The organism is Bacillus sp. T17B1, assembly GCF_026796395.1.
Lineage (GTDB): Bacteria > Bacillota > Bacilli > Bacillales > Bacillaceae > Bacillus > Bacillus spizizenii_A.
The window spans coordinates 1-57,020 of the sequence record NZ_JALAYA010000004.1 but is presented as its reverse complement, the minus strand read 5'-3'; the positions used below and the strand labels follow the sequence as shown (position 1 = coordinate 57,020).

Annotated in this window: 57 protein-coding genes, 2 pseudogenes and 1 riboswitch (1 of these 60 running past the window's edge); of the genes and pseudogenes, 20 read left to right on the top strand and 39 right to left on the bottom strand. The window is 45.4% G+C overall.

Annotation, left to right across the window (positions count from 1 at the left end):
- Together MOF34_RS03015 and MOF34_RS03010 are read right to left on the bottom strand one after the other, a co-directional pair.
- On the bottom strand, positions 1 to 936 hold the 5' portion of the coding sequence (locus MOF34_RS03015) for an acetyl-CoA C-acetyltransferase (RefSeq protein ID WP_268398471.1). 240 nt of this gene lie to the left of the window's left edge; 936 of the gene's 1,176 nt are visible here — the first part of the coding sequence; the start codon lies at positions 934 to 936; its stop codon lies off the left edge, out of view.
- Positions 937 to 946: 10 nt separating this feature from the next.
- Positions 947 to 3,316 (bottom strand): 3-hydroxyacyl-CoA dehydrogenase/enoyl-CoA hydratase family protein, encoded by a 2,370-nt coding sequence (locus tag MOF34_RS03010; protein WP_268398470.1) that lies wholly within the window; start codon positions 3,314 to 3,316, stop codon positions 947 to 949.
- A 174-nt stretch (positions 3,317 to 3,490) separates the two neighbouring features.
- On the opposite strand from MOF34_RS03010, the gene MOF34_RS03005 reads away from it, so the two are divergent.
- A complete protein-coding gene (locus MOF34_RS03005; protein WP_003222772.1) occupies positions 3,491 to 3,637 on the top strand; it encodes a YuzL family protein in 147 nt (48 codons plus the stop codon).
- 24 nt (positions 3,638 to 3,661) lie between these two features.
- On the opposite strand, the gene MOF34_RS03000 is transcribed toward MOF34_RS03005, so the two are convergent.
- Complete coding sequence (locus MOF34_RS03000) at positions 3,662 to 4,570, bottom strand: proline dehydrogenase (protein ID WP_268398469.1); 909 nt, start codon at positions 4,568 to 4,570, stop codon at positions 3,662 to 3,664.
- 94 nt (positions 4,571 to 4,664) lie between these two features.
- Here MOF34_RS03000 and MOF34_RS02995 point away from each other — a divergent pair, with 94 nt between their 5' ends.
- The 4 genes from MOF34_RS02995 to mdtP all read left to right on the top strand — a co-directional run bounded on the left by MOF34_RS02995 (position 4,665) and on the right by mdtP (position 7,501).
- Complete coding sequence (locus MOF34_RS02995) at positions 4,665 to 4,910, top strand: hypothetical protein (protein WP_019715660.1); 246 nt, start codon at positions 4,665 to 4,667, stop codon at positions 4,908 to 4,910.
- A gap of 13 nt (positions 4,911 to 4,923) precedes the next feature.
- A complete protein-coding gene (locus MOF34_RS02990) occupies positions 4,924 to 5,256 on the top strand; it encodes a spore coat protein (protein ID WP_019715661.1) in 333 nt (110 codons plus the stop codon).
- 156 nt (positions 5,257 to 5,412) lie between these two features.
- Positions 5,413 to 5,883, top strand: coding sequence for a MarR family transcriptional regulator (locus MOF34_RS02985; RefSeq protein ID WP_268398468.1), 471 nt, complete (start codon positions 5,413 to 5,415; stop codon positions 5,881 to 5,883).
- Between the two features lies 1 nt (position 5,884).
- Complete coding sequence (gene mdtP, locus MOF34_RS02980; RefSeq protein ID WP_268398466.1) at positions 5,885 to 7,501, top strand: multidrug efflux MFS transporter MdtP; 1,617 nt, start codon at positions 5,885 to 5,887, stop codon at positions 7,499 to 7,501.
- Between the two features lie 36 nt (positions 7,502 to 7,537).
- Here mdtP and MOF34_RS02975 read toward each other — a convergent pair whose 3' ends face one another.
- Positions 7,538 to 7,921, bottom strand: a complete 384-nt coding sequence (locus tag MOF34_RS02975; RefSeq protein WP_268398464.1) for a tautomerase family protein — start codon at positions 7,919 to 7,921, stop codon at positions 7,538 to 7,540.
- An 18-nt stretch (positions 7,922 to 7,939) separates the two neighbouring features.
- Positions 7,940 to 8,680: an SDR family NAD(P)-dependent oxidoreductase gene (locus tag MOF34_RS02970; RefSeq protein ID WP_268398461.1), complete on the bottom strand. Its 741-nt coding sequence runs from the start codon at positions 8,678 to 8,680 to the stop codon at positions 7,940 to 7,942.
- A 132-nt stretch (positions 8,681 to 8,812) separates the two neighbouring features.
- Between MOF34_RS02970 and MOF34_RS02965 the strand changes: the two genes are divergently transcribed.
- Positions 8,813 to 9,700 (top strand): LysR family transcriptional regulator, encoded by an 888-nt coding sequence (locus MOF34_RS02965; protein WP_268398458.1) that lies wholly within the window; start codon positions 8,813 to 8,815, stop codon positions 9,698 to 9,700.
- A 20-nt stretch (positions 9,701 to 9,720) separates the two neighbouring features.
- Here the strand turns inward: MOF34_RS02965 and MOF34_RS02960 are convergent, their stop codons facing one another.
- From MOF34_RS02960 to MOF34_RS02945, 4 genes are all read right to left on the bottom strand, one after another.
- Complete coding sequence (locus MOF34_RS02960) at positions 9,721 to 10,008, bottom strand: YusU family protein (RefSeq protein ID WP_268398457.1); 288 nt, start codon at positions 10,006 to 10,008, stop codon at positions 9,721 to 9,723.
- 26 nt (positions 10,009 to 10,034) lie between these two features.
- Positions 10,035 to 10,862 (bottom strand): ABC transporter ATP-binding protein, encoded by an 828-nt coding sequence (locus tag MOF34_RS02955; RefSeq protein WP_268398455.1) that lies wholly within the window; start codon positions 10,860 to 10,862, stop codon positions 10,035 to 10,037.
- A gap of 216 nt (positions 10,863 to 11,078) precedes the next feature.
- Complete coding sequence (locus MOF34_RS02950) at positions 11,079 to 11,516, bottom strand: YusW family protein (protein ID WP_268398454.1); 438 nt, start codon at positions 11,514 to 11,516, stop codon at positions 11,079 to 11,081.
- A gap of 153 nt (positions 11,517 to 11,669) precedes the next feature.
- Complete coding sequence (locus tag MOF34_RS02945; protein ID WP_268398453.1) at positions 11,670 to 13,463, bottom strand: M3 family oligoendopeptidase; 1,794 nt, start codon at positions 13,461 to 13,463, stop codon at positions 11,670 to 11,672.
- Positions 13,464 to 13,595: 132 nt separating this feature from the next.
- On the opposite strand from MOF34_RS02945, the gene MOF34_RS02940 reads away from it, so the two are divergent.
- Entirely contained in the window at positions 13,596 to 14,450 is an 855-nt protein-coding gene (locus MOF34_RS02940) for an oxidoreductase (protein WP_268398451.1), read from the top strand.
- A 76-nt stretch (positions 14,451 to 14,526) separates the two neighbouring features.
- Positions 14,527 to 14,988 carry a metalloregulation DNA-binding stress protein MgrA gene (gene mrgA, locus MOF34_RS02935; protein WP_003221689.1) on the top strand — a complete coding sequence of 154 codons (462 nt, stop codon included), beginning with the start codon at positions 14,527 to 14,529 and terminating at the stop codon, positions 14,986 to 14,988.
- A 43-nt stretch (positions 14,989 to 15,031) separates the two neighbouring features.
- Here the strand turns inward: mrgA and MOF34_RS02930 are convergent, their stop codons facing one another.
- Complete coding sequence (locus tag MOF34_RS02930; protein ID WP_019715672.1) at positions 15,032 to 16,405, bottom strand: S1C family serine protease; 1,374 nt, start codon at positions 16,403 to 16,405, stop codon at positions 15,032 to 15,034.
- Positions 16,406 to 16,681: 276 nt separating this feature from the next.
- Here MOF34_RS02930 and cssR point away from each other — a divergent pair, with 276 nt between their 5' ends.
- Together cssR and cssS are read left to right on the top strand one after the other, a co-directional pair.
- Complete coding sequence (gene cssR / locus MOF34_RS02925) at positions 16,682 to 17,359, top strand: secretion stress-responsive two-component system response regulator CssR (protein ID WP_019715673.1); 678 nt, start codon at positions 16,682 to 16,684, stop codon at positions 17,357 to 17,359.
- Positions 17,356 to 18,711, top strand: coding sequence for a secretion stress-responsive two-component system sensor histidine kinase CssS (gene cssS, locus MOF34_RS02920; protein WP_268398449.1), 1,356 nt, complete (start codon positions 17,356 to 17,358; stop codon positions 18,709 to 18,711). Before cssR ends, cssS begins: the two co-directional genes overlap by 4 nt.
- Positions 18,712 to 18,738: 27 nt before the next feature.
- On the opposite strand, the gene spxO is transcribed toward cssS, so the two are convergent.
- Complete coding sequence (gene spxO / locus MOF34_RS02915; protein WP_019715675.1) at positions 18,739 to 18,903, bottom strand: anti-adapter protein SpxO; 165 nt, start codon at positions 18,901 to 18,903, stop codon at positions 18,739 to 18,741.
- A gap of 168 nt (positions 18,904 to 19,071) precedes the next feature.
- Here spxO and MOF34_RS02910 point away from each other — a divergent pair, with 168 nt between their 5' ends.
- Positions 19,072 to 19,947 (top strand): TetR/AcrR family transcriptional regulator, encoded by an 876-nt coding sequence (locus MOF34_RS02910; protein ID WP_019715676.1) that lies wholly within the window; start codon positions 19,072 to 19,074, stop codon positions 19,945 to 19,947.
- A gap of 38 nt (positions 19,948 to 19,985) precedes the next feature.
- Here the strand turns inward: MOF34_RS02910 and fumC are convergent, their stop codons facing one another.
- Positions 19,986 to 21,374: a class II fumarate hydratase gene (gene fumC, locus MOF34_RS02905; RefSeq protein ID WP_268398447.1), complete on the bottom strand. Its 1,389-nt coding sequence runs from the start codon at positions 21,372 to 21,374 to the stop codon at positions 19,986 to 19,988.
- 66 nt (positions 21,375 to 21,440) lie between these two features.
- A complete protein-coding gene (locus tag MOF34_RS02900) occupies positions 21,441 to 21,626 on the bottom strand; it encodes a YvzF family protein (protein ID WP_268398445.1) in 186 nt (61 codons plus the stop codon).
- 117 nt (positions 21,627 to 21,743) lie between these two features.
- Between MOF34_RS02900 and MOF34_RS02895 the strand changes: the two genes are divergently transcribed.
- From MOF34_RS02895 to MOF34_RS02885, 3 genes are read left to right on the top strand one after another with little or no spacing between them, the layout of a single operon-like run.
- Positions 21,744 to 23,192 carry a spore germination protein gene (locus tag MOF34_RS02895; RefSeq protein ID WP_268398444.1) on the top strand — a complete coding sequence of 483 codons (1,449 nt, stop codon included), beginning with the start codon at positions 21,744 to 21,746 and terminating at the stop codon, positions 23,190 to 23,192.
- Complete coding sequence (locus MOF34_RS02890) at positions 23,161 to 24,258, top strand: spore germination protein (protein ID WP_268398442.1); 1,098 nt, start codon at positions 23,161 to 23,163, stop codon at positions 24,256 to 24,258. Before MOF34_RS02895 ends, MOF34_RS02890 begins: the two co-directional genes overlap by 32 nt.
- Positions 24,255 to 25,376 carry a Ger(x)C family spore germination protein gene (locus MOF34_RS02885; RefSeq protein WP_268398441.1) on the top strand — a complete coding sequence of 374 codons (1,122 nt, stop codon included), beginning with the start codon at positions 24,255 to 24,257 and terminating at the stop codon, positions 25,374 to 25,376. The genes MOF34_RS02890 and MOF34_RS02885 overlap by 4 nt, the downstream gene beginning before the upstream one ends.
- Before the next feature lie 6 nt (positions 25,377 to 25,382).
- On the opposite strand, the pseudogene MOF34_RS02880 reads toward MOF34_RS02885, so the two are convergent.
- The 4 genes and pseudogenes from MOF34_RS02880 to MOF34_RS02865 form a co-directional block, all read right to left on the bottom strand.
- A pseudogene (locus MOF34_RS02880) lies at positions 25,383 to 25,547 on the bottom strand (response regulator transcription factor); the annotation flags it as partial.
- Complete coding sequence (locus MOF34_RS02875) at positions 25,483 to 25,845, bottom strand: protein liaI (protein ID WP_311766026.1); 363 nt, start codon at positions 25,843 to 25,845, stop codon at positions 25,483 to 25,485. The gene MOF34_RS02875 and the pseudogene MOF34_RS02880, both read right to left, overlap by 65 nt.
- Before the next feature lie 161 nt (positions 25,846 to 26,006).
- Complete coding sequence (locus MOF34_RS02870; protein WP_268398439.1) at positions 26,007 to 27,275, bottom strand: MFS transporter; 1,269 nt, start codon at positions 27,273 to 27,275, stop codon at positions 26,007 to 26,009.
- 186 nt (positions 27,276 to 27,461) lie between these two features.
- The gene (locus MOF34_RS02865; protein WP_019715685.1) at positions 27,462 to 28,025 is read right to left on the bottom strand and encodes a cob(I)yrinic acid a,c-diamide adenosyltransferase; all 564 of its coding nucleotides are present in this window, start codon (positions 28,023 to 28,025) and stop codon (positions 27,462 to 27,464) included.
- Positions 28,026 to 28,217: 192 nt separating this feature from the next.
- On the opposite strand from MOF34_RS02865, the gene MOF34_RS02860 reads away from it, so the two are divergent.
- Entirely contained in the window at positions 28,218 to 28,964 is a 747-nt protein-coding gene (locus MOF34_RS02860; RefSeq protein ID WP_268398437.1) for an SDR family oxidoreductase, read from the top strand.
- Between the two features lie 243 nt (positions 28,965 to 29,207).
- Here MOF34_RS02860 and pdxA read toward each other — a convergent pair whose 3' ends face one another.
- The 10 genes from pdxA to MOF34_RS02810 all read right to left on the bottom strand — a co-directional run bounded on the left by pdxA (position 29,208) and on the right by MOF34_RS02810 (position 41,669).
- Complete coding sequence (pdxA, locus tag MOF34_RS02855) at positions 29,208 to 30,215, bottom strand: 4-hydroxythreonine-4-phosphate dehydrogenase PdxA (protein ID WP_268398435.1); 1,008 nt, start codon at positions 30,213 to 30,215, stop codon at positions 29,208 to 29,210.
- Entirely contained in the window at positions 30,191 to 31,531 is a 1,341-nt protein-coding gene (locus MOF34_RS02850) for a four-carbon acid sugar kinase family protein (RefSeq protein WP_268398434.1), read from the bottom strand. Before MOF34_RS02850 ends, pdxA begins: the two co-directional genes overlap by 25 nt.
- A 20-nt stretch (positions 31,532 to 31,551) precedes the next feature.
- The gene (locus MOF34_RS02845; protein ID WP_268398432.1) at positions 31,552 to 33,336 is read right to left on the bottom strand and encodes a sigma-54-dependent transcriptional regulator; all 1,785 of its coding nucleotides are present in this window, start codon (positions 33,334 to 33,336) and stop codon (positions 31,552 to 31,554) included.
- A 155-nt stretch (positions 33,337 to 33,491) separates the two neighbouring features.
- On the bottom strand, positions 33,492 to 34,670 hold the full coding sequence (locus MOF34_RS02840) for an exo-alpha-sialidase (RefSeq protein ID WP_268398430.1): 1,179 nt from the start codon (positions 34,668 to 34,670) through the stop codon (positions 33,492 to 33,494).
- Positions 34,670 to 36,073, bottom strand: a complete 1,404-nt coding sequence (locus tag MOF34_RS02835) for a sodium:solute symporter family protein (RefSeq protein ID WP_019715691.1) — start codon at positions 36,071 to 36,073, stop codon at positions 34,670 to 34,672. The genes MOF34_RS02840 and MOF34_RS02835 overlap by 1 nt, the downstream gene beginning before the upstream one ends.
- Before the next feature lie 68 nt (positions 36,074 to 36,141).
- Positions 36,142 to 37,314 (bottom strand): iron-containing alcohol dehydrogenase, encoded by a 1,173-nt coding sequence (locus tag MOF34_RS02830; RefSeq protein ID WP_268398427.1) that lies wholly within the window; start codon positions 37,312 to 37,314, stop codon positions 36,142 to 36,144.
- Between the two features lie 4 nt (positions 37,315 to 37,318).
- Complete coding sequence (gene dapA, locus MOF34_RS02825; RefSeq protein ID WP_268398426.1) at positions 37,319 to 38,221, bottom strand: 4-hydroxy-tetrahydrodipicolinate synthase; 903 nt, start codon at positions 38,219 to 38,221, stop codon at positions 37,319 to 37,321.
- Positions 38,222 to 38,409: 188 nt separating this feature from the next.
- Positions 38,410 to 39,693 carry an ABC transporter ATP-binding protein gene (locus MOF34_RS02820; RefSeq protein ID WP_268398425.1) on the bottom strand — a complete coding sequence of 428 codons (1,284 nt, stop codon included), beginning with the start codon at positions 39,691 to 39,693 and terminating at the stop codon, positions 38,410 to 38,412.
- A complete protein-coding gene (locus MOF34_RS02815) occupies positions 39,686 to 40,750 on the bottom strand; it encodes a FecCD family ABC transporter permease (RefSeq protein WP_019715695.1) in 1,065 nt (354 codons plus the stop codon). Before MOF34_RS02815 ends, MOF34_RS02820 begins: the two co-directional genes overlap by 8 nt.
- Positions 40,713 to 41,669, bottom strand: a complete 957-nt coding sequence (locus MOF34_RS02810; RefSeq protein WP_268398423.1) for an ABC transporter substrate-binding protein — start codon at positions 41,667 to 41,669, stop codon at positions 40,713 to 40,715. Before MOF34_RS02810 ends, MOF34_RS02815 begins: the two co-directional genes overlap by 38 nt.
- 104 nt (positions 41,670 to 41,773) lie before the next feature.
- A riboswitch (cobalamin riboswitch) is annotated at positions 41,774 to 41,914 on the bottom strand.
- A gap of 154 nt (positions 41,915 to 42,068) precedes the next feature.
- On the opposite strand from MOF34_RS02810, the gene MOF34_RS02805 reads away from it, so the two are divergent.
- On the top strand, positions 42,069 to 42,860 hold the full coding sequence (locus MOF34_RS02805) for an SDR family NAD(P)-dependent oxidoreductase (RefSeq protein WP_268398422.1): 792 nt from the start codon (positions 42,069 to 42,071) through the stop codon (positions 42,858 to 42,860).
- A gap of 36 nt (positions 42,861 to 42,896) precedes the next feature.
- Here the strand turns inward: MOF34_RS02805 and MOF34_RS02800 are convergent, their stop codons facing one another.
- The 5 genes from MOF34_RS02800 to sigO form a co-directional block, all read right to left on the bottom strand.
- The gene (locus MOF34_RS02800; protein WP_268398420.1) at positions 42,897 to 43,775 is read right to left on the bottom strand and encodes an SMP-30/gluconolactonase/LRE family protein; all 879 of its coding nucleotides are present in this window, start codon (positions 43,773 to 43,775) and stop codon (positions 42,897 to 42,899) included.
- A 34-nt stretch (positions 43,776 to 43,809) separates the two neighbouring features.
- A complete protein-coding gene (gene yvrG / locus MOF34_RS02795) occupies positions 43,810 to 45,585 on the bottom strand; it encodes a two-component system sensor histidine kinase YvrG (protein ID WP_268398419.1) in 1,776 nt (591 codons plus the stop codon).
- Positions 45,582 to 46,295, bottom strand: coding sequence for a two-component system response regulator YvrH (gene yvrH, locus MOF34_RS02790; protein WP_041521068.1), 714 nt, complete (start codon positions 46,293 to 46,295; stop codon positions 45,582 to 45,584). Before yvrH ends, yvrG begins: the two co-directional genes overlap by 4 nt.
- A 148-nt stretch (positions 46,296 to 46,443) precedes the next feature.
- Entirely contained in the window at positions 46,444 to 46,680 is a 237-nt protein-coding gene (rsoA, locus tag MOF34_RS02785) for a sigma-O factor regulator RsoA (protein WP_268398417.1), read from the bottom strand.
- On the bottom strand, positions 46,677 to 47,213 hold the full coding sequence (gene sigO, locus MOF34_RS02780; protein ID WP_268398495.1) for an RNA polymerase sigma factor SigO: 537 nt from the start codon (positions 47,211 to 47,213) through the stop codon (positions 46,677 to 46,679). The genes rsoA and sigO overlap by 4 nt, the downstream gene beginning before the upstream one ends.
- A gap of 201 nt (positions 47,214 to 47,414) precedes the next feature.
- Between sigO and MOF34_RS02775 the strand changes: the two genes are divergently transcribed.
- From MOF34_RS02775 to MOF34_RS02765, 3 genes are all read left to right on the top strand, one after another.
- On the top strand, positions 47,415 to 47,570 hold the full coding sequence (locus tag MOF34_RS02775; protein ID WP_003221632.1) for a YvrJ family protein: 156 nt from the start codon (positions 47,415 to 47,417) through the stop codon (positions 47,568 to 47,570).
- Between the two features lie 119 nt (positions 47,571 to 47,689).
- Positions 47,690 to 48,847: an oxalate decarboxylase gene (gene oxdC / locus MOF34_RS02770; RefSeq protein ID WP_019715702.1), complete on the top strand. Its 1,158-nt coding sequence runs from the start codon at positions 47,690 to 47,692 to the stop codon at positions 48,845 to 48,847.
- A 60-nt stretch (positions 48,848 to 48,907) separates the two neighbouring features.
- Positions 48,908 to 49,318, top strand: coding sequence for a regulatory YrvL family protein (locus MOF34_RS02765; RefSeq protein WP_019715703.1), 411 nt, complete (start codon positions 48,908 to 48,910; stop codon positions 49,316 to 49,318).
- 32 nt (positions 49,319 to 49,350) lie between these two features.
- Here MOF34_RS02765 and MOF34_RS02760 read toward each other — a convergent pair whose 3' ends face one another.
- The 6 genes and pseudogenes from MOF34_RS02760 to MOF34_RS02735 all read right to left on the bottom strand — a co-directional run bounded on the left by MOF34_RS02760 (position 49,351) and on the right by MOF34_RS02735 (position 55,635).
- A complete protein-coding gene (locus tag MOF34_RS02760) occupies positions 49,351 to 50,580 on the bottom strand; it encodes an ABC transporter permease (protein ID WP_268398412.1) in 1,230 nt (409 codons plus the stop codon).
- Complete coding sequence (locus tag MOF34_RS02755) at positions 50,573 to 51,262, bottom strand: ABC transporter ATP-binding protein (RefSeq protein WP_268398409.1); 690 nt, start codon at positions 51,260 to 51,262, stop codon at positions 50,573 to 50,575. The genes MOF34_RS02760 and MOF34_RS02755 overlap by 8 nt, the downstream gene beginning before the upstream one ends.
- On the bottom strand, positions 51,246 to 52,439 hold the full coding sequence (locus tag MOF34_RS02750; RefSeq protein ID WP_268398406.1) for an efflux RND transporter periplasmic adaptor subunit: 1,194 nt from the start codon (positions 52,437 to 52,439) through the stop codon (positions 51,246 to 51,248). The genes MOF34_RS02755 and MOF34_RS02750 overlap by 17 nt, the downstream gene beginning before the upstream one ends.
- A gap of 170 nt (positions 52,440 to 52,609) precedes the next feature.
- Entirely contained in the window at positions 52,610 to 53,419 is an 810-nt protein-coding gene (locus tag MOF34_RS02745; RefSeq protein WP_268398404.1) for an ABC transporter ATP-binding protein, read from the bottom strand.
- Positions 53,420 to 53,434: 15 nt separating this feature from the next.
- The gene (locus tag MOF34_RS02740) at positions 53,435 to 54,445 is read right to left on the bottom strand and encodes an iron ABC transporter permease (protein WP_268398402.1); all 1,011 of its coding nucleotides are present in this window, start codon (positions 54,443 to 54,445) and stop codon (positions 53,435 to 53,437) included.
- Positions 54,445 to 55,635, bottom strand: a pseudogene (locus MOF34_RS02735) (FecCD family ABC transporter permease). Before MOF34_RS02735 ends, MOF34_RS02740 begins: the two are co-directional and overlap by 1 nt.
- A gap of 51 nt (positions 55,636 to 55,686) precedes the next feature.
- On the opposite strand from MOF34_RS02735, the gene MOF34_RS02730 reads away from it, so the two are divergent.
- Positions 55,687 to 56,634, top strand: a complete 948-nt coding sequence (locus MOF34_RS02730) for an iron-hydroxamate ABC transporter substrate-binding protein (protein WP_268398399.1) — start codon at positions 55,687 to 55,689, stop codon at positions 56,632 to 56,634.
- On the opposite strand, the gene MOF34_RS02725 is transcribed toward MOF34_RS02730, so the two are convergent.
- Positions 56,612 to 56,809 (bottom strand): hypothetical protein, encoded by a 198-nt coding sequence (locus tag MOF34_RS02725; protein WP_268398397.1) that lies wholly within the window; start codon positions 56,807 to 56,809, stop codon positions 56,612 to 56,614. The two genes, MOF34_RS02730 and MOF34_RS02725, sit on opposite strands and share 23 nt — an antisense overlap.
- Positions 56,810 to 57,020 lie beyond the last annotated feature (211 nt).

Genomic DNA, 57,020 nt, shown 5'->3' with positions numbered 1-57,020 from the left:
AAACAAGCCGATGTCCTGCAATTGTAGCCCGGCAAGCTTCAAGGCACGCGGAATGGCTTCCACCGGTCCGATGCCCATCACTTCCGGCGGCACACCGCCTACTGCAAAGGAGCGGAATTTCACAAGCGGCGCCAAGCCCAGTGCATCAGCTTTTTCCCGGTCCATCATCATAACTGCCGCCGCTCCGTCACTCGTCTGCGAGGAATTGCCCGCAGTAACCGTTCCGTCAATGGAAAAAGCCGGGCGCAATGTCGCTAAGATGTCTGTCGTCGTTTGCGGACGCACACCTTCATCCTGAGAAAACACAAACGTTTTTTCCTGAGGCCTATGGTTTTCTCCGATTTCTGTCACGGTCACTTCAACTGGAACAATCTCATCTTTAAATTTTCCCTCTGCAAGGGCTTTGGCCGCGTTCTGGTGGCTGCGAACAGCAAACGCATCCTGATCCTCGCGGGAGACACCGAATTTTTTCGCGACCTGCTCAGCCGTGTGGCCCATGCTCATATAATATTCCGGCGCCATCTCCGCCAATGCGAGGTTCGGACGGGTCACATGCCCCATCATCGGAACCTGCGACATGGATTCTGCTCCGCCGGCGACCGCTGTATCGTAGGCGCCAAGCATAATTTTTTCTGCCGCATATGCGATGGACTGAAGGCCTGAAGAGCAGTAGCGATTGACTGTAATTGCCGGAACCGTATACGGAAGTCCCGCAAGCGCGCCAATATTTCTCGCCATATTTAGTCCCTGTTCCGCTTCAGGTGTTGCACAGCCGATAATCAAATCGTCAATATTGCCTTCGTAGCCGCCTGCCCGTTTCAGTGTTTCTTTTACACAAATCGCTCCCAAATCATCCGGACGAACGGTGGCCAGTGATCCTTTTTTTGCTTTCCCAACCGGAGTTCTTGCACCTGATACAATGACTGCCTCTTTCATAAGCTCCCTCCTAATTCCGTAAAGGTTTACCTTTCACAAGCATGTGCTGCATTCTCGCTTGAGATTTCGCCTCTCCTGCCAAACTCAAAAACGCTTCTCTCTCGATCTCTAATAAATACGCTTCATCGACCTCTGTACCGAACGGCACTTTTCCGCCGGCAATAACATAAGCAAGTTTTTTCGCGATTTTGAAATCATGCTCTGATATATAGCCGGACAGTTTCATTTGCTCAGCGCCAAGCAAGAGTGCCGCATAACCGGTTTCTCCCGCCACCTTGACCTTTTCTTTTACAGGCGGCCGCCAGCCGGTATCGTATAAAGATGCAGCCAGCTGCTTTGCATCGTACAGCAGGTGGTCCTGATTCACGCTAATGTGATCGGTTTCTTTTAAGATGTTCATCTCACGAGCCTCTTGGGCGGAAGTGGACACTTTCGCCATTGCAATCGTTTCAAATGTTTTTATTGCGGCATTCATTGGATCAAGACCGCGGCGAAGATGGTTGATGTACAGCTCTTTGTTTCCTCCTCCGCCAGGGATGAGGCCGACGCCGGACTCCACAAGCCCCATATAGGCTTCGCTTGCTGCTTGAATACGCGCCGCCGGCAGGCACACTTCCGTTCCGCCGCCGAGCGTCATTCCAAACGGTGCGGCGACAACCGGTTTCGCGCTGTATTTGATGTTCATCATCGTCTCTTGAAAGCGACGTATCACGAAATCCACTTCCAGAAAATTATCATCTTGGACTTCCATTAAGATCATGGCGAGATTTGCGCCGACGCAGAAATTTTTTCCATGGTTGCCGATGACAAGGCCTTTGTAGTTCCGCTCTGTTTCTTCTAACGCTTTGTTGATCATTTGAATGATATCGAGGCCGATCGCATTGCTTTTCGAATGGAATTCCAGAAGGGCCACATCATCTCCAATGTCAATCAAGCTAGCTCCGCTGTTTTTCGCAATCACGCCGTTTGTTTCCTTGGTCGCTTGTAAATGAATCCGTTTTTTGTTTTCTTTCACGGCTCTGTATTCGCCGCGGTCATAATAAAATACTGTTCCGTTCTCTTTGATGTAGAAGGTATCATTTCCTTTGTCCAGCATGTCTTTGATCCAGCCAGGAATATCTGCTCCAAGCTGCTTAAACTTTTCTGCCGACTGCCTGAGGCCGATCGCATCCCACATTTCAAACGGGCCCAGCTCCCACCCGAATCCCCACTTCATGGCTTGGTCAATCGCATGAATATCATCGGCAATCTCACCAAGCAGTTCGGCTGAGTAAAGCAGGGTTTGCGATGTGATATTCCACAGCAATCTGCCGGCTCTGTCCTCCGAATAAATAAGCGCTTTCATTTTCGCTTTTGTCCCTTTTGCCTGTTTTGCCGCTTCAAGTGCCGGTGATTTCATTTTTGTCCGCTCGCCGTAAGTAAGCGTCACTGGATCAAGCTCATAAATCGTTTTTCCTTCTTTTTTATAAAAGCCTTGGCCTGCCTTGCTTCCAATCCATCCTTTTTCCAGCATATCGTTCATGAAAACTGGCAGGCGGAACACTTCTTTCTCGTCTCCATCCGCTTTGTCATACACATTTCGGGCGACGTGGGCAAATGTATCGAGTCCGACAACATCAAGCGTTCTGAAGGTCGCGCTTTTCGGTCTGCCAATGAGCGGGCCCGTGATCGAATCGACTTCCCCGACCTGATAACCGTCTTTCAGCATTTCTTGGACTGTGACGAGAAGCCCATATGTTCCGATGCGATTTGCGATAAAGTTCGGTGTGTCCTTTGCTGTAACAACGCCTTTGCCGAGGACATTTTCACCGAAGGCTGTCATAAACTTTAATATATCAGGGGCCGTTTCCTTAATCGGAATGATCTCCAGCAGCTTTAAATAGCGGGCGGGATTAAAAAAGTGCGTTCCAAGAAAATGGGCTTTAAAATCATCCGACCGGCCTTCTGCCATTTCCTGCACTGATATGCCGGAGGTGTTGCTTGAGACAATGCTTCCAGGCTTCCGGTGTTCATCCACAAGTGCGAAAATTTGCTTTTTAACTTCAAGGTTTTCGACAACGACTTCAATAATCCAATCTGCTTCTTTGAGCTTTGTGGCATCATCCTCCAGATTGCCTGATGTGATATAGGAGGTATTTTTTGCTGATGTGAGGGGAGCGGGCTTTTGCTTCAGCAGTTTTTTCACCGCCTGCCGGCTCAGCCTGCTGCGCACCTCCGGACTGTCCTTCGTCAGCCCTCTTTTTTCCTCTTCCTTTGTCAAATCGTTCGGCACAATATCAAGCAGCAGAACAGGAATTCCGATGTTAGCCAGATGCGCCGCAATCCCGGAACCCATGACCCCCGATCCTATAACGGCTGCCTTCCGAATGTGTTTGTGCATGAGATATCCCCCTTGAACATTGAATGAATAGTCATTCATTTTTTGACCAAAAAAAATGAAACTCGTTTCTTCTTTCATCTTAAAAGATTTCCGGTCCGACTTCAATAGCGAATTTGTTATTTTTTTGTATGAAGCTTATAAAAGACGGGCAACTTAAGCCCGGAGGTGAAGGGAATGGTGCGAGAGAAAAAAAATCCGTCTTCTGCGCAAGTCAGCGCGGCGAGCGTAAAGGGAGATGCCGGTCCGACTCAGCATTACGGCGGCGGAAAACGGACAAGTCAAAATCAGCAGTATAAAAAACATAACATGGAACAATCATAATGCAGCTGCTTCCCGCGGCTGCTTTCACTTTTTCAAGATCCCTTTTAACACAAACGCTGCATTGGCGGGCCGTTCGGCAATTCTTCTCATAAAGTAGCTGAACCAGTCCGTTCCATATGGGACATACACACGCATTCTGTATCCTTCCTTGACGAGTTCCTTCTGCAGCTCCGGCCTGATGCCGTAAAGCATTTGAAACTCAAATTGTGACGCTGGAATATGATGCTCAGCTACGAGCTGTTTCGTAAACGCAATGATGTCATCGTCATGTGTGGCGATTGCTGTGTAATTCCCGCTTAACAGCTGGAGCTTTATGAGGCTTTGAAAATGAAGGTCTGTTCCTTTTTTGTCTGGAAACGCCACAGCTGCAGATTCTTTATAAGCGCCTTTCACAAGTCTGAGATTCGGCTTTAAATCGCGCATATTTCTGATATCTTCTGCCGCCCGGTATAGATATGCCTGAATCACCGTGCCGAGCATTTCAAATTCCTGTTTGCATTGCCTGTAGATAGCGAGTGTCTGTTCATAATGAGAATAGTCTTCCATATCAATAGTTACAGCAACACCATATTGCTTCGCAGCGGATAGAATGGCACGCAAATGAGATAGGGCAAGTTCTTCTGAAAGATCGAGCCCGATCGAGGTCAGCTTTAACGAAAGCTCTGAGTCCAATTGATGTTCTGCAATGGCTTGAATGGCTTTCTTGCATTCCTTTGCGACCTGATTTGCTTCTTTTTCTGAAGCGGCATACTCGCCTAAATAATCAATTGTCGCGCACAAACCGGATCTGTTTAGCTTTTTGACGGCCTTAACCACCGACTCAATTGTATCTCCTGCGACAAACCTTCGTGCTCCAAGCCGCGTCCCGTATGCTTTGGCGAACTTGGTAAGTGTTTTATTTTGAGATAAGAATAAAAACACATGTCTCAACATCCGACTCCCTCCTGCCTTCATCTTCAAAACACCTGTATATAACTCCCAGCCTGAAGGAAACTATAAAATGAACAGAAATCAAAGGAGGATCACAATGGACAATCAGCAGCAATCTCAAATGCCGCCTTCCGTTATTTCGACAAAGGATCATTTGTATCTAAATGACATGCTGAACTGGAATTTGCTCGCGATGAAAAAAGCGCATTTCATGGCGCAGCAGTGCCAGGATCATTCGTTAAAACAAGAACTCGACCGCGTCGGACACATGCATCATGATCACTATCAAAGAATATTAAAGCATCTGCAGCCAGGCCAGCAGCAGTCCGGCTACATCCAATAAGGAGGCGCCCAGAATGAATCAGCAAAATCAGAAAATCAGCAACCCGCAGACACCTGTACCGACAACTTCGGAGATGAATGACAGAGATTTCGTCAATGAATTGCTGACAACAGAAAAATACATGACAGCAGCTTATTGTACAGCCTTGAATGAATTCAGTCATGAGTCTCTCTATCAGGATATTCAATCCATTTTTGATGAGTCACAAAAAGCGCAAAGAAAACTGTATGATCTCATGTTCCAATATGGATGGTATTCTGTTGAAGCGGAGGATACCCAAAAGCTGCAGCAATCCTACCAAAAATTCCAGCAGACCATTCAGCAGCAGTCTCCTTATCAGCAATAAATAGTAAGAAAAAGGATACGATGTTCCTCGGGACATCTGTCCTTTTTTTGTATAAAATTGGTTGACTTTTTATTAATACTTATTTATATTTAATATGCATTAACTATTTTGTCATTAAAATATAAATACAGTATATGTAACAGAGGAGAAATGACTATGAAGAGTGCGGATCGGTTAATGACCGATATTCAATTATCGCTTCAGGCGCTCTTTCAAGAGATACAGCCTGAAATGCTGGAAAGCATGGAAAAACAAGGTGTCACCCCAGCGCAGCTGTTTGTGCTGGCCAGCTTAAAAAAACACGGCAGCCTCAAAATTTCTGAAATTGCCGAACGTATGGAGGTTAAGCCAAGCGCGGTGACATTAATGGCAGATCGCCTTGAACAAAAAAATCTCATCGCCAGAACACACAACACAAAAGACAGGCGAGTAATTGATCTCAGTCTTACTGATGAAGGAGACAGAAAGTTCGAGGAGGTTTTGGCAGGCAGAAAGGCCATTATGGCGCGGTACCTTTCCTTCTTGACGGAGGAGGAAATGCTTCAGGCGGCGCATATTACAGAAAAGCTCGCAAAGGCTGCAGCGGAAACTGACAAAAAGCAAAACATGAAAGAAGGAAACGGATGAAATGAGTAATGAGGGCAAACAATCAAAACGAACGTTATTAATAACAGGCTTAATTATTGCCATGTTTTTTTCAGCTCTTGACGGTACCATTGTCGGAACGGCCATGCCGAAAATTGTCGGTGATCTGGGCGGTTTGAGCATGATGACCTGGCTGACAACTGCATACCTGTTGACATCAACAACTGTCGTGCCGATTGCCGGTAAACTGGCCGATTTATTAGGACGGCGTATTGTCTATGTATCAGGCTTGATTATTTTTATGGCAGCTTCTGCTTTGTGCGGAATGGCCAACAATATGACAGAATTGATTATTTTCCGTGGACTGCAGGGCATCGGCGGAGGCATTATGATGCCGATGGCAATGATTGTCATTGGTGACTTGTTCACAGGAAAACAGCGTGCTAAATTCCAAGGGGTCTTTGGCGCGATTTACGGGCTTGCTTCAGTGATTGGGCCGCAAATCGGCGGCTGGATTGTAGACTCACTAAACTGGAAATGGGTTTTCTATATTAACCTTCCAGTCGGAATTATTGCGGTTATTTTTATTGCCAGAGGATTACAGGGTCGCCAGCAGACTGGTCCGATCAACTTCGATATTGCTGGTATTTTCACGATGATTGTCGGGGTTGTCAGCCTCCTTCTCGCCCTAAGCTTTGGCGGAAAAGATTATGCGTGGGGTTCATGGCAGATTCTTGGCTTGTTCGCACTCGCGCTGATCGGCATTGTCAGCTTTATTATCGTAGAATCAAAAGCGAAAGAGCCTATCCTGCCCATGTATCTATTTAAAAACAGAACGTTTACATTTTTAAATCTGATCGGCTTCTTTATGAGTATCGGAATGTTTGGTGCCATTACGTTTGTTCCTTTCTTTATGCAGGGAATTGTCGGTGTAAGCGCGTCTGAATCAGGCACGATTATGACACCGATGATGATCTCTATGATTATTACAAGTATTGCCGGCGGCCAGCTGGTTTATAAAATCGGCATTAAACCGCAAATCATTACAGGCATGCTGGTCATGGCCGGAGGATTCCTGCTGTTAACGACTTTGGATCTTGATACGAGCAAGCTTGTTGCTACATCGTATATGGCGATTATTGGGCTGGGAATGGGTCTGGTTATGCCGATTCTGACGTTGGCTTTACAGGAAAGCTTTTCGAAGGAGGAGCTTGGGGTTGTCACCTCTTCCAGCCAATTCTTCCGTTCGATCGGAGGAACATTCGGCATTACCATGCTTGGAGCCGTAATGAATGCGAGATCAGGGAGTCTATTAACAGATAAACTGGTGCCGTACTTAGACTCACTTCCAGCACAGGCAAGCTCATTTGCCGCCCAGCTAAAGGGTATGATTGATACAAATCCGCAAGTGCTGCTGCAATCACTGTTCAGCCCGGACGCAATCAAACAAATTCCTGCGGCTTTCTCATCCCATATTATGCCGATATTAAAAACATCGTTGATGGATTCACTTCACAGCGTGTTTTATACAGGCCTGATCTTTATTGCAGTAGGAGCCGTATTTACATTGTTCTTAAAACCTATCAAACTATCAAACAAGAAAACGGGAGAACAAGTAAAAGAGAAGGCGGCACAAGCAGTTGAATCACCTTCCCATTAACAGAGCACCCCGCGGGTATCAATCCGCGGGGTTTTATTATTCAATCATCTGAGCCCTTCCATTTCCGAAAGACCAATCCTCATCCTGATTTCCAGCCAGCATGATAAACACATCTTCTTGTCTTACGCCAAGCTCGGAATGAATCCGGATCGCGATTGAGCGGTAAAGTGCTCTTTTCTGTTCAGTTGTTCTTGACTGTTTCAACGTAAAATGAATGTATATCAATTCATCGGTGCGCTCGATCTGCAGATAAGACGGATCGTAAAAAAATTCATTATTTTCATATTGCCTGATGACTTGAAAGTAGTCATCTACCGGCACATTAATTTCTTCGGTCATCGATTTGTGAATGGTTCTGCTTAGTTTTTGAAGCCACGCTTCACTTCTTCCCGCCCGTAAATGAATCTGTACAAATGGCATCCCCCGCATCTCCTCTCTTTACAGCGTCTGTCCGCTGTCAATTGTGATGATTTGGCCTGTGAGTGATTCCTGTTCAACAAGCGAACAGATCAATTTGGCGACATCTTCCGGTTCAGCGATACGCTGTAACAGCAAAGTGCCGATCATGCTTTTCATTTTTTCTTCCCGGCCAGCCCACCATCTCGTTGCGACAGCTCCCGGTGCTACACCGCTCACTCTGATTTCGGGCGCTAAGGCGTGGGCCAATGATTTCGTTAAACCGTGCACCGCCGATTTTGACACTGCATAAGGCATAGATGAACCTGCCCCGGTTAACCCTGCGATGCTGCCGACATTTACGATCGCTCCAGCCTTGCTTTTTTTCATGAACGGAACCACTGCCCGCGCGCAGAAAAACATCCCTTTCACATTGACAGCGTATAACTCATCCCAGATGTCTTCTGTCGCAGCTTCAAGATCATCCATTGGAATATGCCGTGTAATGCTGGCATTGTTGACTAAAATATCAATCGTGCCATATGTTTTCACGATTGATTGAACCATATCCTGCACTTCGTTCTTTTTTGATACATCCGCTTGGATAGCGAAGGCTCGCCCGCCATGTCTTTGTATCATTTCCACTGTTTCCTCCGCTTCCGATTGTGAACGCGAATAATTCACCGCAACAATTGCTCCGCGTTTTGCCAATTCCATACTGGCTGCCCGTCCGATCCCTGTGCCGCCCCCCGTTATGAGAGCTATTTTGTCCATCACATTCATAGCCGCCACTCCCTACTGTTGATTAACATATCTTGCTGATTCCATTGTAATCCAGGCTAGATGTTACGTATAATGATTGTTAAAGATACTTGTTATCACTCAGATTGATAGCAAACGAAAGAGGCGTTCAAAATGGAAAGCGGAGATTTACGTGTGTTTCAAATGGTAGCCCGTGAAGGCTCCATTACGAAAGCAGCCCTGCAGCTTGGCTATGTGCAATCGAATGTCACGGCTAGAATTCAGCAATTGGAAGCTGAGCTGGGCACCATTCTGTTTTTGCGCCATAATCGGGGCATGACACTTTCTGCAAGCGGAAAACTGCTGCTCGACTACGCAAATAAAATTATCGGCCTGCTGGATGAAGCGTCTAAAGCGCTCTCATCTACCATAGAGCCAAGCGGGCCGCTTATGATCGGCTCCACTCAGACAACCGCCGCGGTGAGGCTTCCGAAGCTTCTGGCTTCTTACTATGAAGAACATCCTAACGTCCAGCTGTCTTTAACAACAGGACATACACAATTCCTCCTTGATAAAGTTCTCCGGTATGAATTGGATGGCGCGTTTATCGGATGCGAATGTAATCATCCTGAACTCGAATCCTATCCTGCATTTGAGGAAGAACCAGTGGTTGTTTCGGCTGCTTCTGTGACCGATGTTGAGGAAGCCATCACAAAGCCGATTCTCGTGTACAGCACAGGCTGTTCGTATCGAGAAACACTTGAAAAATGGCTGCGCTCTGTCGGTGTCACACAACCGGTCATGATGGAGTTTGGTACGCTTGAAGCGATTATCGGCGGGGTTACAGCAGGTCTTGGCATCTCGTTGTTGCCGAGAACGGTTGTACAGAAACACGAGGCTGAAGGATCGATTCGGCTGTACCCGCTGCCTGAAACTCTTAGGCAGATGAAAACAGAATTTATTGTCCGAAAAGATTCGTTTATCAGCAGCGCGCTGCGGACCTTTATGAATTCCTTCGCGCCAGATAAAACCGCAGAATCACAAAAAAGCAGTCTGCGATAATTGGCAGACTGCTTTTTTAGCTATTGTTTGTCTCGATGCGCTTCATTTAATTCCTTAATATGCTGAATGATAGCTTTAATGCCCTGCTTCGCGTCAGGATATGTCGCATTCCAATGCTTAGCGAGCGGCGGCATGCTTTTGGCGATATGCGTGTACAAAATCCATTGCTTCACTTCTTCTTTTAGCTCATTATTTGTCTCACCAAGCAGAAGCTCAGTATACTTCTCCAGCAATCCATCCAGCTGCTCCTGAAGTTTTTGTTCCATTCTCCATCTTCCTTTCGAAAAAACAGCAAGGAGCTTTCTCATGTGAAAGCTCCTTTCGCTGATGTTATTTATCCATGTGATGTGAAAGCCGCTTCCTGGACAATGCATCTGCCCCTGCCATGAGGAATACAAAGAGGCGTTCCGAACAGCGGGTCCTGTGTGACCTGACAGTTCATAGAAAAAACATGTCGCACAAGATCACAAGTGATGACTTCTTCCGGACGGCCTTCAGCATAAATACGTTTCTCTTTTATGGCCACAAGATGATGCGCGTAGCGGCATGCTAAGTTTAAGTCATGGAGAACCATGACGATCGTCCGCTCTTCCTTTTCATTTAACTCAAACAACAAATCAAGTATTTCAATTTGGTGCGTCATGTCTAAATACGTCGTCGGCTCGTCTAGAAGGATGATATCAGTCTCCTGCGCAAGCGTCATCGCGATCCAAGCCCGCTGGCGCTGTCCGCCTGACAAAGAATCGACGGCGCGGTCAGCCATGTCCTCAAGCTTTGTTGCTTTAAGCGCTCTCTCAACTGCTTCCTCATCCTCTTTTGACCATTGTTTCAGCCAGTTTTGATAAGGATATCTTCCTTGCTTCACCAGCTGATGTACTGTCAGCCCCTCTGGAGCCGAAGGACCCTGCGGCAGGATTGCGAGCTCTTTTGCGACTTCCTTCGTTGGAAGCTTGGCAATCGCTCTTCCTTCCAGCAGCACTGAACCGCCTCTCGGCTTCATCAAACGCGCTAATGAACGTAAAAGTGTCGATTTTCCGCAGCCGTTGCTGCCAATAAATACGGTAATTTCACCTTTGGGAATTGTTAAATCCAACTCATCAATAATAACGGCATCTCCGTATCCTAAGCTCAGCGTTTCTGTAGAAATTGCACTCATACCCATAACCGCTCCTTTTTGCTGGCTTTTTAGCAGCACTATGTATTACACGTTCTCTATATATTGCGATTTAAGTCAATTGTCATCAATGCAAGTGATTCGATGTTCAGCCATTTGATATGGTCATTTATCTCTCATTGTAGCAGAAAACAATGACTTTGAAAATCATTTTCAATTAGTTACTTGGACATAATTGACGTTTATAGGATTTTTTACATAATGTTATTTCTTAATTTCTCTGATTGATCCATTCTTCATCTTCAGCTTCAAGTTGATATGATCATAATGGGAGTCCAGATTAAATGCTGCCAGCACACTATGGATCACTTCTGTTTCTGCCATTTGGTCTGTCACGGAAAGCTCGCTCAAGATCATTTTCATCTCATCTAATGCTTCTTCTCCCTCTTGTTTGACGCCGGAGAGCTTATCCTGTATTTCCGCAGTTTCCTGAGTTCCGTTTTTTGTATATATGCTTTCATAACGATTATGCTCACCGTCTCCGTAGCTCACGCGAAGCGAGAAATTGCTGTAAGGAACAGACTTCTGCTGGGTGACGGCTGTATTTTCTCCTTCTGCCTGTTGCTGATCTTGATTGAGACGGCAGCCCGCAATCAGAACCACTGCGAGACAAACAGCCCCGGCTGCTCTGATCAAACGCATTATGTTTCCCCCCTGTAGGATTCCATTTATTTTAGGTATATCCAGAGAATGAAACCCTCATTCAGAGGAGAATTGAAAAAGCCGGGGCGTATAACGCCCCGGCTTCAGCATGTCGACAAATGCTCGCCCTTTCTAGACTTCAAGGGTTTTCATTTACTCAGTCAGTTGCAAAAAGGCTTCCGCGTCACGCACGGCAAGCTTGATGGCATTTTCCCAGAAATCGCGCTTCGTGATGTCAGCACCCAAATGCTTCATCGCCAAATCTTCCACGGTCATAGAAGCCGTATCGCGCAATAGCGCAATATACTTCTCTTCGAACGCGTTTTTTTCTTCAAGCGCCAGTGCGTAAATCCCCAGAGAAAACAGATAGCCGAACGTATAAGGGAAATTGTAAAACGGCACTCTCGTGATATGGAAGTGCAGCTTTGATGCCCAAAAGAGCGGATGGTACTCTCCTAACGAATTGCAGTATGCCTCTTTTTGTGCCTCCTCCATCAGCTCGTTCAAACGGCCGGCCGGGACGACTCCCCGCTTTCGTTCTTCGTAAAACCTCGTTTCGAATAGGAACCTTGCGTGGATATTCATGAAAAATGCAACGCTTCTTTGCACTTTATCCTCGAGAAGGAGAAGCTTTTCTTCCTTCGTCTTTGCCTGCTGGACAGCCGCATCCGCCACGATCATCTCAGCAAACGTTGAGGCCGTTTCCGCAACGTTCATGGCGTAGGACCGGTTTAACGGCCTGACGTTGAGCATCGCTTCCTGATGGAACGCATGTCCGAGCTCATGTGCAAGCGTTGAGACATTTGAGGCACTTCCCGAAAACGTCATGAAAATCCGCGATTCTCCGCTGTCCGGAAAGCTCGTGCAAAAACCGCCGACCCTTTTTCCGCTCCTGTCTTCCGCTTCAATCCAGCGGTCCCGAAACGCTTTTTCAGTGAAGGAGGACAGCTTCTTGCCAAACGTTGAAAACTGGCTGACAATGACATTTGCGGCTTCATCATATGAATAGGCCTTTCCATCAGACCCAATTGGGGCCTCAACATCGTACCAGCTAAGCTTTTCAAGGCCGAGCATGGATGCTTTCCGGTTCAAAAACTGAACGAACGGCTGCTTGTTTTCAGTGATGACCTGCCACATCGTATCCAGTGTTTCTTTTTTCATCCTATTGATCTGCAGCGGCTCCTTCAGGACATTCTCCCAGCCGCGCGCTTTATAGGTTTCAAGCCGGAACCCTGCTAAATGATTGAGCGTGTTGCTGAAAATATCCTGCTTGCTTTCCCAAGCTTGATGCAAACGTTCATATATTGTTTTTCTGACAGCGCGGTCTTGATGGCCCATCATATTTTCAGCCTGACCGACAGACAATTGCTTGTTCACACCGTTTTCCTCATACGGTATCGTCATTTTTCCGACGACCATATTGTATAAGTCACTCCAAGCATGATATCCGTCCACCGCAAGGTTTCCAATCAGTTTTTCTTTACCCGGGCTAAGCTTTTCGGCAACCCTCTGTCTTCTTTCATTTAATATGTACGATACATCGCGTAATCCCGGTTTTGTTAACAATTCATTCCACACGTTTTGTTCAATGGCCACCAGTTTATGATCTAATGTGACGAGGGATGATTGAAAACCTGCGGAAAGCCGATTCATAAGTGACTGATGCTCAGTAGCCTTTTGATCACTGATATTCTGGGCCTGAAGGCATGCAACAAAAGCACCTGCCTGCTGAAGCTTGACAGATGTCCGCTCGAATAAATCAAGCAAAGCAATCAGTCCTTCACCATCTTCAGGCGATTCAGGCACCTGAAACGCATCAGTCATGTCTTGAAATGCACTTAGACTTTGTGACAGCTTCTCGATATATCCTTTGAATTCTTCTGATTGGCTCCCTCCCTTAAAAAATGATTCAAGATCCCATCTTTGCTCTACCCCTTGCAGCGCCATCATACAAAACCCCTTTCCTTCTTTCGTTTTATTATAGAACAATTCTGAATTATTGTATAAAAATTTCTTTTATAGGCGTCATTTTCTGTTCATGATTGTACAATAGATGTAGCAGTAAATAGGAGGTATATAATGAATAAAAAAATCGCGATCGTAACAGGAGCGTCCAGAGGCTTTGGTCAGCTGGCAGCCGTAAAGCTCGCCAAGTCATTTTTCGTGATTGCCACTACAAGACAGCCTGAGAAAGCTGAACAGCTTCGGGAATTGGCCGCAGCACACAATGTGGCTGATTCTATTCACATTACCGCTCTCGATGTCACAGATGAGCAGTCCATAGCCTCATTCGGAAAAGCCATTAGTGCTTACGCTCCTATTGATCTTCTTGTCAACAACGCCGGCACGGCTTACGGAGGATTTGTCGAGGATGTGCCGATGGAACATTTCAGGCAACAATTTGAAACGAATGTCTTCGGAGTGATTCATGTGACAAAAACCGTTCTGCCTTACATAAGAAAGCATAGCGGAGCAAAGATTATAAACGTGAGCAGCATCAGCGGCCTAACCGGATTCCCTGCGTTGTCGCCTTATGCATCTTCCAAGCATGCATTGGAGGGTTTTTCTGAGAGCCTGCGTGTGGAGCTGCTTCCGTTCGGTATCCAAACCGCTTTGATTGAGCCAGGCTCATACAGGACATCGATCTGGTCCACATCATTATCAAATTATATGTCGATGCCTGCTGACGATTCAGCCTATCATCAATACTATAAGAAGATTCTTTCCTACGTTGAAAAAAACGCAGATGAAAGCGGAGATCCCCAAGAGGTTGCCGACCTCATTTATCAATTGGCAACAAAACAGCACGTAAAGAAATTGCGATACCCGATCGGAAAAGGCATCAAGCTTACCTTGTTATTCCGATCGCTTTTTCCTTGGTCTGCGTGGGAATCTATACTGATGAAAAACCTATTCAGATCATCTAAATTATAATTATTATAATTTAGTATTGATTTTTAATTAGTATGTGTTATAATTAAATCAACAGATCACAAGGAGGACGTAACTTATGAAAACTGAAAATGCAAAAACAAATCAAACCTTAGTTGAGAATTCAATGAACACACAATTATCAAACTGGTTTCTTTTATACTCTAAGCTCCACCGTTTCCATTGGTATGTAAAAGGGCCGCATTTCTTTACATTACATGAAAAATTTGAAGAACTGTATGACCATGCGGCTGAAACAGTCGATACCATTGCTGAACGCCTGCTGGCGATCGGCGGACAGCCTGTTGCCACATTGAAGGAATACACTGAGCATGCGTCTATCACAGACGGCGGAAACGAAACATCAGCGTCAGAAATGGTACAAGCATTGGTAAATGACTACAAACAAATCAGCAGCGAATCTAAATTCGTGATCGGACTGGCTGAAGAAAATCAAGACAATGCGACAGCAGATTTGTTTGTCGGATTAATTGATGAAGTTGAAAAACAAGTGTGGATGCTTTCCGCTTACTTAGGATAAAAAAAAGCTGAACCCTTTTCGGGTTCAGCTTTTTGATTACCGTTTAGCTTGTGATGCTTTCTGTCTGCTTGGTCAGTGTCACGTTTAAGGTTTTCGTTTTTCCGTTCCGCAGCACTTGAATTGTCGTTTTATCTCCGACTTTCAAGTCTTTGTATAGGATCTGACGAATATCCGCGCTGCTTTCCACGTCTTTACCGTTTAGTTTGACAATGACATCCTCTGATTTGATACCAGCTTTTGCTGCCGGTGAATTTGCCTGAACTTCTTTTACATAAACACCTTTGCCCAATTGATCTCCAAACAGGCCGAGTGTATTTTCCTGATACGTTTCAGGAACTTGGGACATATCAATCATTTGCACACCTAAAAACGGACGATCTACCTTCCCGTTTTCCAGCAGCTGGTCAACGATCGGTTCGACATCATTGCTTGGGATCGCAAATCCAAGTGACTCCACGCCGCTTTCGCTCACCTTCAAACTGTTGATGCCGATGACCTGGCCGCTTGCATTGATTAATGGGCCTCCGCTGTTCCCCGGGTTGATTGCTGCATCGGTTTGCAGCACATTCATTTCCACAGTACCTTGTGTTGTATCCACATCAATTGTCCGGTTCAGTCCGCTGATAATGCCTTGTGTCACCGTACCGGAAAACTGCTGTCCGAGCGGATTTCCGATGGCGATGACCTTTTCGCCCGTGCGCAGCTGTGAAGAGTCACCGAAGCTCGCCACTTTTTTGATGTTCTTGCTGCTGATTTCCAGAACAGCCAAATCAGTTATCGTATCACTGCCGACTAGCTTGGCAGTCTCCGTTTCTCCGTTGTAAAGCGTAACAGTCAATTTATTTGCGCCTTCAACGACATGGTTGTTTGTAATAATATATGCTTTATTGCTGTCTTTTTTGAAAATGACGCCTGACCCCGTTCCGCTTTCACTTTCTGAGCTTGAGCCGCCTCCCGTGCCAAATGTGTTATTTTGCGAGGTTTGGATATTGGAGATGCCAACAATCGTCGGCTCTAAATCCTCCACCATATCAGCGACGTTTGAAGCGTTCGTGATCGGTGCCGTTGTAAAATTATCTGACTGCACTTGTTTATTTGCCGAAACAGTCTCGGTCTGATCATGGTCTGACGGCAGATAAGGCGCGATGCCGAGCATCAGGCCACCGCCGATAATTCCGCCTAAGATCGGGCTCAGCCATGCGGCTCTCCGTTTCTTTTCTTTTTTCACAGCCGTTTCTTTCTTTTCCATTTCGATAGCAGAAGCCGTTTCTTGCCGTCCCGTTCCATACGAAACAGGCGCGTCAAGCAATTCCTGTTCAGGATGTTCAATCGGCTGCCGGTTTTCTGTATTCTGATGTTCTGTCTGTGAAGAGCCTGTTTGGTGTTGATCGTTTTGGTCATCACGTCGATAATCCATGTTCTTACACTCCTTTAACGGTTTTTCATTTATCGTTACATATTCATCCCATGTACAAGTTCAATTGTCCCAATAATGATGAGAAAAGCAAAGCACCAAAATAGAATATCTTTGATCATCCTACATCTTCCTCACTTATATCTCTTCCTTTCTTCCCTTATACATATCATAAACAAACATTGTGGGATAAAAATGAAAAGAATATGTGAAATTATGAAAATTGCCTGCCGTATGTTAAAACTAGATTATAATGACGTTGAAAGGATGTGAAGAGCCTTGTCATACACCATTTATCTAGTTGAAGATGAGGACAACCTGAATGAACTGCTGACGAAGTATTTAGAGAATGAGGGCTGGAACATTACATCTTTTACGAAAGGTGAAGACGCCAGAAAGAAAATGACACCGTCTCCCCACCTGTGGATTCTCGATATCATGCTGCCGGATACCGACGGCTATGCATTAATAAAAGAAATCAAAGCGAAAGATCCTGACGTACCGGTCATTTTTATTTCCGCCCGAGATGCAGATATTGACAGAGTCCTTGGCTTAGAGCTTGGCAGCAATGACTACATTTCAAAGCCGTTTCTGCCGCGGGAGCTGATTATACGTGTGCAAAAGCTTCTTGAGCTCGTCTATAAAGAAGCTCCGCCTGTACAAAAAAATGAGATCGCTGTTTCCTCTTACCGGGTCGCTGAAGACGCCCGCGAGGTTTATGATGAAAACGGCAATATCATCAATTTGACGTCGAAGGAATTTGATCTGCTGCTCTTATTTATCCATCATAAAGGACATCCATACTCTCGTGAGGATATTCTCGTAAAAGTGTGGGGGCATGACTACTTCGGAACGGATCGGGTCGTCGATGATCTCGTCCGGAGACTGCGCAGAAAGATGCCAGAATTGAAGGTTGAAACGATTTACGGGTTCGGCTACAGGATGATGTCATCATGAAAAACAAGCCGCTCGCGTTTCAAATATGGGTTGTCATATCCGGCATCCTGTTAGCGATTTCCATTTTGCTGCTCGTGTTATTTTCAAACACGCTGCGCGATTTCTTTACCAATGAAACGTATACGACAATTGAAAATGAGCAGCATGTTCTGACGGAGTACCGCCTGCCGGGTTCAATTGAAAGGCGCTACTACAGCGAGGAAGCTACGGCGCCTACAACTGTCCGCTCCGTACAGCACGTGCTTCTGCCTGAAAATGAAGATGCTTCTTCAGACAGGGATTTAAGCATTCTCTCGTCTTCGTTTATCCATAAAGTGTACAAGCTCGCCGATAAACAGGAGACCAAAAAGAAACGGTACAGCGCCGACGTCAATGGAGAGAAAGTGTTTTTTGTCATTAAAAAGGGACTTTCCGTCAATGGACAATCAGCTATGATGCTGTCTTACGCGCTTGATTCGTATCGGGACGATCTGGCCCTTACTCTCTTCAAACAGCTTCTGTTTATTATAGCTGTTGTCATTTTATTAAGCTGGATTCCCGCAATTTGGCTTGCAAAGTATTTATCAAGGCCTCTCGTGTCATTTGAAAAGCACGTCAAACGGATTTCCGAACAGGATTGGGATGACCCAGTGATAGTGGATCGGAAAGATGAGATCGGCAAATTGGGCCATACCATCGAAGAGATGCGCCAAGAACTTGTGAAAAAGGACGAAACAGAAAGAACCCTATTGCAAAATATCTCTCACGACCTAAAAACGCCGGTTATGGTCATCAGAGGCTATACGCAATCGATTAAAGACGGAATTTTCCCTAAAGGAGATCTAGAAAATACAGTAGATGTCATTGAAGGCGAAGCCCTTAAGCTGGAGAAAAAAATAAAGGATTTATTATATTTAACGAAGCTGGATTATTTAGCAAAGCAATCAGTGCAGCATGACATGTTCAGTATCTTGGAAGTAACAGAAGAAGTCATCGAAAGACTGAAGTGGGCGCGGAAAGAATTATCGTGGGAAATTGATGTAGAAGAAGACATTCTGATGCCGGGCGATCCGGAGCAATGGAACAAACTCCTTGAAAATATTCTGGAAAATCAAATCCGCTACGCTGAGACAAAGATAGAAATCAGCATGAAACAAGATGATCCGAATATCGTGATCACCATTAAAAATGACGGACCGCATATTGAAGATGAGATGCTCTCCAGCCTTTATGAGCCTTTTAATAAAGGGAAGAAAGGCGAATTCGGCATTGGTCTAAGCATCGTAAAACGAATTTTAACTCTTCATAAGGCGTCTATCTCAATTGAAAATGACAAAACGGGTGTAACATACCGCATAGCAGTGCCAAAATAGACTGTACATGTTTTTGCAGTCTATTTTTTATGTGAAAGAATAGCCGTTGAAATCTCTGTAATTTGTTTTGAGCGGCTGTTTGCATTGATGAACCCATTTTTTCTCAGACAAGGTCTGCTTCGGATATTTGACTTTCTCCACTTTGATTCCTCTGTTTCGCAAGCGGCTGATCATTTCGTCCAATTCTTTCATTCTAGATTCACCCTTTCGCTTGAGCTTTGACCATTCGGTCATCTCAATTTATAATATAAATAATACATGATAAAAAAACAAGTTACAATAAGGTTAATTTTATAACAGAAGGTGTGACTATATGGTCATATCCTGTACAGGCCTCCGGGCTTTGAAAGGGTGGAACCATTGAAGGAAAAAGAAAAGCTAATTATTGAAACAGCCTTAAAACTATTTGCCCAAAAAGGATACAACTCAACATCAGTTCAGGAAATCGCAAAAGAATGCAAAATATCTAAAGGCGCTTTTTATATTTATTTTCCTTCGAAAGAAGCGCTTCTTCTGTCTATGCTGAACTACTATTATGATAAAACGTTTACCCGAATTTTAAATATTAAAACGAAGGGAGACAGCCCCAGAACAGCTTACCGTAAACAGCTGACCGTGCTCTATGAAAACATCCTTGAACACAAGGATTTTATCAGCATGCAGATGAAGGAAAGTTCTCTGCCTTACACGGAGGAAGTAGAGCAATGCGCCAAAAAAATCCGCCAGTCCTCACTTCAATTTCATATCGACAGCCTGCTGAACATTTACGGAAAAAAAGCGGAACCGTATACTGCAGAGCTTTGTTTTTTAATAGAGGGCATCAGCCAGATTTACCTAGAATGTATGATTTTGCTCGGCTATACTGTGAAGCCGGATCAATTAGCTGATATCATTATGAATAGAATTGATGATATGGTAAAAGGCATGTCTGAACGAAACGATAAGCCTTTCATCACATTGGAAGAGGCAAGCTCTTTATTTGGGCCTCTTACGCACGGACGGCCTGACCCGCTGACTGAATCGATTGTGAAAAGCCTTCGTGACAAAATTAACAGCTTAAACACAAACTCCTCTCTTGAATTATCGGAGAGCTTGGACATACTTGAAGCAGAAATGAAGAAAAAAACACCGAAGCTGGCGATCATAAAAGGAATGATCCATAACCTGACCGAGTCTGAAGCTCTCGCCAAAGATGCGGAGCAGCTTAAATATCTATTAAAACAGCAACATATTTAGAAGAACGGCTGCTTAAAAAGCAGCCGTTTTTTCTTCTATTATGCCTTTGGTTTTACCATATCTTCCGGCTTAACCATTTCATTAAATTGCTCCTCTGTCAGCAATTCTAGCTTCAAAGCAGCTTCTTTCAGCGTCAATCCCTCTTTATGGGCTAGCTTGGCGATTTTCGCCGCGTTTTCATATCCAATATGCGGGTTTAGCGCCGTTACAAGCATTAATGAATTTGACAGGTTTTCCTGGATGGTTTCTTTGTCGGGCTCAATACCGACAGCACATTTATCATGGAATGACTTCATGCCGTCACTCAGCAGCTGCACTGATTGCAGGAAGTTGTAAATGATAACAGGCTTAAACACGTTCAGTTCAAAGTTCCCCTGACTCGCCGCAAAACCGATTGTCGCATCGTTCCCCATAATTTGCGCTGCGATCATTGTCAATGCTTCACTTTGTGTCGGGTTGACTTTACCAGGCATAATGGAGCTGCCCGGCTCATTTTCAGGAATGACGATTTCCCCGATGCCGCAGCGAGGTCCGCTAGCAAGCCATCTGACATCGTTTGCGATTTTCATTAAATCAGCCGCAAGCGCTTTTAATGCACCATGCGCATAAGTGATTTCATCATGGCTTGTCAGCGCGTGGAATTTATTCGGCGAGCTGCTGAACGTTTGGCCTGTCAGTTTTGTGATCTCTTCTGAGACAAGCTCTCCAAACTCTGGGTGAGCGTTGATTCCCGTTCCGACAGCCGTTCCACCAATTGCAAGCGCACGCATTTTATCTGTCGCTTCCAAAATCATTTCCTTCGAACGATCCAGCATGTAAACCCATCCGCTGATTTCTTGTCCGAGCGTTAGAGGCGTAGCATCCTGAAGGTGCGTGCGTCCGATTTTGACAATGTCGGTGTATGCTTTCGCTTTTTCATCCAATGTATTGCGAAGCTGGTCAAGCGCAGGCACTAGCTGTTCGTAAACAGCTAATACAGCAGCAACATGCATTGCAGTCGGGAATGTGTCGTTTGAGCTTTGGCTGCGGTTTACATCATCATTTGGATGAATCGTTTGATCTGAGTTCTTTTCTTTTAATAAAGCAGTCGCTCGGTTGGCTACCACTTCGTTCATGTTCATATTGCTTTGTGTGCCGCTTCCGGTTTGCCATACGACAAGCGGAAAGTTGTCATCGTATTTGCCTTTGAGCACATCATCACAAACCGCTGCAATCGCTTCCGCTTTTTCCGCGTCCAGATTGCCAAGGCGTTTATTAGCGAGAGCTGTGCTTCGTTTTAATATTGCAAACGCCTTCACAACACGCATCGGCATTTTTTCAGAACCGATCTTGAAGTTCTCCTTGCTTCGCTGTGTTTGGGCGCCCCAAAATTTATCAGCAGGAACTTTCACTTCTCCCATGGTGTCTCGTTCAATTCTGTATTCCATTTATGTATCCCTCCATAACGGTTGCTTCAATAGATCATAATTCGCCAGTGATACAGAAAGTCCTCTTTATTTTTCGAGCTTGGATGATTTTAATTTTAATTCTAAATATACGCGGGAATCCTTTGAATATTTGTACTTCGGATTCGTCCTGCCGTACTCCTTTGATGTATAGGAGACATCATAATGCTTTTCAAATGATTTAATGAGCTGTTCTATTTCTTCTTGTTTTCCAGCAAGCCTTACCTGTGCCACTTCGTATCCTCCGCTTTCATAAAAAAACTTACACCATGAAATACTCTAACACAGTATATCATTTTTTTAACAGGAAAAGATAACCTCTACTAAGGTTTTGGATAAGAGGTGACCTCGTTGGAACAAACAAAGTTTAAGGAATATATACACGATAATTTAGCATTAGTGCTTCCAAAATTAAAAGAAAACGATGATTTGGTGAAAAACAAAAAAATGCTCTCCAACGGTCTTGTTTTTTACTATCTCTATTTTAGTGAACTGAATGATCAGAAACAGGTTGCAGAATCGATTAAAACCTTAATCAAAGATGAAGAGACCCTTACGCTTGACCAAGTCAAAAAACGCCTTGACCAGCTTGACGCAAGGCCTGTTGAAACTGCCGAAAAAACGACTGAGGCCATTCTCAGCGGCAAGTGTGCTGTGTTTATCAACGGATTGGACAAAGTCTTTATTTTGTCGACTGAAAAGAAAAAAACAAGGAGCCTGGCAGAGCCGACAACTGAAAAAGTGGTGCGCGGACCAAAAGTTGCGTTTGTAGAGGATATCGATACAAATATGGCTCTCATTAGGCAAAGGACTAACCATCCAAAACTCATTACAAAAAAAATCATGATCGGCAAAAACAAGCTGAAGTCGGCGGCCATTATGTACATTGAGGGCAAAGCAAAAAAGTCCGTCATAAAAGAAGTTAAAGCGCGGCTTAACAATGTTCAGCTGGAGGATATCCAGGATAGCGGAACACTTGAGGAGCTCATTGAAGATAATAAATATTCGCCGTTTCCGCAGATTCAAAATACGGAAAGACCCGATAAGGTATCGTCGGCCCTGTTTAACGGCCGTGTGGCCATTTTGGTCGACAATTCACCATTTGTGCTGCTGGTACCGGTTTCTCTCGGCATCCTGATGCAGTCCCCGGATGACTACTATGAACGCTGGATTTCAGCATCTCTTATCCGGTCGCTGCGTTTTGCATCTATCTTCATTACCTTGTTTTTGTCTTCGATTTATATCGCACTCGTTTCCTTCCATCAAGGACTTCTGCCGACCGCGCTCGCCGTTACGATATCGGCAAACAGGGAAAACGTGCCCTTTCCGCCGATATTTGAAGCCCTGCTGATGGAAGTAACCATCGAGTTGCTGAGGGAAGCCGGGCTGCGCCTCCCCAACCCGCTCGGCCAGACAATAGGGCTCGTTGGGGGCGTTGTCATCGGACAGGCGGCTGTAGAGGCGAATCTCGTCAGCTCGATTATGGTTATCGTTGTCAGCGTCATTGCCCTTGCATCCTTTACCGTTCCCCAATACGGAATGGGGCTGTCTTTCCGGGTGCTGCGTTTTATTTCGATGTTTTCCGCCGCTATTCTCGGGCTGTATGGGATTATTTTATTTATGCTTGTTATTTATACGCACTTAACGAGACAATCGAGCTTTGGATTTCCGTATTTTTCGCCAAACGGATTCTTCAGCCTGAAAAATACGGATGATTCCATTATCCGTCTCCCAATAAAAAACAAACCAAAAGAGGCGAATAATCCAAATGAGCCAAAAACAGACTCCAAACAAACTTAATACCTTCCAAGGGATTTCTATTATTGCGAATACGATGCTCGGCGCCGGTCTGTTAACATTGCCGAGAGCGCTGACCACTAAGGCCAACACCCCTGACGGCTGGATTACGCTCACATTAGAAGGCGTTATATTCATTTTGTTCATTTATTTAAATACGCTTATTCAGAAAAAACATCATTACCCTTCTCTATTTGAGTATTTGCAGGAAGGGCTCGGAAAATGGATCGGAAGCATTATCGGCCTTTTGATCAGCTGCTATTTTATCGGAGTGGCCAGCTTTGAAACCCGGGCGATGGCCGAAATGGTGAAGTTTTTCCTGCTGGAGAAGACGCCGATTCAGATCATTATTTTCACGTTTATCTGCTGTGGCATCTATTTAATTGTAGGGGGATTAAGTGATGTATCGCGGCTGTTCCCCTTTTATTTAACGGTAACAATTATTATTTTGCTGATTGTGTTTGGGATCAGTTTTAAAATTTTTGACATCAATAATTTGCGACCCGTCTTAGGTGAAGGCCTTGGACCCATTGCAAACTCCCTTACCGTCGTTTCCATCTCTTTTTTAGGAATGGAAGTGATGCTGTTTCTTCCTGAACATATGAAGAAAAAGAAATATACATTCAGATACGCGGCTATCGGCTTTTTGATTCCGATTATTTTATATATCCTGACGTATGTCATCGTTGTCGGGGCTTTGACCGCACCTGAGGTGAAGACGCTGATCTGGCCAACAATTTCTCTCTTTCAGTCCTTTGAGCTCAAAGGAATATTCATTGAAAGGTTTGAATCGTTTTTACTGATCGTCTGGATCATTCAATTTTTCACAACGTTTGTCATTTACGGATATTTTGCCGCTAACGGGCTGAAGAAGACGTTCGGATTATCCACTAAAAAAAGCATGGTGCTCATCGGCGCGGCTGTCTATTATTTTTCTCTATGGCCGGATGACGCCAATCAAGTCATGATGTACAGCGATTATCTCGGGTACATTTTCGTCTGCCTGTTTCTGCTCCCCTTCATTCTGTTTTTCATTGTCGCTCTCAAAAGGAGGATTACAGCAAAATGAAAATCCGGATTTTAAGTATGTTCATATGCACCCTGTTGCTGTCCGGATGCTGGGACAGCCAAAATATTGAGGATTTAAGCTTGGTAATCGGTGTAGGGCTAGACAAGCCGGATGATAAAAATTTAGAACTGACACAGCAGATTCTTATCCCGAAAAAAATCAGCTCCAAAGAGGGCTCTTCATCTGACCCGACACAGCTTTCTATCACAAAGGGTGAAACTGTCCATCAAATGATGCGAACATCTGCATTAAAGCATAACCCTACGTTTTCACAGCATTTGCGTCTTATTCTGCTTTCGAAGAGCGTGATTGCGGATCATATTGGTATGGACGCGATCATTAACCAGTTTGTCAGAGACAACGGAACAAGGAGGAGTTCGTACGTCTTTGTCACCGATGGCACAACTAAGGATATATTTAAAATAAATGTTCAAGGCGAGCCCGCATCCAATGTGATTTATGACCTGACGGAGAATAATACGGTGACGATCAGAATGATGGAGCCTGTTACACTGGGTGAGATCTCAGAACACTTGACCTCTGACGATTCATTCCTCATCCCTCATGTCGGTGAGGAAAACGGAAAACTCGCGATAAACGGGGCTACTATCATCAAAGATAAATTATGGAACCGGAATTTAACACCGGGTGAGGTTCAAAATATCAACTTATTTACAGGCACTGTCGAAGGAGGCGTCATTGATATGAGGCATAATGGCAACCTTTTTTCTTATGAAGTGTACTCCAGTAATCGCAAGATCAAGACAGACTACAAGGACGGAAAGTTCAAATTCACCGTCACACGGAATATTGAAGGGCGTTTATCCGAGGACTGGGATTCCAATGAAGATTCATTTAAGGATTCATATATCAAAGATATTGAAAAGACAGTCGAAAAACGATTACAAAAAACAGTAACACAATTTATTACAGGCACGCTGCAGAAAGATATCAAGGCAGATGTAACCGGGCTGGGAAACGAGGTCAGAATTCATTATCCTCAACAGTGGAAAAAGATTGCAAGAAAATGGGATGATGATTATTTCAGCAATGCGGAAATAGACTACCGGGTCAATGTGGTTGTCAGAGACTTCGGGACGAAAGGCGCAAATAAATAGAAGAGCCTATTTTACGAGGTGATTTCGGTGTGCGTACACTGCGGCCTGCGTCCGGTCACTGACATTCAGTTTTGATAAGATATTGGTGATATAGGTTTTGACTGTTTTAATGGTGATAAACAGTTCCTCGCCTATTTCTTTGTTTGTTTTTCCTTCTGCCAGAGTCAAAAGATGACACACCATTGTCAGCTGATCCGTTTTTCATGAGCTTCCAGCCGTAATACACCATAGTGGCTGCCAGCGCCATTCCGACGACAAACGGAAGTGAACAGATGAGCATGATCGCTCCGATACCGCCCAAGAAGATTCCTGTAATCGTTTTTCCTGCGGCAAACCTTTTCATTCCTGCGTATGTCATCAAGCTCCCTATGGCGAGCGGGATAATAAAGCCGAAGCTTCCTCCTCCAAAAAAGACGGAGATCCCAAATACAATTAATAAGAATCCGCCTATTGTTTTCTTGTTTATCATCCAGATCCTCCTTTCGTTTTCCTTGTCTTCATCTTAAACAAATAAGCATTTGCGCAAAACGAATCAGAGATTGATTTTGATATAAGACCGGAGTCGTATCTTGTTCCGGACCTATGGACACAAAAAAACGCCATGCACGAGGCATGGCGTTTCAAAACCCTTTATAAATGAACACTTGCTTCCCTTTCTTTGATCAGGTCGGACCGTTCTGCTTTAGCCAGCTTTGTGAAAAGTAAAATGCCAATACCCGCAATAATTTCGACAACCCCTCCGACAGCGATCACAGTTCCTGAACCAAAAGCGTTTGCAGCATACCCGCAAATGACAGCTCCGGCAGGTATGGAAATATTAGAGATCATATGTATGACAGCGTAGACCTGCGGCTGATCCTCACTATCCACAGAGGTCTGGATAATCGTGTACTCAGGAACATTAACAGCACTGACTGCGGCGCCAAAGGTAAACGCTGCGAGAAAGACGAGCGGCAAAAAGGTGTTCATACCGGTAATAAAGAAAGCGAATCCTTCAATAATGCCGGCAGTTACGAATAACAGGCCATATCTGTTTACTTTGACTTTCGCCAGAACAAACCCCAATAAAAACGCGCCTGCGGCGGTGGTGGCCTTTAAAAGCGAGTAAACGATCGGCTGGCCGTTTAAATCTTCCGCAACGTAAACGGCTGAGAGCGCTTCCCAAGGGGCAGCCGCGAAATTCATGAAGATACAATAAATGGCGAGCGGATATAAAATCTGATGTCTTCTCACAAGCGTAAAGCCGCGCTTCAGTCTGCCGATATATGTGCCTCTCTGCGTAACGATAGCAGACTCTGATTGGGATTCAACCGGAGTATACTTAATAAAAAGGACGAGAAAACCAGAAACCAAATAGAGAACAAGTGCGATAAGCATTGTATAAGAAGGGCTAATAAATGTAAGAAAAGCGCCGCATAACGTGACAGCTCCGAGCCGGACAATTTGAGCGGAGGATTGCAGCACGGCGTTTGCTTTTTGAATGCCCTGTTCGTTTACGATATGGGGTATTAAAGTTATGGATGCGGGATTGTATGCAGCCCCTGTAGCAGAATGCACAATCATAAGTGTCATGACAAACCACAGCGGAGAGAAACCCGCAAAATGACAAAGAGGAATAATCAAGACAATCGCAGCCCTTGTCAGATCTGAAAAGTACATCCAAAATTTCAGCGTATTTTGTTTCATGAAAGGACCCGTCACAGGCGCCAGCACAGCTTCCGGCAAAAAAGTAACAGCAATCAATAAAGCAGTGCCGATCGCACCTTTGCCGTCATAAATTAAAAACCATAATATCGAATTAAATGCGAACATATCGCCTGATATCTTTACTATTCTTGAGAGAAAAAGATAATTAAAATTTCTCTTCCAGATGCTATCACTTTCAATTAAATTCACCATCCATCAGAGCCCCCCACTGCCTATTTTTTACATCTTTTTTATTACAATATCTCATTTTCCCACTTTTCAGTCAATAATTCATAAGGTTCATTTTTTGTCGTAAAATGGGAGATTGACAGAATGAAAAACAAAAAACCGGCATGTAGAGAACACGCCGGCTTTCTTTTTTTATGATCCGCTGCAGTTTTAGTCCCGAAACACAATAGCACTTCTTTCATATTCCACATCGTCAATGCCGCTTCTCACATTCACAACCCGTGCTGCGGCAAAGAAATAATCGGATAGTCGATTGAGATAACGCAGCACTGTTTCATGAATCTCCTCCGATTTCATAAGCGCCACCACTCGGCGTTCCGCCCGCCTTGCAATGGTGCGCGCCGCATGGAGAAGCGAAGCACCCTTCGATCCGCCTGGAAGTATAAATTTCTTTAGTTCCGGCGCTTCTGCTGTGTAGGCATCAATGCGCGTTTCCAAAAAGGAAACAGATTCTTCCGTTAGTTTATAGCCTTTTCTTTCTGTGACGATTGCCAGATCGCCTCCGCAGTCAAACAGCTCATGCTGGATCATCAGCAGCTCGGCTGTCAAATCTTCAAATCCGGGCTTGCCGGAAAGCTCTGCTAAAGCAAGCCCGACAAAGCTATTCAGCTCGTCAATCGTGCCGTAGCTTTCGACGCGGAGGCTGTCCTTGTCCGTTCTGCCTCCGACTAAGCTCGTTTGTCCCTTATCGCCTGTTTTTGTGTATAGTCTCATTTCGTTCTCCTCCCTTTATCACTTGTCCCTATAGTATACCCTGTTTTAACAGCGGCATAGAGCTGTTATATCTGTTTCATTTTGAAACATAAAGTCCTTGCATCATCATCACACAAAAGTATTGTTGAATAAAGAAACAATAGCTTTTATAGTATAAATGTAAACGCTTTATTTAAAGAAGGTGGGATGGGGATGGAATTTTACAAAAAAACGGCCATTATCACCGGTGCAAGCCGCGGCATCGGCAGAGCCATTGCGGAGACGCTTGCGGATAAAGGAGCAAATGTCGTCATCAATGGGACAAAAGAAGAATTGCTCAAGTCCATGTGCGCAGAATTGAATATTGAGAGAAAGTGCGCTTCTTATGTTGCTGGTGATGCAAGTTTGCCAGAAACAGCCTCGCTTCTCATAGCTGAGGCAAAACAGCAGTTTGGGCAGATCGATATTTTGGTCAACAATGCCGGCATTAATTTGCGCAAAACAACTGTTGATACGTCGCTTGAAGAGTGGAAAAGAGTGATAGATTTGAATTTAACCGGCACTTTCCTCATGTGTCAGGCCGTCATCCCAGAAATGACCGCGCAGGGTGGCGGAAAAATCGTAAACATGAGCTCAACGACCAGCAAAACACCGCATCATAACGCCTCTCCTGCTTATGGTGCATCGAAAGCAGGCATCAACTATTTAACGATGCATTTGGCAAAGGAGCTTGCTGCACACCGCATTCATGTCAACGCTGTCTGCCCGGGACCGATTGAAACGGATATGAGCAAGCAGTGGAGCGAGGAGTATCGTGCAGCAGTCATCGAACGGATTCCGCTGAAAATGATCGGCTCACCCGAGCATGTCGCAAACGTTGTCGCCTTCCTAGCCTCTGACAAATCTGACTTTCTGACGGGCGAAACGATTAATATTAACGGCGGCACCTACATGAACTAAAGAAAAGAGCCATTTTATGAGACGACCCTTAAATTTGAGGATTCTCATGAGGCTGGGGCATGAGTCAGGTATGGAATCGGACTCATGCCGTTTTTGTCTTATTCGTTTTTGATTGCAGTCTCACTTTCATTTATGCAGATAAGATCGCCTTGATTCTTATCTGCACTTAAACATGCGCCAAAAGAAAAGCACCTCCAAATTTGACATTTGGAGGTGCTCGTTTATGATAGAAGGCTCTTCTTTTTATGCATGCCGATTACGCGTTCCAGACAGCATGATGGCCTGTCTCATCGCTTCTTCTAAACTCGCGGGATCGGCTTTGCCTGTTCCCGCAATATCAAAAGCTGTTCCGTGGTCAACACTCGTACGGATAATTGGCAGGCCGACTGTAATGTTCACCCCGGCTTCAAGACCGAGCACCTTAATCGGTCCGTGTCCCTGATCATGATACATCGCCACCACCATATCAAAATCGCCTCTCACTGCTCTAAAGAATAGCGTGTCAGCAGGCAGCGGGCCGAATGCCTGTATACCTTCACTTTGCGCGCGTTCAACGGCAGGGACAATTTTCTCTTCTTCTTCTCCATGTCCAAACAAACCATTCTCACCGGCGTGAGGGTTAATGCCGCATACCGCGATTTTAGGCTGCGGTATACCTGCGCGAATGAGTGTATCATGCGCCAATTGTATTGTCGTGTATACCCGATTCGCATCAATGAGATGAATGGCGTCAAGCAGACCGACATGGGTTGTGACATGCACCACCTTCAGGTTCGGTGCAGCCAGCATCATCGCATAGTCCTTTGTTTGCGTCAATTCCGCTAAAATTTCGGTATGGCCCGGGTACATGTGCCCCGCCTTATGGAGGGCTTCTTTATTTAAAGGCGCTGTGCAAATGCCGTCAATCCGATTCTCGTTGGCAAGGGCAATCGCCTTTTCAAGATAGCGGAACGCTGCGTTTCCCGCTTCAGCCGATACTTCTCCCACTCTCAGTTCCTCGGTTAGCAACTGAAGGTCCAGGCAAGGAATGACACCGGGCTTTACATCTGCCGCCTCTTCCGGTTCGTCGATTTTTACAATGTCTGCATCTGAGCCAATGAACGTCTTTGCTCTGCTTAAAATGCTGTAATCCCCAATGACAAACAATGTCCCGTTTTCATGCAAATTGGTTTGCTCAAATGCCTTGATGATAATTTCCGGGCCGACACCGGCCGCATCCCCCATCGTCAACGCAATGATTGGTTTTGCCATCTGTCTTCCTCCTCTACATTTCTCAGCACCTCAACGGCTCTTAGAACAGAATCGGTTTGACCATATGCGCCCGCCTTTGTCACCGCATATATATCTGCGTTGAGCAGCTTGCCGAGCGGTATCCCCGCTTCAATTTCACCCAGCAGTTGAATGCCGTCTGCGCCAAGCTCGTTGCAAATCGCGCGCGCAGTGTCCCCTCCTGTCAACACAAGGCGTTTTAATCCTGTCAACTTGACGATTTCACTCGTGACTGCACCAAGAAATCGTGAGAGCTTTTCGCCTACAGCCTGCCGGTCAAGCCCTTGTTTTCTCCCAAAAGCGATGATGCGCTGTACGGTTTCCGGCTTCGCATCAGTATAAAGCAGAACATCTTTCCCTTGATGAACCACCACTTGATCGAGCGCGCGCTTATGCTCCCATGCTTCACATCCATTCAATACGTTCAGCGGATTGATGCGCACGTCAAGGAGGTCACGCTGCTCTCTTACATATGCTAGCTGTCTATTTGTTATGTTCGATGCACTGCCAGATACGATCATTACCGGTTCATTCCGCTTGCCTGTCTGCAATGCCCTCTTTCTGACATGCTGGGCAAGTGCACCGGCCAGTCCGGCAGCGCCGACCCATAAAACGGACTGCCCGCTGTTCATAAACACTTGCACGATGCGGCGCAGATCCTCATTTGTTTCTGCATCGCAGACAAACCATTCATGTCCTTGGGTTTTCCACGCTTTAAGGTCTTGTTGTATTTGCTCATCAGGTTTGTGAAGCTGTTTGGTGCCTATCGTTTTTGGCTGAATACTTGTCTGCCCGAAAAGCAAATCAGCGATCCGCGATTCGGCAACCGGTGTTTTCGGATCAACGGCTGCTTCAGTTTCATGAACAGGCAGGCCATTGACATAATGCATGCCATCCACAGTAATCCGCCTCGCATCAGGAAAAGCAGGGGCGATGACTGCTGCATCAAAACGCCCCAGATCCATCAGCGCCTTGATTTCAATCCCGATGTTTCCCCTTAATGTGGAGTCAATTTTCTTTAAAAAAAGGTGTGATTCAAGGCGGGCGAACGGATGCGATGCTGAACTGACTTCTTTGTAAGCCTCGCTTGGCGACACACTGCGCGTGTCCGTATCTAAAATCATGACATCTTCTTTTATATCCCCTGGATTTGCACCAGACCGGTCAAAAAGAACAGCGGCGCTCATTCCTGCTTTAACAAACTGAACGCCTGTGTCATTAGCTCCCGTTAAATCGTCGGCGACAATCAATATTTTTTGGCTGATGTCCGCTCCTTTTTTGCATCGTATGTTTGTCATATCGACACCTCGGTCTCATGCTATTCTTTTAGTTTTCTCCACAAGGTGGTGCGGTTGATATTCAATCGCTTCGCTGCTTTGGATTGGTTCATATTCTCCTCTTTCAGCACCGCTTGAATGATGCGCCGTTCGATGTCCTCAAGCGTCCCTTCAAAATAGCCCTTTAAGCTCTCTTCCTTTTTCTCACTGGACAGACGGTCAAGCTGCGGCGCGGCTTCAGCCAATGTGATATATCCGCTTTTCACCGTCAGCGCAAGTTCCTCAAGTACTCGCTTAAACTGCCGAACATTCTCCCTAAATGTCCGATTGCGAAACGCGTCCATCACCTCAGGCGCAAGTCCGACCACTTGTGTGCCATAAGCTGAATTAAATTCAGCAATAAACAGTCTGCTCATGTCCTCCATGTCTTCCACCCGCTCTGACAACGACGGGACATAAAGCGTCAATCCTTGTAAACAACTGTATAAATCAGGGTCAAATCGCCCTGCTTTCATTTCTTCACATAAATCAGCAGAAGAAGAGGCGAGCCAGCGTATTTGCTGATCCGGCTTCATCCATTGCAAGGCGAGATCATGCTGGACTTCAAGCGGCAGATGCTCGACATGCCGAAGAAAAATCGTCCCGTTTTGAACAGCCGGAAGGGCTTTCAGCAATGAGGTCTCTTTCACCTTGCTGCAATGAATGGTCATAAACGTATGCTGCCGCCGAGGGCTCATTTGATGAATCGCTAAGGCGAGGTCTGATTTCCCCGTCCCTTCCTCTCCGTACAGCAAAATAGGTTTATGCGTCTGGCTGAATGCCTGCGCTTGCTGAACGGTGTCCCTCATAGAACTGCTTTGTTGTGTAAATGATGAGAATGGGTGCAATGAATGGACGGGCGCCGCAAACGACCATACAGGATGGTTACGATCATCGCGTGATGACGACGATTGTTCAATGGCAATCAACAACTCTCCTTTTGAAAGAAGGGAACCTTTCATATGCCAGATAACTTCTCCTGTTTCTAATTGAAAATACCCGCTTAGTTTGCCTTCTCTTATTGACTGTACGGCAAAAGCCAGTTCTTCCCACCATTCATTGACAGCGGCAGCGGGTGCTATAGGCTCAAGAAGACCTTCTTCCATCCATTTTTTCATCATTTTGTTTACAAAGCGGATCCGGCTGTTATCATCAATGACGAGCATCCCTTTTTCTTCCTGATCAATCATGTCTCTAAACATCCGCTGCTCCTCGGATGCCTCCTTAAAGAGCCGGTACATTTGCTTTGCAGTGTGAAACGCTTCCTTAACCGATTCACGGCCGGACGTGATCAGCATGCTTTGCATGCCTAGCTCCTTTGCCGCTTTATCAGTAATCACATCTCCTAATACGATTTGTGTCCCCTGCTCTTGAATGTCCCTCAGCAGATCCCATACTTCCATTTCTTCTTTTATCGTATATAAATCAACTTCTATTCCAAAAAGCTCGCTGATGGTGCGAACCCCTTGGGTAATATTTTCAAAGCCAACGACGGCTGCTTTCCCTTGATAATCTTTAATGAGTGTCAACGCCCGCAGCAGATCATACCCGGAAACAGGGATATCTACGACAGGGATGCGCACGTGTTTTTGAATGAGCGAGGCTGTACCGCCGCGGCTCATCATAATATCGATCCCCTGTGATACCGCTTGCTCTGCAATCGCGACGCCGGAGCGCAAATCGCCGACCTCCAACTGAAATTGAATATCTTGTTCTTCCTTCGCGAGCTCTGTCAATAAATCCCCTAAACCTTTATATGGCGCAATGCCAAGCACTTTAATTTTCATAAAAATGGACCCCCTCTTTCATTCTCCCTCAGGTCAATGAGACAGTGAGGGAGTCCGTTCAAACATTGGGACAGCCCCTCGAACTTAAATTATAAATGATACGATATGGGGATACAATTCATTCTGTCCAGTGCGGTGCGCCCGTTCAAACGGCTTTATTCTTGATCGGCCGAGGCCCACATTCGCGGGACGCGTACATATTTAATTGCCTGACGGTAATACGTAAAGGCAATATGCAGGTCGCCGTCTTTCCCCTGCTTGATCGATGGATAAGAAAACTCGCGGTTGAGCTTGTCTTTTGAGTTGTTCGTCATCGCATACCCGTCGCCGACTTCAATATTTCTTTTGACAGGCCATGTGACACCGCCGTCATGTGAAAGCGCCAGTGTCATCGGCGCCCTCGGCGCTCCCCAGAAGGCTGGACGGGCTTCTGTGTCTACACCTGTTCTTGTATCATCCTCATCCTCAATTTCATCGTATAGAGATGCTCTTCTTTCGGTCGTTTCATTCGCATTCATATGATTGTATACGAGAGCGAGCGTCCCATCTTGAAGCGCTGTAAATTGAATGGAAGAGTTGTTGTTCGGCAGCTCCGTCGGCTCAGGCTCTGACCAGGTGCGGCCGTTATCAATAGAGCGGCTCGCATAAATCGAGTCTGCCAAACGGCTCCTAAACAGCGCAAGCAATGTCCCGTCATGCAGTTTTTCAATATTCATATGAACACAGCCCATGCTGCCCGGCACCTTCACTTCCTCCCACGTCTTGCCTTTATCAGATGAAATTTTCACCGCGCTGATGTCACGGTTTCCAGTCCATTTCACATCAGCCAAGGTGATGCAGTAAAAGACGGGAAGCAGCCAATCGCCGTTATCCAGGACAACGAGCGGCTGGCGGATAAAGGTGCCGGCTTCGCCAAACAATGTGTCAATGCCGCTCCATGTATGGCCTCTGTCATCCGATGTCCGGTATCTGACAATGGCTGTATCCTGATTACCGGACACCTGTGCCGTATACATGAGCCAGAGCCGGCCGGACGGCTCTTGGAAAAGCACAGGGTTTTGTTCGGATCGGGAAGAATCATCCGACAGCTTTTCTGCCTGTGTCCACTCACTGCTCCCTTTTGCAAGCCTTGACATGTAAATCGATATATCCGCAATGCCTTCCTGCGTACCCCCAAACCAGACACACAATAGATCACCATTATCCAGCTCCAGCAAGTTGGCTGCGTGGTTTTGCGGACAGTCTGTCGGCAAAAAAGCATCCTTTCTGGCCTCATCTGTTTCATTTTTTCTAATGCGCCCATCTATCAGCAAGGAAACTTCACTTTGTTTCATTACAATTCCTCCTTTACATTTGACTCTTTTTTCGCAGGCGAGCTGATCAGACGGTCTAATACGAGCACAACAAACGGAACAATGATGGCAATGTACATGTTATCAATGCCAAACGGATTGTCTAACAAATACCAGACCGTTGTCGCCATTCCGGAAAGCACCAGGCCTATGGTTGCCCCGCGGTTTGAATTAAAGTATGGCAAATAAAAGCCCATTGCCGCCACAACGGCAATTGATGTACGAAGCGCCCTCGTAAAGAAAGAAAGCGTTAACAATTCTGGCGCCAATGCAACACCGAGCAACGGTATAAAACCGATGATAATGGATGCATATCTCGTAACTTTCATGCGCTGTTCAGGTGTCGGTTTTGCTTTAGGCACATAAAAGTCATCCATAATCAAAGTTGTTGTGGCAAGCGCAACAGTCGAGACGCCGACGAAAATGGACGCCACAAGCGATGTTGCCACAATGGCGCTCAGCACGGGATTCATTTGCTGCATAAATACCGGGAATGCATAGATGGCATCAATGTCCGGGTACAAATACCGTGCGGCAACGCCGATGACTCCAATGGCAATCGCAAGCGGCAGACAAAGCAGTGCCGCATACAGCGTCGATCTCTTTGCCTCTTTCTCACTTTTCGATGAGGTAATGGCCTGAATAATAAACTGAGTCGCAAAAATCGCTCCCATATTGCCGATAAACCAAGCACCGATTGTTCCCCATCCGATACTGCCGTCCCATGTGAAGAAATGCTCGGGCAATTGCTGCGTCATCGGCTCCCAGCCTTTTGTCAAGTAAAGTGCAACCCCTAATGTAATTAGAACCCCCACATATTTAACAAGAGAATGCAAAATCGTCACCCAGGCAACGCCCTTCATTCCTCCGAATGTAAAATAAAAGGTGCTGACAATCGCTGTAATGATGGCACACGTCATGAGCGGAAGACCTAAAATAGATGAAATCGCCGCCGATCCGCTTAAATAGTTCCCTAAATTCACTAGTAAAAGAGCCACAATCATAATAGTAGAAACGACAAGTTTGGTCGATCGGCCAAACTTATCACTAATAATACCGGAAATCGTATATTGGCCTGTTTTATAAAATTTCCCTACTAAGAAGTAGGAAAAAATAAAAAACGCAATAGAGACCGTTACAATCGACCATGAAGCTGCCAAACCATGTGTATAAGCTGATTCAGCGGTCCCAATTGTCGATTTGGTGCCGATAAATTCACTCATTAGCAGAATGCCGACAACAATGGCCGGCAGTGTTTTGGCGGCATTGTTGAATTCCGCACTGGATTTACTGCGAAAGCGCATCGTCAGCCACGTCGTAAAAAGAATGTAAACCACAATCACTGCCAAAATAAATGTTATGACCGAACCGCTTAAGACATCCACCCAAACTCCCCCTTTGTTTGCAAGCCTCCTACAGGCTCATGGTGAAAACAAGTACAGATCCCAATGACCTACACCTCAAGCAATTTCAAATAGACAGCTTCAATTTCCGCAACGGACATCGGCTTTGGATTGTTGTCCATGAGCCGTTTGACGTCGGCTGCCGCCTCAGCAAGCGTTGGCACATCCTCTTTTGATACTCCGAATGCCTTTAAATTTTGCGGAATATTTAAATCGGCGGTCCACTCTTCAATCTTCTGTATAACCCGCTCTGCTTGGCTGGCCTTCGAACCTTTTTGCTCGATTCCAATTACACCAGCGACATCTGAAAGGCGGTCAGTCACATGATCCGCATTAAAGGCCGTTACATGCGGAAGCAACATGGAATTGGCCACACCGTGAGACATTTTGTATTTCCCCCCAAGCGGGTAAGCCATCGCATGAACCGCCGCTGTCCCTGCGCTTGTCAAAGCCATACCGCCATACATGGCGCCAATAAGCATTTTTTCTCTCGCTTCTAGTTTATCTCCATGGTGATAGGCCTCCTGAATACTGGAGGAAATCAGTCTCATAGATTCAAGCGCAAACATGTCACTGAATGGATTTGCTTTGTTGGAAATATAGGATTCGAGCGCGTGTGTAAAAGCATCCATTCCGGTTGCGGCCGTGATCGCCTTTGGAAGACCAGTCGTCAAAACCGGATCTAAAATCACAAGTGATGGCAACAGATAGGGACTGACCATACCAATCTTTAATTCTTTCTCAGGGAATGTCACAATCGCATTCGGCGTCACCTCCGACCCTGTTCCAGATGTTGTCGGAATCAGCACAAGCGGAACACCGGGCTTTTCAACGAGATTCGTGCCAACCAACTCGGAAATCGGTTTTTTATTTGTTTTCAGAACAGAGAGGATTTTAGCCGCATCAAGCACACTTCCTCCTCCAATTCCTAAAATTGCGTCATGGCTTCCTGCAGAAAAAAGCTGAAAAACCTCTTCGATATTTTGTTCCGTCGGCTCCGGCTGTATGTCAGTATTGATTTCACTTGAGATGCCTTTTTCAGCCAGCACCTCTTTAATTTGGTCTGCATAACCGAGAGAGACGATCGACGGCTGAGTTAAAATAAACACCGAACGGATCTGATTCCATCCGCTTGTCTGATCCAAATGATCACCAAGGAAATTGAGTGAATGTGCGCCAGCTTCAATTCGGGCGGCCGTTTGAAAATGATAAAGCGTCTTCATATCCTCACTGCTCCTTTGCCAGTTTTGTTTCAATTCCGTAGCCTTCCAGCATCTTTTTCACTTTTTGCAAACCCTCTCCTGACAGCTCTGCAATCGGATGTTTAGGCGGTCCGACGTCGATTCCGGCAAGCTCCGTTGCTTTTTTTAGCGGCGCCGGCAGTGAACCGAGTGAAAACGTGGCACGAAGCGGGTCTAGCTGCTTTTGATACTGCTCGCTCTCTTCAATGTTTCCTTGTTTATAAGATTCATAGATTGAAACAACGGTCTGCGGAAGCACATTTGCTGTTGCAGCCACAGCCCCTGTTCCTCCCGCCTTCAAAGTGTCTAAAATCAATGAATCGGTTCCTGCCAGAACGGAAAAGGACTGGTCTTTTGTACGCTCAAGATACGCCTTAATATTGTCGAAGCTGCCGCTGCTGTCTTTAATGCCGATGATGTTCGGCAATGCCGCCAGCCTTTCAACGGTTTCAGACTCAAGTGATACACCTGTTCTCGACGGAATGTTATAGAGCAGGACAGGAATCGCGACATTTTCAGATATCGTGCGGAAATGCTGATACAATTCCTCCTGCGAAGGTGCGACAAAGTATGGCGTAATGATCGAAAGAACATCAGCTCCAATATCCGCCATTTGGTTAGATAAGGAAATGGTTGCCTCAGTACTGTTTTCTCCTGCTCCGATAAAAACAGGCACACGTTTATTAACCGCTTTCACGACAGTTTCCGCAATTTGAAGCTTTTCCTCTTGCGAGAATAAATGAAATTCGCCATTTGTCCCTAAAGCAAAGATGCCATGGACACCTGAATCAATTAAATGATTCACCAGCTTTTCGGCTACACCCGGATGAAAATCCTGTTCTTTTGTAATCGGTGTCAGTATGGCTGGAATAATTCCCTCTACTTTCAAATGATTCCGCTCCCATCTGTTGCATTTTTAAACAACCATATATAATAAAACGCTTTCATAAAATAATTATAAATCTATATTGATTCATTAAGCAACATATTTTTCGTATTTAGGATAAAAAATGACGTCTCACCCTCATCTGATGCGTTTTAAAACAATAAAAAAAACCTGTCCAAAGACAGGTCGGATTAATTTTTTAAAGCTTTCACACAAGCCGCTGTTTGATCCTGTATTTGTGTCAATAAAATGCTTTGATCCGGTAACCGGCCGGAGTGAGTGGACGCGATGAGCACATCACTGCAGAAAACACGATGCTGAGCTGCAGCTTTTGCTGTAGCGCTTATCACCTTCACAAATTGACCATCGTGCAAACAGCCGCCGACTACCACCCATATGATGAAACGCCCCTTCGCATCTTTCATTCCGATGATGCAAAGATCATTGCTTTCCGACACAATATGACAGTCAGCCAATTTACAATCATGTTGGATAAACAGCGTTTCTTGTTCAACGGTTGACATGTCTTGCGGCCATCCAGAGTTGTTTCCGCTGTCGAAAACAAGTTTTCGTCTCCAAGCAAAGCCCTCTTCAGAGGACAGAACGCGCAGCGGGCGGTCTGCTGAAAATGTGATGCCACGCGGCAAGTATTGTTCAATTCGTTCTTTTAGAAAGAGGGGCTCGGCTTTCTCCGGGATGGTTTTCGCCTTAATCGTAAATTGCGGATTTGCACGTTGTGGATGGTCCAGCGCTGTGATGTCAGTATGATACACCCGCTTAATACGGTCGGCAGAGAGGGCAGCTTCCGGGCGGTCAAGCACTTCTGCTTTTCCATCTTTTAATAACAGCAAACGATCACAGTATAAACTCGCAATATTCACATCATGAAACACCCCAATGACTGCGAGTTTTGACGCGACCGTTTCTTGTTTCATTAAATCTAGCAGACTTTTTTGAAATGACAAATCGAGAAAACTTGTCGGTTCATCAAGCAACAAATATCGGGGTTCCTGGGCAAGTGCCTGTGCCACATACACCCGCTGCTGCTCTCCGCCGCTCAGCTCATGAATGGATTTTTTGGCAAAGCGGAGGATGTCTGTCTGCTTCATCACCCTTTTTACGATATCGTGGTCTTCCCCTGTGAGCTGCCGAAAAAGACCTGATTGATAAGCATAGCGGCCAAACTGTACCGTTTCCTCCACCGTAAAGGAAAAGGCCTGCTCCGTTTTCTGAGGAAGGGCCGCTACTTTGCGGGCGAGCTCCTTCGTTTGGTACGACCCGACTGAACGGCATTCAAGCAGCACTTCGCCGCTTCGAGGCGTGATGCTTCCCGACAGCATTTTCAACAAGGTGGTTTTTCCGCTGCCGTTCGGACCAAGGATTCCTAAAAATTCACCCGGTTTTACTGCAAAGCTGATGTCCTGTAAGACATCCTTTCTTCCATAGCCGCCGGACACTCTGATGACATCAATCATGAACTCGCCCTCCCCGGTAACGCCGAATCAATATAAACCCGAAAACTGGTGCTCCTACCAGTGCGGTAATAATGCCGATCGGCAGCTCCGACGGCTCAATGATGGTTCTGGACAAAAGATCTGACAGCACAAGGAACGAAGCGCCATTCAGCATCGAGAGCGGCAGAAGATGCCGGTGATCCGTAATAGACAGGAGACGGATAAAATGCGGAATGACGAGACCAACAAAGCCAATGGTTCCAGATACCGCAACCGCACTGCCAGTTAAAATAGCTCCCGCCAACAGAACGACATATTTACTCCGCTTCACATTTACACCGAGCAGCCTCGCTTTTTCTTCGCCATAAGTCATCACATTCAGTTCTCTGCCGCTAAACAAAAGCGCGGCAGCGCCCGCAGCAAAAAAGGGCAGAAACAGTGCAACATAGCCCCAGCCCCTCATTGATACGCTGCCGAGCAGCCAGTGGACGATCGGTTTTAAATCATCGCCGGACAATGCGATCATGAGAGAAGTAAGCGCACCCAAAAACGAACTGAAGATGATCCCTGTTAAAATCAATGCAGACAGGGTCAATGAAGGGTGAACAAGCCGCGCAAAGAACAAAACCAAAAAAATCACGACAATAGCCGCTCCAACGCTTAAAAATGGCAGTGTAAAACTTCCGATCACCGGCAACTCAATCCCGAAAAACAATGTGACCACTGCACCGACAGCAGCGCCTGACGATATGCCGAGCGTATACGGATCTGCGAGCGGGTTTTTCAAGAGCCCCTGAAAACCGGCTCCCGCAGCAGCCAACCCTGCGCCGACAAGAGCGGCCAATATCACCCTCGGCAGCCTAATTTTCATGATGATGTTCCCCTCTATCGGATCAAGATTCAGCCCTTGAATGCCAAACGATTCTCCCAAAAAAACCTTAATAATAGCAGGAATGGGAATCTCCAAAGACCCGATAGAGATTCCCAAAAGAACAGATACCGACAAAAACATCAGGCTGAGGGCATATGCCACAAAGCGTTTATTTTTTAAAAACATCAGGGTAAATATGTTCAGCAAGCTCTTCGACCCCTTTAATCAATCGCGGTCCCGGACGGGTCACGAGGTCAGGGTCCACGTCGTATACTTCGTGATGTCTGATGGCTTTTACACCGCTCCAGCCGCTTCGTTTTTTTATTTCGCTGACAGCAGATTCACCGTTTGTCGTCACGATCGCATCGGGATTCAGCTTGACGATCGCTTCTTCGGTCATCTTAGCCCAGCCTTTCTGAGCGGAAGCGGCATTTTCCGCATGGATCGCTTCAAGCATTTCATCCATAAAGGTGTCTTTCCCGGTCGTATAAATGTCCGGAGCCGGAGACACTTCGACAAATACTTTCTTTTGATCGGCTTTAGATATGCCGGCGGCCTTTTCTTTTATAGCAGCCAAGTCTGTTTTCATTCTTTTCACAAGCTGATCGGCTTTTTTCTCTGCCCCGGCAGCTTCACCGATCATTTCAATTGATTTGTATACCTCAGAAAATGATTGTGCATCGTTGACAGTCAGCACGGTAATGCCCGCGTCCTTTAGTTGTTTAATGGCATCGGCTGACGCTGACATGGAAGACTCATAGGCAAGAACGAGGTCTGGCTTTAGAGAAATGACTTTCTCAACGTTTATATTCATATCCCCAACTTTTTCAACCTTTTTGACTTCCTTTGGATATGTATCGTTTGTGGTGACGCCGACCACTTTGTCACCAAGGCCGAGAGCGTACGTGATTTCTGTGTTGCTCGGCATTAATGAAACAATCGTTTTCGGCTCCTTTTTGATTGTGACATCTTGGTTTGACGCATCACCAATGGTGACAGGGAACGCTTGAGATGCTTCTGTCTTTTGGTTTGCCTTGGAATCCTTTTGATCTGCCGCATTTCCGCAGCCTGCTATCATAACAGCGGCCAGCAGAAGGGCAGTCCATATTCCGGCTAGTTTCTTCATAACCTTTCCTCCTAAGTGAACTAAAAAAAGCATCTCTACGATGGTAAAGATGCTGTAAACAACACAAAAAACCCTATTGTTTACACATCATCTGTCCTCGCAGACTTCGTGCTGATCAAATAGGCAGGTATCCTGGCTCTTGGCGCTATGGCCAATTACAGTGGCGGGACCGCACCGGCTTTTACCGGTTTCCCTATTAAGCCGGCTGTTGTTGGCGGACCGGCACCTATTTGACATTCGTATCCTTTTTTCGGAGTAATTATACTATATGACTGACAGGCTTGTATATGCGCCTTGAATGACTTTTTCCCCAGTACATGTATGGAAGCAAAATCCTCGTAAACACTAATTTTGTTCTTGTATACTTAATACCATCATCTATAAAAAGGAATGATTCTTATGGATTTAAAGCTAAAAGACAAACTCGTTCTAATCACTGGCTCGACTTCCGGCATCGGAAAAGCGGCAGCAAAAAGCTTTCTGCAAGAGGGAGCGGCAGTGATTGTCAACGGACGCAAACAAGCGACTGTTGATCGCACGATTGAGGAGCTTTCTGGATACGGAACGGTGCACGGTGTGGCTGCCGATTTGTCAAAAGCAGATGAAGCAGCGGCTTTTATTGAAAAAGTAAATGAAATCGGTGATATCGATATTCTTGTCAACAACCTTGGATTCTTCGAGGTCAAAGACTTTGCCGATGTGACAGATGAAGAGTGGAATCAATATTTTGAAGTGAACGTGATGAGCGCGGTTCGGACAAGCCGTCACTTCCTTCCAAAGATGCTTACCAAAAACAGCGGCCGCATTTTAAATATCGCAAGTGAAGCAGGCGTCAAACCGCTACCAACAATGATTCCGTACTCAATGACCAAAACGGCGCTGATCAGCCTTTCTAGAGGAATGGCTGAAATGACAAAAGGCACGAATGTGACAGTCAACTCAGTGCTTCCGGGACCTACTTGGACAGAGGGCGTGGCATCCTATATGGAAGGTGCCGCAAAAGCAGCCGGCCAGGATACAGATACATTCATCAAAGACTATTTTAAAGTTAATGAGCCGACTTCTCTTATTCAGCGATACGCGACAGCAGAAGAAGTGGCCAACACGATCGTATTCCTCGCATCTGACGCTGCATCCGCCATCAACGGCACGGCACAGCGCGTGGAAGGCGGTATTATCCGTTCTCTGTAATATGCAAAAACGCATCCGTATTTCGGATGCGTTTTTTTATACATCTCCAGCGTATGGAACCGGCTGATAGCCGCCTATTTCCAATTTTGCTGAAAACAATCCCCCCGCGTGAGGCTGCTCGTATCTTTCTGTTTCTGTCATTTGTTCCGTTGCCGTTGTGATGTAAAGGGTTTTTAAGTCTCTGCCGCCGAACGCGCAGCACGTCACATATTTAGCCGGCACGCTGATTGAATCGATTTCTTTTTTCTGAAACGGGTCAATATGAACCACGCGGCTGCCCCCAAACAGAGCCACCCACAACATGCCATTTTGGTCGATTGTCATGCCGTCCGGCAGTCCTTCTGATTGATCAAAACGATAGACGGGTTCTGGATTTGAGACATTGCCGCTTTCAGGATCATACCTGTAGCGCACAATTTCCTGTGTGGGCGTGTCAATGTAATACATCAAATTCCTCTCGCGATCCCAATCCAAACCGTTCGAGGTGGAGACTTGATCTTTCATTTTGATAAGTCTGCCGTCTGGATCCAAACGGTAGAGGGAAGCCTGTTTTTGTTCGCCTTCCATGCTCATTGTCCCCGCCCAGAGCCTTCCGTACGGGTCACATTTCGCGTCATTAAAACGCAGGCTCTCATCCATATCTTTCGGCTGTTTGATCTTTTCCAAGCTGTCATCCTGAAGATGATACAGGTAAAACCCGTCCTTCATCGTCATCATCAGCTCATCTTTTGTATATTTCGCAAGCGCGGTCACAAAGGACTTGAATTTGACAGATCGGTTGATTTTTTCTTCAGGGTCGAAGATGTGGAGCTCGCTCCCTAAGATATCCACCCAATATAAGCGGCCATTTTCTTCATCCCATAACGGGCCTTCTCCAATCACGGCCCGAGTGTCTGCTTCCAATACTGCTTCCATGTGTTACACCTCTTTAGCTTCAGTCTATATATTGTTATTCCCGGCAAAAAGGTGTCCAAACCACATGTTTATCGTTTTTGAAAAGGATGGTAATGACCGTCCCAATGTTCATTCTGCTGTTTACATGAATTGTCCCGTTATGCAAATGGACAAGCTCCTTGGCAATGGCGAGCCCGAGGCCCGTTCCGGCAGATGAATCTTTTGTGTTCGTCCCCCTGTAATAACGGTTAAACAAATGGGTGATCGTTTCTTCATCCATCCCTTTCCCATTGTCCTTAACCTTCAAGGAAATATGATTTTTTGTCTGTTCTAGAATGACCTGAATTTCCGTTCCTTTGTCGTTATGCTTTACGGCATTACCAAGCAAGTTTTCCAATATACGCCTGAACCACGCTTCATCCAGCGCAAATTCAATATGCTCTTCTTTGGACACAAAGGAGATATCATACCCTTCAGAAAACGGATTTTTCTTGAAATCTTCAATGACATTTTTAAAAAACGGGATCAGGCTTGTCAGATTTCTCTTGATAGGAAGGGCATCATTTTTCAGCCGATATGTTAAATTTAAATCTTCAATCAGCTTGGACATGTATTCAGATTTTTCTCTGACAACCTGTCCCATTTCTTTTACTTCTTCCGGCGACCAGTCATACTGCTTCGACTCAAGCATCATGCTGTAGCCGTAAATGCTGCTGAGCGGTGTTTTTAAGTCATGCGATAAACCGGCAATCCATTCTTCTCTTGTCGCCTGGATTTTTTCTCTATTTCGCTTATCCCGTCTCAGTGTTTCAGTCAGCTGATCCATTGATTCAAATATCTCACCGAAGAAGCGGTACGGCTGTTTGATTTTCCCCTTTTTGTTTTTGCTGACAGGACGGCCTTTCCGGTTTTTCGGTTCCTCAAGCTTCCCTTTTGATAGATTGACCAGCCATTTAATCGTGTGAAAAATCGGCAACCCAAATCGAAACATATACCAAATGGTCATCCAAATGATATACAGGAACAGAACACCCATAATCAGGAACATCGCCTTTAGCACAACCTTCAGGAACGATTTGTTAAACTCCTGATCGGTTACATAGACAGGGTTCGGCACCGTAGCGACCATCCATCTGTCTTTGTTGAGAATCTTAACGGAAATTTCCCGTTTATAGTTCCAAGGTTTGGAGCTGTATTTAAGCAGCTCCAGCTGATTCATCGTTTTTCTTTCACTTTTTGTGCTGTTAATGCTGTCGAGAATGTTTCCATTGCTGTCTAATAGGTAAATGGCGCCTTTTTCCCGCTTAATATAGTCGATGGTGCTGGACTGATAATCTGATAGAGAATCTATCTTTTGCTCGCGCTTTTCAACGGAAGTCAGCAGCTGTTCGCTCTTTAATTTCCAGCCGGACAATAGAAGGTACGACTTATCTTCAATATTGATGGCCCAATAATTCAGCTTATAGTTATTAAGCTTTTTGGTTTTATAAATAGACAAGAGCTCTTTCTTGGTATAGGTGCCCGGCACGTCTTTCGGCACGCTGTAGGAATAATCGGTTTTCCCATTAGAGTCAATGATTTGCATCCAGCCATGCTGTTTATCGACAGACTTCTTCAGAAAATTATCGAGTTCCCATGTCCCGTCTTCGTTTACATCGAGATATGCCTCAAGTGTGTCGGTGGTTGCCTTTGTCAGCCCAGAATTCGATTCCGCATCGCTAAATCGAGCGTCTAAATAGAAAAAGGAAGCGACAAGCATAACTGTGAGCAGCAGAATTACAATCAGCATCTGCCCAAAAAAGTGAAACAAAAACTTCCATCTTAATCTCATGACCGCTTGCCTTCAGGATTCGGAATAAAACGGTAGCCGAGACCGCGAACGGTTACAATATACTCCGGGTTGCTTGGATCACGCTCAATTTTTTCCCTGAGCTTGCGGATATGAACCATAACGGTGTTGTTGTCGCCGTAAGAAGGATAGCCCCAAACTTTTTCATAAATTTGATCTTTGGAAAGCACCACATTTGGGTGTTCACAAAAATACTGCAAAAGCTGCAAAAGCTGAGCTGAACAAGCGACGGCTTCCCCGCCTACAATCAGCTCGGCATTTTGCGGAGAAAATGTAAAATAATCATATGTATAGGTTTGATTTGAATTCGTTTCTTTCGATTGATAAGTCCGCTTGAGGTGCGCCCTGATCCGCGCCGCTAATTCCAGTGGATTAAATGGTTTTGTGATATAGTCATCAGCCCCAACCGCAAATCCAGACAATTTATCCGCGTCGGATGATCTCGCCGTGAGGAAAAAAATCGGAGCGTCTGAATACTCTCTGATCAGCGTGCAGGCTTCAAAACCGGACATTCCGCCCATCATGACATCAAGCACGATCAAATCAACCTTATTGGCCTTCACAACCGGAATCGCTTCTTCTGCGCTTGCCGCATCCAGTAAATTTCGATAACCTTCTTTTTCGAGAACGCGTTTGATCATGTCCACAATCGCTTTCTCATCGTCTACAATTAAAATTGACGCATTTTCCACTTTTATGTTCCTTTCTGTCACTGTTTTTTTCATCTTATCATTATATCGTTTATTTTTGGTACATTTTTGAATAGGAAGAGTCTTGGCAGAACAAATAGAAAACGGGAACGTAGCAGTTCCCGTTTTTCATATTTTCAAATGATAAATGTTATGAGTTCTCGTCTACCATATACAAAATAAACTCCCAAAACCCCGGTACGTCCTGGCACAAAAGCATATCAGCCTTTTCAAACATTTTGATCTTCAGCTCTTGCTCTAAATCTTCTCTTTCTTGATAGGACGTATTGCAGAGCTTTTTTCTAATCATAGGTGAAAAGCATTCAATCAGATGTTCAATGTCAAATTTATCGTCTTTTTGGTTCTTTTGTTCATACTGGCCGTTCACAGCTTACTCTCCCCCTTTTTTTGCGCCGCGAGCTGTTTTCTGATATTCTCAAGCCCTTTTTTATGAATGTTGGAGATGTTTTGCCGGGACTCTCCTAGTGAATCGGCAATCTCTTGCATCGTGGCACCATGAAGATAGACTTTCGTCAGCACGCTTTTTTGTTTGTCAGTCAGGTTCTGGATCGCTTGGTAAAGGTAATAATCCTGAACATGCTGGCTCAAGTCATCCTGCATATCTAAAAATGCTTCAAACGCATCGCTTCCAGTTTCGGAAGGAAGTCGTTCTCCTGCTTCCGGATGATCGACCGTCAGCGGATACCGTTTTTGGTTTTTGCGAACCCGCTTATCAAAATCAATAGAAAAGATCCGAATCATTGAATTCATATACTTGACGATGCGGATTTCCTTATAAAATTGCTTAAATTGCTCGTCCAATGATTTTGCATCTTTTTCGTTCGGGCTTTCCATTACGTTTTTGAACAAACGGTAATGCTGAGGATTGCTCAAAAAATGCTTCACGATGGGATGCTTCATTATCTCCTTACATTTTGACTGTAAAAGACCTTGATAGTCCATCAAACCGCCTCCCTACTAAATTAAATGAAGGAAAGCAAAAAAAAGTAAACTACTACTTTCTAACTAGGCTTGTCTTAAATACCCCAGCGCAGTTTACGTTTTCTTGGATGTCCTTCACTTACATACATGACTGCAAAAAAAGAAGGGAGGTATTTTCCTATGGATCAGGTTTTTATAGAGGAAGTCGTGAAACAGATCGGCAATCTGGGGTTTCCTGCGTTAATTGCAATGTACCTGCTGACTCGATTTGAAAAAAAGTTTGATCAGCTTATCGAACTGATGACAGAGCTGAAAGATCAGAAAGCAAAAAATTAATTTTCGATCGAAGTTGACTTTTTACTGTTTTTTTTCACTTAACAAGACAGAAGGGAAAACGAAAGGCCTTTCACCTTCTCTTTCTGCTAGCACATTTAAATAAAAGGAGGAAACATTTCATGAAAAAACAAAATGACATTCCACAGCCAATTAGAGGAGACGAAGGAGCAACAATAAAAATCCCGCGCAATATTGAAAGAGACCGCCAAAATCCGGACATGCTTGTTCCGCCGGAGACTGATAATGGTACCGTGAGCAATATGAAGTTTTCGTTCTCTGATACTCATAACCGCTTAGAAAAAGGCGGATATGCTCGTGAAGTGACAGTACGGGAGCTGCCGATTTCAGAAAACCTTGCATCCGTAAATATGCGGCTAAAGCCGGGTGCCATTCGCGAGCTGCATTGGCATAAAGAAGCAGAGTGGGCTTATATGATTTACGGACGTGCTAGAGTCACTATTGTGGATGAACAAGGGCGCAGTTTTATTGATGATGTAGGCGAAGGAGATCTTTGGTACTTCCCGTCAGGCCTGCCGCACTCCATTCAAGCGCTGGATGAGGGAGCCGAGTTCCTGCTCGTGTTTGACGATGGCTCATTCTCTGAAAACAGCACGTTCCAGCTGACAGATTGGCTTGCTCACACGCCTAAAGAAGTCATTGCTGCGAACTTTGGCGTCACACAAGAGGATATTGCTAATTTGCCAGGCAAAGAGAAATATATATTTGAAAAACCTGTCCCAGGAAGTTTGAAAGATGACATTGTAAAAGGGCCGAACGGTGAAGCACCTTATCCATTTACCTACCGCCTTCTTGAACAGGAACCAATTGAATCAGAAGGAGGAAAAGTATACATTGCAGATTCAACAAACTTCAAAGTGTCTAAAACAATCGCATCCGCGCTCGTGACGGTAGAACCCGGTGCCATGAGAGAGCTGCATTGGCATCCGAATACTCATGAGTGGCAATACTACATCTCCGGCAAAGCAAGAATGACTGTTTTTGCATCTGACGGCCATGCGAGAACGTTCAACTACCAGGCCGGTGATGTTGGATATGTTCCATTTGCAATGGGTCATTACGTTGAAAACATCGGGGACGAACCGCTTGTCTTTTTAGAAATCTTTAAAGACGATCATTATGCCGATGTATCTTTAAACCAATGGCTTGCTATGCTTCCTGAAACATTAGTTCAACAGCATCTTGATTTAGGAAAAGGCTTTACTGATATTCTTTCGAAAGAAAAGCATCCGGTAGTAAAAAAGAAATGCAGTAAATAAAAAAAGACCAGCTTGCAGAGAGCAATCGTTCTCTGCAAGCCTTTATAAGGAGATGTACCTGTGAAACATCAAATTTCTCGCAAACGCTTATTGCGGCTCTTTATAAAGTACTTACTGGCCGCGGCAGCAGTAATGTTGACCTATTTTGCCGTCATGTTTATATTGTTTTCTTTAGCAGGAACGAGCTACCGTTCAGTAGCTCATGTCCTGCTTTTTGCTGTGTTATTTCTTGTCCTTGGGCTATGTTTAGAACCATTTGAACGCCTGATGATACATAGTTTTACTTTTTTCAAGACAGACAAACGCTTATTCATTCTCCTTGCTGGCATCGTACAGCTGCTGTTTTTGTGGATGACTGCTCATACAACAGACGAAATGATCAGCGACATCTGGCTGTCCACCACAGAAGAAATGATCGTCGCAGCCGTTTTTCTTATTTTAGACAAATGCAATTCGGCCCTTCCCAGCTAAAAAAGAACGCATTCCAAATGAATGCGTTCTTTTTATTCATAGCGAAGCGCGTCTACAGGCTGAAGCTTAGACGCCTTGATGGACGGAAGCAAGCCGAAAATAATGCCGACTGCCATTGAAAAGATGAGTGCTCCGACAACAGCTGGAACGGAGACGATAAAAGGCATCGGAAAAACGACCGTCAACAGCTTAGCGATGCCGAAGCCCGCCAGCACACCGAGTATTCCGCCAATGCTTGTCAGCACGACAGCCTCAGTTAAAAACTGAAATAAAATCACACGCCGCTTAGCACCGAGCGCTTTCTTAATCCCGATTTCCCTCGTGCGCTCCGTGACGGAAACGAGCATAATGTTCATGACGCCAATACCGCCAACCAAAAGTGAAATACTGGCGATCCCGCCAAGGAGCAATGCAAATGCCTGATTAAAGGACTCCACTTCCTGCGCGATCTCCTGAAGATCCATCACACTGTACTCTGCTTTTTCCAACTCAGCTTCTGACAGCCCCTGATTTAAAAGATCCGCAGCCATTACGCCGGCTTCTTGGATATGCTCAGAAGAATCGGCCTGCACAGCGATCTGCGTCGGCGCGTCAAAGCCTTCGATGAGCGGCCACACGTTTTTCGGCACGTACAAAACCGGGTTCGCGTAATCACCTTCAAATATGCTTTCCTGCTGCTTTTTTTCTGTAAAAACACCGGCAACCTTAAACGGCACACCATTCATCTCAATGTTTTTATGCAGAGCGTCTCCGTCTGGAAACAGTTCATATCTGGCAGCTTCATTGATCATCACCACTTGGTGTGTGCTGTTTAGTTCATTTTCCGCCAGCTTTCTCCCTTCGGTTATACGGATTGGGAACATATCAAAGTAATCACCGTCAACTCCGTACACTTGGGGGTACGAAACGTTTGTCAAATGAAAGACACTCGCACCTTCAGACAGATAATATAAAGATAATCCTTTGACCATAGGATCAGATTTGATCGCCTTTACTGTTTCCTCGGCTACAGGCGGCGCGGACGTATAAGAAACCTGGTAGCCCCCTGCCTCCTCTTCTCCGCCCGACGGCTGATAGACAACATTGATCGCGTTATTTCCCATGCCGATCATGCTCTGCTTTAATTGTTCGCTTTGGCCTTTTAGCATCGAGACAATCGCGATGATTGCCGCTATGCCGATAATGACCCCGAGCATTGTCAGTATGGATCTTAATTTATGGGAGAAAATGGATTGGAAAGAAATTCGGATATGTTCAACCATGGCTGATATCCCCTCTCTCATCTAATACCAGTTCTCCATCTCTGATAAAAATTGTTCTGTCAGCTTTTTTGGCGACGTCCGGGTCATGGGTAATCATAATAATTGTCTTGCCTTCCCGATGCAGTTCAGAAAACAATGACAAAATTTGTTCGCTTGATTTGGTATCAAGCGCCCCGGTCGGTTCATCAGCTAAAATAAATCTCGGCTGATTGACTAAGGCCCTCGCTATCGCCACCCGCTGTTTTTGCCCGCCGGACAGCTTCGGAGGCTTGTAGGAGACTCTATCTTTTAAACCGACCTTTTCCAGCGCTTCATAGGCTCTTTGCCTTCTTTCTTTTTTCTTCACTTTATTATAGATCATCGGCAGTTCGACATTTTGCAGCGCGGTGAGACGCGGCAGCAAATGAAAGGTTTGAAACACAAAGCCGATTGATTCGTTGCGGATTTCAGCTAGGGCACCGTCTTTCCCTTTTAATATATCTATCTGGTCAAGCGTATAGGTTCCAGAGGATGGCCTGTCCAAACAGCCGATGATATTCATTAACGTCGACTTTCCAGAACCGGAAGGGCCCATAATCGCCAGAAACTCACCAGCTTGGACAGTCAGATTGATATGTTTCAAGATTGGAACTTCTTCTTTTCCCAGCTTGTACGATTTCGAAATATTATTCAGTGTCAGCATTGACTGTAACCTGCTTTCCTTCCTTGACCGCGGGGTCAGGATAGATTACATAATCTTCCGGCGTCAGGCCGCTCTTAATTTCCACCATATCATTTTCATCAGTTTCCCCGATTTCAACAGGCTGTTTGACCGCTTTCTGCTTCTCATCCGCTTTCCACACGTACGGTTCGCCGTCATCCTGAATGACCATGTCAGACGGCAGCTTGATCTTGTCCGCATCAGCCTCATCACTCATCACTTCGATGTTAACATGATAGCCGACCTCGAGACCTTTATGGCTATCCAGTAAAATTGTGAAAGGATAGTTAGAGGATTGAGGGTTCATTTCTTCTTCAGCAAAACTTTCTGATTCCTCACCCTCGCCTGTCCCTGCTGGAAGCTTGCCGATCGAGGTGATTTTTCCTTTCCACTCGCCTTCACCGCCTGTTTTCAGCGTGACTCTGACTTTGCTGCCTTTTTTGATTGTGTCCATTAACAGCTCATTGATTTGACTTTTGACTAGATATTTGCCCGTCGAAACAATCTGGATATACGGACCTGTTGCCTGGTCACCTGTTGCTCCGTCAGCGATATCCTGATTGACGCTTTGAACGATCCCGTCATGCTTGCTTGTAATGACATTGGAACCTTTGTTTTTCGTCAGGACAGCCAGCTCTTTTTGATGCTGTTTCAGCTCAAGCTCGCTTGTTTTCAAATCGAAATTGGCCTGATCAAGCTCCTCTTGAAGCTGGGATTTCTCTTCTTTTCCAGCCGATTTCAGCTGCTTTTCCGTTTCCGTTATTGATTTTTGCAAACGGCTGATTTGCAGGTTGGTCATTTCAATTTGCAAATTGGCTTGCTCAACTTCGTCAGAATGATCCTCGCCCTCATACTCAAAAAGCTTATCGCCCTTTTTGACCTGATCGCCTTCTTTGACATATGTTTTTTTAATGCTGCCTTTTTCTGAATCGATATATACTTTCTGCTGTTTCTCAGGTTCAACCTTTCCAGAAAACGTTTGGCCTGATTCTGATTCTCCTCCCATGTATACCGCTACCGATTCAGCATAGGGCTCCGATGATACGGCAATTTGGTTCATGTGGGTAAAAAAGTAAACACCGCCGGCGCCGATCCCAGCCAATATAAGCAGACCGGCACATATCGCACCGCCAATAAGCCATTTTTTCTTCTTGGACACAACGATCTCCTCTTTCTGTAAACTATGTAATATTTTCGAAACATTCTAACCAATATTATCTATTAATTCAAAAAGACTTGCAATCTTTTTATTGAAATGAAAGAATCAGATAGAAAAATTGTATTTTCACGGCAGAAAATAAAAAATCCCGGCTCCGAACCGGGATTTTTCTACACAGAAACGAGCGCTTTTTCACTTTTAATCAGGTCATAGGTCAAGCATACAGGTTTATTTGTACGGGGATCAGTCACGATTTCGGCATCAATCTGAAATACCTGCTTCAAAATGTCCGGGGTCATGACTTCCCGTGCGGTGCCTTCCTTAATGACCGTGCCTTTTTTGAGCGCGATCATATAATGAGAAAAACGGGCTGCGTGGTTAAGATCATGAATGACCATTAAAATCGTCCGCCCCTGCTCTTTGTTAAGTTTCTCAAGCAGCTGAAGAATTTCAAGCTGGTGTGCGAGATCAAGATACGTTGTAGGTTCATCCAGCAGCAGCAGTTCCGTCCCTTGTGCAAGCGCCATGGCAATCCACACGCGCTGACGCTGTCCGCCTGACAGTGCCTCAATCGGCCGTTCAGCGAATTCAGCCATGCCTGTTTCTTCAAGCGCCCATTTGATAATCCGGCGGTCTTCATCATTTAATCTGCCGAATCCTGATTGATGCGGAAACCTGCCGTACGATACCAATTCATACACCGTTAAACCGCTCGGCGCTTCAGGTGTCTGCGGCAGAATCGCCATATCTTTCGCAATGTCCTTTGTAGACATTTTATGGATCGCTTTACCGTTTAAATAGACGGTACCTGCATGTGAGCGCATAATTCTGGACATTGTTTTTAATATTGTTGATTTCCCGCAGCCGTTCGGGCCTATTAAGGTGGTAATTTCCCCTTTAGGAATCGATATATTTAAATCCTCTACAATCACCCTGTCGCCATACCCGATTCCAAGCTGATCTGTTGATATTGAATTCATATTCGGCCCCCTCCTCTAATTCGCTTTCATCAATAAATAAATAAAGTAAGGCGCACCTAACACGGAAATAACAAGTCCAACCGGAATTTCTGACGGTGCCAATACATTTCTCGCCAGCGTATCTGCGAGCAAAAACAGAAATGCGCCAATGAAGGCGGAGACCGGTATCAGTGTCTGGTGACGGGGACCGGTAAGCCTTCTTGCCACGTGAGGCGCAATCAGCCCGAGAAACGCGATGCCCCCTGCAGCTGCCACGCATGAAGCGGCAAGTGTGACCGCTGCCAGAAGAAGAATCCGCCTCTCCCTTTCAACGGCAGTGCCCAGCCCGGTCGCTAATTGGTCTCCAAGCTGCAAAATGTTCAAATAGCGTGCCTTATATAAAGTAAACGGAAGCAAGATCACAATCCAAGGGAGAATCGCCCAAATCATATTCCAGTTGGCACCCCATATCGAGCCAGATATCCAAACCGCGGCTTGCATAAAATCATGAGGGTCCATCTTGAGCTGAAAAATCAGCAACAGGGCGTTAAATCCGGCATTCACGCCAATGCCTACTAAAATCAGCCGAATCGGGGTCACCCCTTTTTTCCATGCCAGAAGATAAATGAGAAAAGCGGCTAGGATTGCACCCGCCAAAGCACTGAACGGCAGCATAAATGTACCGAAAATGCTGAGGTCTGAAGCTGACTCTTGAAAAAAGTAAATAAAAAGCACAACAGCAAGAGAGCCGCCGGCGTTAATTCCAAGAATGCCGGGCTCAGCCAGATCATTTTGAGACACGCTTTGCAATATGGCTCCAGCAACAGCGATTCCTGCCCCAACGAGCAAGGAAAGGATGATTCGGGGAAGCCTGAACTCAAATAAAACAAGCTCGTCACGCGCCGTCCCTTGGCCGAAAAAGACTTGAAGCGTTTTAAGCGGTGCAATTTTGATGACACCCAAATTTAGACTGATAAAAAAGACGAGTACGATGAGCAGAAAGGTCACAGCCATCACAACGAGCGGTTTTTTCGTTTTTGTTTTCATTACAGCCCTCTCCTTTCCCGGCGTGCCAAATAAAAGAAAAAGGGAACGCCGATGAGAGAGGTCAGCGCGCCGACAGGCGTTTCAAAGGGCGCGTTGACGAGCCTTGCAGCAATGTCAGCAAACACAAGCAAAACAGCCCCGAGCACTGCCGAGCAAGGAATAATCCAACGATAATCCACACCGACCAAAAACCGGGTAATATGCGGAATGATCAGCCCGATAATGCGATGGTGCCGGCAATGGAAACCGCAGCTCCCGTCAAAATCACAACGACAAGCATGCCAGCCAGTTTTACCGCTGATGTATATTGTCCAAGCCCTTTCGCCAGCTCATCACCGAGACTTAACACTGTCACAGACCGGGCGATGATAAACGCCAGCGTTAAACCGACAGCCCCTGCGAGAAGCAAAAGCTGGACACCTGACCATTTCACGCCCGCTACTCCGCCTGCGTACCAAAAACTGATATCCTGAGCGACATCAAAGCGGATTGCAATGGCGGTTGAAATGCCCGTAAAGAAATAAGTAACAGCCGTTCCCGCAAGAGCAAGTTTTACAGGCGTAAGTCCGCCTCTTGAAAACATGCCGATACCCATTACCGTTGATGCCCCCAGCCCTGCTCCTGCAAAGGACCATAGCACAAGCCCCATGGCAGAAAGTCCGGGAAAAAAGGCAAACGCAAGCGAAACGGCAAACGCGGAGCCCGATGTAACACCCATAATCGAAGGCTCTGCCAAAGGGTTTCTCGTCATCCCCTGCATAATCGCTCCCGACACTGCCAGCAAAGCTCCCACAAGTGCGGCAGCAGCCGTTCTTGGCAGCCGAAGATCGTGTATGATTTGGTGGGACGTCTCTGTCGGCTGAAAATGAAAGATGGCGTCCCACACAGTTCGCAAATGTATATCCGCTGCACCGAGGGAAATGGATAAAAGCACGCCAAGGCATAGTAAGCATATCCCTGCAATAAGAACAATGACCGCGCCATATGACCTTGACGTCCATTGGATTTCTTCTGATGTGGTCTGTCTATTTTGCTTTTGACTCAACAGCCGTACTTCCTTCCCAATACTGATAATGATTATCAATTACTGTTCCAGTATATCACTTTTTTCCGTCGATGTAATAGAGCGTTTTAAACAAAAATGAGAATATAAATATCGTGTCAACTGGCTCTTGCGATGGTATAATCACATTGATAATGATTCTCTTTATCATCTATTTTCCAGAAAGAAGGTATGAGATATGACCCAATTATATAAAAAACTCGGAGCCGCATTTTTTGCCCTGCTATTAATTGCAGCGCTGGCAGCCTGCGGAAATAACTCAGAAAGCAAAGGCGCTTCCTCTGATTCAAAAGACGAAGAAACCATTACATACAAGGCTGAAAATGGAAATGTGAAAATTCCTAAACATCCTAAACGGGTGGTTGTCATGGCTGACGGCTACTACGGCTACTTTAAAACACTGGGCATCAACGTCGTCGGTGCGCCTGAGAATGTATTTAAAAACCCTTACTACAAAGGAAAAACCGATGGTGTCACAAACATCGGAGACGGCACGTCCGTTGAAAAAGTCATTGATTTGAATCCTGACCTGATTATTGTCTGGACAACGCAAGGCGCTGATATGAAAAAGCTTGAGAAAATCGCGCCGACTGTCGCAGTAAAATACGATAAGCTCGACAATATCGAACAGCTGAAAGAATTCGCAAAAATGACGGGAACGGAAGATAAAGCGGAAAAATGGCTGGCTGAGTGGGATAAAAAAGTTACGGCAGCTAAAACAAACATCAAAAAAGCCGTCGGTGACAAAACCATCTCCATTATGCAAACGAACGGAAAAGACATTTACGTATTCGGTAAAGATTTCGGAAGAGGCGGAAGCATCATTTACAAAGATCTCGGCCTGCAGGCTACAAAGCTGACAAAAGAAAAAGCCATTGACCAGGGTCCTGGTTATACAAGTATTTCACTAGAAAAGCTCCCTGACTTCGCCGGATATTATATTTTCGCAGGACCATGGCAATCAGGCGGTGATGATGGCGGCGTATTTGACAGCTCCATCTGGAAGAACCTAAGCGCCGTTAAAAATGGCCATGTCTATAGGATTGACCCAATTGGCTTCTATTTTACAGACCCGATTTCATTAGAGGGCCAGCTGAAGTTTATTACGGAAAGCTTAACAAAATAAACAAAAGAGCCGCAGCCTGCGGCTCTTTTTCCAGCAATTTATATGTAGCTGCATCATCATCGCGATCAAGTTTTTTAACAGGCACTATATCGGAAAACCTTTCTCTCATGCACTCTTGGTAAATAGTGTTAGTCGTGTTTAGTTTACTGGAGAGACTGAAAAATGTTTTTTGCATATGCGATCATCCGCAAAGGTTTTTCACTCTATTTCAGCTTTCCTGTCAGCTATTTTAACGATCGGATTCCTAACCGGAGACATTGTATTTTGATAATAATAAAAGACACCTGAAAATCAGGTGTCTCAGGCTGTCGAGAAAATCTCGACAGCCTTTATTTTCCCTTAAAATATCCATTCTCCTGTAATAAAATAAAAGAAAGACTTCAAAA

Excerpts from the sequence above, each read along its gene's own strand:
- MOF34_RS03010 (WP_268398470.1), bottom strand. The coding sequence starts at position 3,316 with ATGCACAAACACATTCGGAAGGCAGCCGTTATAGGATCGGGGGTCATG.
- MOF34_RS03005 (WP_003222772.1), top strand. The coding sequence starts at position 3,491 with ATGGTGCGAGAGAAAAAAAATCCGTCTTCTGCGCAAGTCAGCGCGGCG.
- MOF34_RS03000 (WP_268398469.1), bottom strand. The coding sequence starts at position 4,570 with ATGTTGAGACATGTGTTTTTATTCTTATCTCAAAATAAAACACTTACC.
- MOF34_RS02995 (WP_019715660.1), top strand. The coding sequence starts at position 4,665 with ATGGACAATCAGCAGCAATCTCAAATGCCGCCTTCCGTTATTTCGACA.
- MOF34_RS02990 (WP_019715661.1), top strand. The coding sequence starts at position 4,924 with ATGAATCAGCAAAATCAGAAAATCAGCAACCCGCAGACACCTGTACCG.
- MOF34_RS02985 (WP_268398468.1), top strand. The coding sequence starts at position 5,413 with ATGAAGAGTGCGGATCGGTTAATGACCGATATTCAATTATCGCTTCAG.
- mdtP (WP_268398466.1), top strand. The coding sequence starts at position 5,885 with ATGAGTAATGAGGGCAAACAATCAAAACGAACGTTATTAATAACAGGC.
- MOF34_RS02975 (WP_268398464.1), bottom strand. The coding sequence starts at position 7,921 with ATGCCATTTGTACAGATTCATTTACGGGCGGGAAGAAGTGAAGCGTGG.
- MOF34_RS02970 (WP_268398461.1), bottom strand. The coding sequence starts at position 8,680 with ATGAATGTGATGGACAAAATAGCTCTCATAACGGGGGGCGGCACAGGG.
- MOF34_RS02965 (WP_268398458.1), top strand. The coding sequence starts at position 8,813 with ATGGAAAGCGGAGATTTACGTGTGTTTCAAATGGTAGCCCGTGAAGGC.
- MOF34_RS02960 (WP_268398457.1), bottom strand. The coding sequence starts at position 10,008 with ATGAGAAAGCTCCTTGCTGTTTTTTCGAAAGGAAGATGGAGAATGGAA.
- MOF34_RS02955 (WP_268398455.1), bottom strand. The coding sequence starts at position 10,862 with ATGGGTATGAGTGCAATTTCTACAGAAACGCTGAGCTTAGGATACGGA.
- MOF34_RS02950 (WP_268398454.1), bottom strand. The coding sequence starts at position 11,516 with ATGCGTTTGATCAGAGCAGCCGGGGCTGTTTGTCTCGCAGTGGTTCTG.
- MOF34_RS02945 (WP_268398453.1), bottom strand. The coding sequence starts at position 13,463 with ATGGCGCTGCAAGGGGTAGAGCAAAGATGGGATCTTGAATCATTTTTT.
- MOF34_RS02940 (WP_268398451.1), top strand. The coding sequence starts at position 13,596 with ATGAATAAAAAAATCGCGATCGTAACAGGAGCGTCCAGAGGCTTTGGT.
- mrgA (WP_003221689.1), top strand. The coding sequence starts at position 14,527 with ATGAAAACTGAAAATGCAAAAACAAATCAAACCTTAGTTGAGAATTCA.
- MOF34_RS02930 (WP_019715672.1), bottom strand. The coding sequence starts at position 16,405 with ATGGATTATCGACGTGATGACCAAAACGATCAACACCAAACAGGCTCT.
- cssS (WP_268398449.1), top strand. The coding sequence starts at position 17,356 with ATGAAAAACAAGCCGCTCGCGTTTCAAATATGGGTTGTCATATCCGGC.
- spxO (WP_019715675.1), bottom strand. The coding sequence starts at position 18,903 with ATGAAAGAATTGGACGAAATGATCAGCCGCTTGCGAAACAGAGGAATC.
- fumC (WP_268398447.1), bottom strand. The coding sequence starts at position 21,374 with ATGGAATACAGAATTGAACGAGACACCATGGGAGAAGTGAAAGTTCCT.
- MOF34_RS02890 (WP_268398442.1), top strand. The coding sequence starts at position 23,161 with ATGAGCCAAAAACAGACTCCAAACAAACTTAATACCTTCCAAGGGATT.
- MOF34_RS02885 (WP_268398441.1), top strand. The coding sequence starts at position 24,255 with ATGAAAATCCGGATTTTAAGTATGTTCATATGCACCCTGTTGCTGTCC.
- MOF34_RS02875 (WP_311766026.1), bottom strand. The coding sequence starts at position 25,845 with ATGATAAACAAGAAAACAATAGGCGGATTCTTATTAATTGTATTTGGG.
- MOF34_RS02870 (WP_268398439.1), bottom strand. The coding sequence starts at position 27,275 with ATGGTGAATTTAATTGAAAGTGATAGCATCTGGAAGAGAAATTTTAAT.
- MOF34_RS02865 (WP_019715685.1), bottom strand. The coding sequence starts at position 28,025 with ATGAGACTATACACAAAAACAGGCGATAAGGGACAAACGAGCTTAGTC.
- MOF34_RS02860 (WP_268398437.1), top strand. The coding sequence starts at position 28,218 with ATGGAATTTTACAAAAAAACGGCCATTATCACCGGTGCAAGCCGCGGC.
- pdxA (WP_268398435.1), bottom strand. The coding sequence starts at position 30,215 with ATGGCAAAACCAATCATTGCGTTGACGATGGGGGATGCGGCCGGTGTC.
- MOF34_RS02850 (WP_268398434.1), bottom strand. The coding sequence starts at position 31,531 with ATGACAAACATACGATGCAAAAAAGGAGCGGACATCAGCCAAAAAATA.
- MOF34_RS02845 (WP_268398432.1), bottom strand. The coding sequence starts at position 33,336 with ATGAAAATTAAAGTGCTTGGCATTGCGCCATATAAAGGTTTAGGGGAT.
- MOF34_RS02840 (WP_268398430.1), bottom strand. The coding sequence starts at position 34,670 with ATGAAACAAAGTGAAGTTTCCTTGCTGATAGATGGGCGCATTAGAAAA.
- MOF34_RS02830 (WP_268398427.1), bottom strand. The coding sequence starts at position 37,314 with ATGAAGACGCTTTATCATTTTCAAACGGCCGCCCGAATTGAAGCTGGC.
- MOF34_RS02820 (WP_268398425.1), bottom strand. The coding sequence starts at position 39,693 with ATGATTGATGTCATCAGAGTGTCCGGCGGCTATGGAAGAAAGGATGTC.
- MOF34_RS02810 (WP_268398423.1), bottom strand. The coding sequence starts at position 41,669 with ATGAAGAAACTAGCCGGAATATGGACTGCCCTTCTGCTGGCCGCTGTT.
- MOF34_RS02805 (WP_268398422.1), top strand. The coding sequence starts at position 42,069 with ATGGATTTAAAGCTAAAAGACAAACTCGTTCTAATCACTGGCTCGACT.
- MOF34_RS02800 (WP_268398420.1), bottom strand. The coding sequence starts at position 43,775 with ATGGAAGCAGTATTGGAAGCAGACACTCGGGCCGTGATTGGAGAAGGC.
- yvrG (WP_268398419.1), bottom strand. The coding sequence starts at position 45,585 with ATGAGATTAAGATGGAAGTTTTTGTTTCACTTTTTTGGGCAGATGCTG.
- sigO (WP_268398495.1), bottom strand. The coding sequence starts at position 47,213 with ATGAAGCATCCCATCGTGAAGCATTTTTTGAGCAATCCTCAGCATTAC.
- MOF34_RS02775 (WP_003221632.1), top strand. The coding sequence starts at position 47,415 with ATGGATCAGGTTTTTATAGAGGAAGTCGTGAAACAGATCGGCAATCTG.
- oxdC (WP_019715702.1), top strand. The coding sequence starts at position 47,690 with ATGAAAAAACAAAATGACATTCCACAGCCAATTAGAGGAGACGAAGGA.
- MOF34_RS02760 (WP_268398412.1), bottom strand. The coding sequence starts at position 50,580 with ATGGTTGAACATATCCGAATTTCTTTCCAATCCATTTTCTCCCATAAA.
- MOF34_RS02755 (WP_268398409.1), bottom strand. The coding sequence starts at position 51,262 with ATGCTGACACTGAATAATATTTCGAAATCGTACAAGCTGGGAAAAGAA.
- MOF34_RS02745 (WP_268398404.1), bottom strand. The coding sequence starts at position 53,419 with ATGAATTCAATATCAACAGATCAGCTTGGAATCGGGTATGGCGACAGG.
- MOF34_RS02740 (WP_268398402.1), bottom strand. The coding sequence starts at position 54,445 with ATGAAAACAAAAACGAAAAAACCGCTCGTTGTGATGGCTGTGACCTTT.
- MOF34_RS02730 (WP_268398399.1), top strand. The coding sequence starts at position 55,687 with ATGACCCAATTATATAAAAAACTCGGAGCCGCATTTTTTGCCCTGCTA.
- MOF34_RS02725 (WP_268398397.1), bottom strand. The coding sequence starts at position 56,809 with ATGCAAAAAACATTTTTCAGTCTCTCCAGTAAACTAAACACGACTAAC.